Raw genomic sequence first — 57,671 nt, forward strand, 5'->3', positions numbered from 1 at the left:
TAATGAATCCCAAACATCTCAAAAACTGGTTTGCTAATTGCTGCTACTGTACCTCATAACATCCGGAAGTGCTGTAACAAATTACCAAGTCGGGTCAACATACAGATTAATTGTCACTTGCTTTTTCCCCGAAGGAATGCCGGAAATACAAGCACAAATCGTATCTCCGCCATCAATCTCTACTTCGCAAGCGTGACAAGAACCCATGAGGCAGCCAGTAGGAATAGAAACCCCTGCACGTTTGGCTACATCTAATAAAAGCTCTCCCGGTTCAGCTTCAACTGTCACGTTATCAGGTAAAAAACAAACTTTTGTCATTAAATTTGAACCTCAACTCTAATAAACAATAATCAACTGTTAACTGTTAACTGTTAACTGTCAACAGTCAACAGTCAACTCTTAACTAATTAACCTAAAATATGCTTGATATCTAAATGCTTTTCCACGGTATCTGCTAGAGAGTCTAACAGAGTTTCTCGGTGTTCTCGGTAATTAGGAATACCTGTAGGCAAGGCGCGGAGTCCCCGCTGCTGCCGCAAGTGATTTAACCAAGCTCGCCGCCAAGCTCCGTTGTCAAAGATGCCGTGCAGGTATGTACCCCAAATTGATTGAGAAGTATTGACAATGCCCAAACTAGCATCGTCAAATAGCGCTTGAGTCAAATCTGACTCTAGGATTTGCGTTTTTCCTTGATGAATTTCGTAACCGGAAACGGGCAAACCCGGTTGAGGATAGTTAGATGTTACGATGCGTTGGCGGGCAATTTTGTTCGGTGCCATCGCAGTTTTCAAAGGCAGCAACCCCAATCCTGGAAATTCTCCCTTTTCTCCCTCAACGCCTTCTTTATCCGTGATACTTTGTCCCAGCATCTGAAAGCCGCCACAAACTCCCATGACTGTACCGCCAGCTACTAAATAATTTTGAATAGCTTTTGCCATACCTGTTTGGCGCAGCACCTGCAAATCGGAAATTGTAGTTTTAGAGCCTGGTAAAATCACGGCGTCTGGATGGCCTAACTGGTCTTTTGGGCTGACATATTTGACGCTGACGCTAGTTTCCGACTCTAACGGGTCAAAGTCGGTAAAATTGGAAATTCGGGGCAGGCGGATGACCGAAATATTGATGTCGGTTTGAGAATTGGGAGAACGCCGATCGAGCAAATCGAGAGAATCTTCTGAGGGAAACACTTCGTCTATCCAAGGAATCACCCCAACTACCGGGATTCCCGTCCTTTCTTCTAGCCAAGTCAGCCCCGGATCTAAGATCGATTTTTGTCCTCGGAACTTATTAATAATGAATCCTTTAATTAAAGCTCGTTCGTCGGGATCGAGCAATTCCAAAGTACCGATAATGTGAGCAAAAGCACCGCCGCGATCGATATCAACTACTAGCAAAGTTCGAGCCTTTAAATATTTAGCTACCCGCATATTTGTTAAATCGCGGTGTTTGAGATTAATCTCAGCAGGGCTACCGGCTCCCTCACACACAATCATGTCAAATTCTTGGCCGAGAAATTCTAAAGATTCCCGAATAGCTTGCCAGCCGAGATCGAAATACTGCTCGTAATATTGAGATGCTCGCACATTGGCGATCGCGCGGCCCTTGACAATTAATTGAGAAGTCATGTCTCCTTGTGGCTTGAGCAAAATCGGATTCATTTCTACCCAAGGTGCGACGCCCGCAGCCCAAGCTTGCACTGCTTGAGCGTAACCAATCTCTCCGCCGGCCGCTGTGACATAGGAATTCAGTGCCATATTCTGACCTTTAAACGGAGTTACCCGCCAGCCTCGCCGAGAAAAGATTCGACACAAAGCTGCCACGAGTAAAGATTTCCCTGCGTGAGATGTTGTTCCCACGACCATAATTGCTTTCATAATATTAAGGGAGAAGGAAGTTCGGCAACGCGCAGTGTAAGGGATTTAATATCTATTCCCGTTCCACCGTCCGTGATTGTTGATTGTTGAGTGTTAACTGTTGACTCGGAGCCTAAAAACTAAATGGTTGAGTGTTAACTGTTGACTCGATTTTATTATTCCGATGCAACCGGAAACGATATAACGGATATAACGGATTTAACCGATCGATGTTGAGGACTGAAGTCAAGCGTGAAGGAAGAGGGCAGAAGAAAAAAGTAAGAAGTAAAAAGTAAGAAGGCAGAAGGCAGAATCAAAAAAAATTCTGGTTTCTACCTTTTGCTTTTTGCCTCAAGATAACGGCTTATCTTCGCCGGATACATTCTCAGACTTGGATTCATCGGCCGCTTGAGCAGCTTCTACTAGATCAGGAGGGGGGGGATTCGGGGGAATCAATTCCGGTTGTTCTCCCTCAGAAGATGGTTTTTTATCTGTGGATTCGATCGAAATCACTGATACTGAAACCGTTTCCACCTGCACGCTCAACCCAGGTTCTCCCGGTACTTCTATCTCTACAGGCTCTGTCATTTCCACCACAGTCATTTCTATAGATGCTGCTGGGGCTTCTGCTTCGGGTACGCCTGCTGCTGCTTCCGGTTCACCAACCGCAGCCAGCGGTGTCTGGGTTTCCAGAGATACAGCAGGGGCTTCTGCTTCTAGTACGCCTGCTGCTGCTTCCGGTTCACCAACCGCAGCCAGCGGAGTCTGGATTTCAGCGGACGATCGATCTTCGATCGGAGTTTCCCCTATTTTGTCAGAACTCGCGGTTTCTGTGGCCATCAAAAAGGCCATTGCTTCAACATCGTTGGGAAACGGCACTCCTTGGCTTGTTTCCACAACAGTGTTGCTGCTTTCGGCTGCCACTTCCGCAGCCGCCTGGGCTAATTCGGATTCGAGAATTTGGTCGATACCCGGTGCAGGAGTTGCCGTTACTTTAGATTCAGGTGCGATCGATTCTGGAGTCGCTGAAGGTTTTGGCGTCTGGGGAGTTGCATCAGACTTGTTTTTACCCGCACCGAGTCCTAACATACCGCCGAGACTATTTTTGAAATTGCCGAACAGACTTCCGAAACCGCCGGATTTTTTAGCTGGTTTAGAAGGAGTAGGAGGAGTTGGGGCCGCCGCCGCTGCAGCTGCCGCCTGCGACTCTTTAACGGCTGTCCTCCATTCTGTTTCCTCGTCAAAATCATCTGCTTCTGGCTGCTGTGGAGGTTCTGGCTGAGCCTCTGCTGGCTCCACACTTGGTGCAACGGCTATTTCTGAAATTTCTAGAGGTAGAGGTGGAGGAGTGAAGCTGCTGGCTGCTGATTCTGTTAGGGGTTGTGAAGTCTCAGCAGCAGGAGTTTCGACTGAAAACACTGGTATTTCTGCAATTGCAGGTGGTTTCGAGTCGGGAATTTTCAAGTCAGGGGCGATCGCACTTTCTGCCGTTGCCTCGTCGATCGCACTTTCAGCAATACTTTCAGCTATGGGGGGAATCGCCGGCTGTCCCTCTAGCTTTACCTCGCCCTTATCTAGAGTGGGTGCTGGAACTGCATCAGTTTTCGGTTTGGGCGATCGAACAAACTTAGGTTTTTTCGCTGCAGGTTCTTGTTTCTTGGGAAACAAGCCCGCCAACAGTCCACCTGCAGCCCCCGGCAAAATGACCGACTGAGGAATCGGCGTTTGCTCAGCAACGGGTGTCACCTGCCGGCGCAAAGTCAGAGTTTCCCAGGCAAACCAGCCCAACATCGCCACGCCCGCCATTTGACCAAGCAGGAGAGCACCAGTAATTCGTCCCGCACAAGCCCATAAAATTAACGCATAAAAAAGTCCTACCCCGCTCCAGGTAAAATCACTTTTGCGGTGCACTTCTGGAAAAAAGAAGGCCGCCATGTAAATACTGAAGCTGCCTAGACCGACCGCCAACGCCAGAATGTATGCAAGCATCTTGTCGGTACCTCCGCTGTGTCAAATAACTTCTACGCGCTAATTCTACCTTTGAGAGAGACTCAACGGCTTCTTTCTCTAGGACAATTCTTGATTTGTAGCGAAGTTCGGCAACGAACCGATGTAAGGAATTTAACACGTTCAACGGATGCTGGCGGTAGAAGTGCGATGAAAGATTTCCCACTCTCCCCCACTTCCCTACTGCCCATCACCCCCCATCCCCACACCCCCTATCCCCATCACCCCCTTCTCAGTGGTGATAGATGTCACTTAACTATGCCCGTGCGATCGCACCAAGCGACTGAGGATGTTTATATGTTGTAGGTGTAAGAGGAATTATGCCCTAGGGCGTATGTATGGGAGACAATGCCATGTTAGAAAAATTATTATTAGCGGCCGGCTTAACTTTATCGCTTCACATATTTCCCGGACTAAGCACTTCCGCGAAATTACCGAAAAATTTGGTATTGCAATCGAGCGAGCGTCCGGCTCAAACCGTGAAACTTCCCATCGTTGCAGTACCTGCGGGCATCAAGCCGAATGTCCAATCCTAATGATACGTGCCAGCTCATACGTGCAAGTGCGATCGGACTTAGGCAGAGCCTTTATAATATTTTTTTCAAGCTGTTCTCTTTTTTATGTGACTGTTCACAACTCATCAGTTTGTAGTCAGGGCTTTAGTCCTCATTAATATCACCTAATAAGGACTAAAGCCCTTACTACAAACCCTAGGCAAATAATTAGTAGCAGATAGAACATTAATTCCCATAACATACTAAACAAATCTCAACATTAGGTTGTGTCACAGACACATTCAAACCTTAAAAAACTTGGGAAACCTTGAGTAAAGGGTCAAAATAGATATATGATGTCAGATTGAGCTTAAAGCTAATAAGCACATTGACTATTAAATCAAGGAAAGTGAAAATGGGACTTAGTGATATTCTCTTGAATGAAAACCACAGAGAAACTTTTGTTGATGACTGTGTAAAGTTGATAGACCAACAAGTTGCTGCAGCGTCAGGATTGGGTGGTATGGCTCTGAAAGCTGCCTACTCTACTGTCAAGGGGATACGGGCTGACTATTGCGCCCAAGTCGTCGATCAACTTCTACCAGAAATCTCGATCGCACTCGATCCGATGTGGACTGAAGCCGTAAACAATGGCAACCCAGTCGAATATTTTGCTCAAAGAAAAGGTGAAGTAGCAGACGAATTGCTCCAGATAAGTGACAAAAGGGTCGAGAAAAGCACAAGAGGGATGGTTAAAGGCGCCTATGCCAAACTCCGCCCCTCCGCTAAGACTTACGTAGAAAAGGGAGTACCGGATTTAGCCCAAATTATTAATAAACATAGTGCGGCCTGATAAGTGAGCAACGGCTAAAAAACAGGATAGCCAGATACCCGGCTTCTTCCAGAAATCGGGTATCTACAATCAGACTTATTCGTAAGTTTGCAGTTAGGAGGGAGAGTCCTAATTTTATGCTTATCCATTGCCAATTACCCACTGATTTGCAGCAAATATTTTCAACATCGCCTGTCCGGTAATTCCCAACCCCAAAAACGTTACAAACATCGCACTAATCGCCGGCAGAAATTTAACTGCTGTTATCTGTTTTGGCAGTTTATCAAAATTTCGTTTGGCATAAACTAAGATTAATCCGATCGCACTCAGCACTAAAGCCAATCCCAAACTAAACGCTACCACTAGCGTCATTCCCAAACCAACATTGTCCAAAGCCGACGCGCTCAACAGCATCACCAAAGCGGAAGGACAAGGCAACAAACCGCCAGAAATTCCCAACGCTAATAAGCTTTTCCAAGTAATAGCAGAACCGTCAGCACCGGGAGGCAAATGCGAGTGAAGGCGGCCGTCTCCGTGATGGTGGTAGTGGTGAGATATATCGGGTTTTACAGGCTTGAATTCTCGCTCCCAACTTCCCCTACTCAAAAGATTTACTGGTTCTTCACATTCCGCAGTAAGGGCTTTACTCCTTAAAAACCAGTTTTTATTAAAAATTTTAGTTTTGATTTTTTTGATAACTTCAGTCCTCACTACCAACCTAGTCTTAATTTTTGATAATAGTAAGTTGAACCCGATTAAAGCTACTAATAAACCAGAGATTAAACTCAGCCAAGGATCTAATTTTTCCGCGTCGATCAAGTTAGAAGCAAACAAAGTAATTCCGCCCACAGCAAACACGCCGGCAGTGTGAGTAATTGTAGTGGTCGCTGCTAGAAATAAAGCGTGTACCGGTGTAGCGCGCGAACCAACTAAATAAGCGCCGACTATGGTTTTTCCGTGTCCGGGCGACATCGCGTGCACGCATCCCCAAGCAAATGCTCCCGCTACTGCTAGCAGTAAACTCCAACCGGAATCCCAGATAGATTCCTTTCCTGCTAACAAAAAGTCGCGGTTTTGCGGCGTAAACACAAAGCTTTTTACAGCACCCGCTTGTACAATCGTAGCTTGGCAGCTAGCTGTCGGAACTTCGGGCAAAAACAGATTGTAATTAATCCGCAATTTCTCTGGTTTGGAGATGGAAATTGAGTCAGGTAAACCGGGGGTTGTATCTTGAGAAGGTGCGGGCCAGGTGTAGTCTAAAATTAAGGTGCTGTGGGTATTGGGCTGCTGGATAACACTGGCGCTTTTAGCTGCTATTTCTAGCGGTTTTACTGCTACGGAGGCTTGAATGTTGCTACTTTTGGTGAGGCGGATTTGTTGGCTAAAAAACTTTTCTAGCTGTGTTTGGTGGCTGCGAACTTCAGCAGGTTGTAACTGGCTGTCTCGATTGTCGTCGGCGAAGTTTGTTAAGCCGGTTGGGAAAGTTAATGTTATTTCGGTTTGCAAATCGTTGACTACTATTTCTGCTACGGATAAGTCTGACCAGTGCGAGTAAACGGGTCTGGTTGAGGTTGTTAATAACAATGAAAGTGTGAGGAAAAATAGGATAAATAATTGGGAAACTCGGTTCATTTTGTACTGCATAAATCCCGGTTTTTTTAGTGATATTCGGATGAATTATTTGTTTTTGTTGTGATTTTTCCAGCGCGCTTACCCGCAAGCCCGCCGGGGATTGAAATCCCCGTCTCATAGCGAAAGTCAATTAAAACCGACTGAATAGCTAATCAAATTTAACAATTGTGCATTTCAGTCCTATGCAAGAGGACTTAAGCTTTGAGCCAGGGGTTGAAACCCCTGGCGGATTGACGGAATGGCGAACTTGGCCGAATGGCTGCTATTAGCTAATCTCAAAATTCATAACTTCCCAAACCCAATGCTTGGCGGGATCGATCGTCAAAACTCGGGTCAATTTCCTTGGACTTTTGAAACAAAGCGCGAGATTCAGCATCCTTACCTAAAGTCCGGGCGATCGCACCAGCCCGGTAAAACATCCCCGCATCCCGAATCCCCGATCGCACTATTTCGGCCATCACTCGATCAGCTTTTTGCCATTCCCCAGCGGCGGAAAGCGCCCAAGCCAAAGTATCCAAAGTTACAGCATCCCGCCGAATTTTCACCTCCTCCTGCATTAACGCCAGCGCTTCGGTGACATCCTGCGATCGACCTTTTTCCAGCAGCAAACTTGCCAAATCGCGTCGGTGGCCAAAACCAGTAGATCCAGAAACCTGTTCCTGTCGCAGCCCCGCTTCTGCTTTGTCGCGAAGTCGCCGGGATTCGATCGCATCTCCCTGCAAATCCTTCACCCTCGCCATACCGCGATCGACAATGCGATCGAACACAGTCGCAACCCCGCCAGAATAGGCAGAAACCTTGCTGTAATAGCCTTCCGCCTCGCGATAATTGCCCTGCCGCGTCTCCAAATCCGCCAAATAAATCAGCGCCAGCGGGTATCGCGGCACCAACCGCAGCGCCTCCAAAAACAGCGCTTTCGCCTGCACAAACTGCCCGCGACGCGCGTAAAATCGACCCAAGAGCGATCGGGCCCGTGCCGAACCAGCAACTTCTCCCGGTTCCTCCGCCGCCATTGCTTGGCGGTAATCCCGCACAACCTCAGCATCTCTGCCCTGAGACTCTCTCACTAAAGCTCTCAAAGTGAAAGAACCCAAGTTAGGAATGCGGTTAACTAAGGCTTCTGCGGCTGCATTTGCCTCGCTCACTTTACCCATCGCTAAGTGAGATGTAACTAAAAGGGCGATCGCCTCTTCATTGTCAAAACCCACCTGTTTAGCAAAGCGCAAAGCAGTAGCAAAATCGTGTCTCGCCTCGGCAATTCGAGCTAAAACTAACAGCGCACCTTGGTTGTCAAAAGGCAAATCGGCGATCGACCTTTGGGCCGCTTGTTCTGCCAATAAAAACCAACCTCCCTCCCCAGTAGCGCGAGCCATTTTTAAATAAGATCCCGCCAGTGCCGCCCGGTTCAAACCGCTGCGGGAATCAACTGCCAACCGCTGCTGGTAAAAAGCAATCTCTTGCTGAATTGCTTCCTTTTGATTGGGATTATTTCTCAAACTTTCTGAAAAATGATAGCGGTAATTAGTATCGAGATTTTTGGGGCTTTTGTTAGAAAAATTTTCTGAAAGCAAACGCCAATTAGGAGATAAATTTACTACTACCATCCCAAATAAAGGAACCGCTACCAGCAGCCACCACGAGAAAATATCCGATTTTATTTCCTGTTTAGTTTTACTTTTCATACATCCGCGTTAATCAGCGTTCATCTGCGGTTAAAAAAAGGATTTTACCTCTGTCATTAGTCAATAAACAATAACTAATGACAGATTACTAATGACTAATCACTAATTAGGCAAAGCCAAATAAGGAAAACTCGGTTCTAAAGGTTTGTGTCCCTGAGCCGGATTTCCCGGAGTTCCGTTATATGAAACGTTATCGCCAACCGGAGAACCCACCAAAGCTCCCAGAGTGATATCAATAACGTCGTCCATCAGCATACGACCTCCGATCAAGCTTCCTTGAGCATTTGTAGCGCTAGCGTAGCCGCTGGTTTTTGTGGTATCGATCCGCATGACATCGGGCAAGAAAGCTCCGGCGATCGCATTTGGATCGACATTATCCCGACCGTCCAAAAGATCCACAGCATTCAAAGTAGCAACAGCTTCCTGTCGCACCGGAGCAGCAGCAGCGCTCAAATCCAATCTCGGAGAAATATTATTAAATGCCTCCAGATAAGCGGGAGAAACTATCAAACCCTCATTAATTGCAGGTCTCGCCAAACGCTCGAATTGTTTGAAACCGCCAGCTCCATCCCGGATCGAAACTGTTGACCAAACATCAAAAGTATTCGCCCCAGTTCCTGCTTGCAAGAAAGCTTTTGGAACGCGCACAGCAATTGTATTGACGTTGTAACCTTTAGTAAAGTCCACCGCTTGATTCGGTTGTTTAAAAGCAGTGCGCGGCCCTGTTCCCAAAGCTGCAGCGCGAACTCGGAAAAATTGTTCCACATCAAAGAAAAACGGGTCTTCGCGTAAACCCGCAAATACAGTCAAGTTAGAACCGCCCACAGGTACTGTATTCAAAACAGCATTAGAATTCAGCGGAGTTGTGGCAATTAGCCCGCCGTTAACTGTAGTCTTAGCAACAGTCTCCGAGCCACCGCGAACAACAGTTACAGCTACCGCTTGCATACCTTGATTGTTAGGCGGACTGAAGGCAAACCGCAAGATAATATCCGAACGTCCAGTAGGTGTAGAATTCACGTCACCTACCTGGGTGATGTGAAATTGGTAGAGGGCTGTAGTGCTGAAATAATATTGATAACGGGCTACAGACCTGGGATTTGAATTCATGGTAAATACTAAATCCCCGTCCGCAGCACCGGAGTTTTGGTCTTTTTCGCGATATACGTACAGGTCAGTTAAATTTACAGCGCGACCTTTGATATCTACTTCGCCGTCGTCGTGGTCAGAAGCGACAATTATCCCTGGAGTTAATAGAGCAATTAGAGCTACTTCAATAGCTAGTATGGTTCGGCGAATTTTTTTTGTGAGCTTCACAGTTAGCACCTTTATTTCAATGAGATTTTTCCACAAATCAGTGGTAAATAACCCGCATTCGCAGGTTTTACTTTTGTAGCAACAGGTTGAAATCTGTCAACCTGTCGGGCTTTTGCGCTGTTGCTTAGCCTTCTCCTACTGGTGGTATACGAAGGTTTGGCAATTTTGGATCTGTGCTGCCCGACTAATTTATGTAAAAAAGTGTGTTATTGAGGATTTACTCGTTCCCGGACTATGCTTGGGAATGCCCGATCCGAGACAGAGCCTCCCTCGCTCTACTGGAGACAGAGCCTCGCTTCTATGGGTTTCCATGCTCTGCTTGGGAGCGAGCAGACAGAGCTTAGGAACGAGTTAATGGCGCGGTTTTGACTGTTCAGGCTCAGGGCATTTCTTCGTTGTGCATAAAGCGGATTGTTAAGTGGCAAAAAAATTACTAATCAGGTGGTAAAATTCAAGATAACTTGGGATTTTAAAAATTCAAAGCACGAAAAAATTAGCCCGGAAAAGCATACTCCAGGTTGTACCTCAGGCTTCAAACTTACAATTATGTTCTGTAGTGATATACGCCGAAATTTTAATTTTGGATCTGTGCCGTCAAAACAAAAATTTTGGGTACACTGAAATGACAGGCCAGAAGTTAGGCGATGAATCGCTGCTTTTAGTGCAGATTGCCCAGAAAGACCAAACGGCATTAGCTAAACTTTACGATCGCTACGGTCGCCCAAGTTACGCTCTCGCTTACAAAATTCTGGGTTCGGTAGAAGAAGCTGAAGAAGTTGTACTCGATGTTTTTTCCCAAATTTGGCAAAAAGCAGCAACTTACGATCCTTCTCGCAGTCGAGCAGATACCTGGTTGTTCATGCTTACGCGCAGTCGTTCGCTCGATCGCCTGCGAGCGATCCAGCGAACAGTCCGGGCGGCTGAAGCTTGTCTGGAAGATGCTAAAGTACCCATCTCTAGCGTTGCAGAACCGATGGAAGATGCAATGTTTAAAGAACGCAGGGAACAAGTCAAAGCAGCCTTAGAAAAATTGCCAAAGGAACAGCAAGAGGCGATCGAACTCGCCTACTACCAAGGGCTGACTTGCACGGCGATCGCAGCTAAAACTGGTATCCCGACAGGTACAATCAAAACCAGAATTCGATTGGGTATTTCCAAATTGCGTCAAGCTTTAAGCGAACAATTCTTTTAGACTGTTAAAAAACTTAAATTTTGTTTTTTAACAATCTAAAATTATACCATTTCCCATCATCTATCTTGAGTGCGAGGGCAGCGAACCAATCTCAAATTTAAAATCAACTTAGGCTGAATTACAATTAATGGCGGAAAACAGATGGAAATGATGCCAGACGAGGAGTATAAAATCCTTGCAGCCCTTCAAGCTCTCGATACCCTCGACGAGTCAGAACGCGGCGCATTTGCAGAGAAATTGAAAGAGTCCGCAGAACTGACAAGTGAATTAGCAGCTTTTGAAGCGGCAATTGCCGCGATCGCCTACACAGCCCCCCCAGTGCCCGTCGCCCCCGACCTCAAAAACCGCCTGTTCCAGCGCATAGCAGAACTGCCGCCAACCCCGGTAGAATCAGTGAATTTAAAGCCAATTGTTACTTCCCCAACAGAGAACAATACTCCATCTTTAATAGTGCGATCGCACGATGTCAAATGGAAATCTTATGGAGTTTCGGGAGTCTCGTTTGGCAAGCTTTATATTGACAAAAAAAAGCGCGAAATTACCTGCTTGATGCGACTAGAACCGGGAGCAACATTTCCCCTGCACCGACACGCTGCCTCGGAGGAAGTGTTTGTATTAGAAGGAGACTTAATTGTAGAAGGGGAAATTTGCCATCACGGCGACTACATTCGATCGGTTCCCGGTTCCACACATTCCCCCCTCACACGAGGGGGATGTTTGCTGTTAATGAAAACTTCGCTAGACAACGAAATGTTCGTCTGATATTATGTCGGTTGATTTTCCTGCAATGATTTCTTGTCGGTTAGTCGGGGCTGGTTTATGTATGCCGATTTTTAGTAGAAATTAGAGAGTGTTGGTGAAACTAGCTTTTCCAAGTATTTCGTCGGTTAATTTAGCCGACACGTTCTAACTCAAGAACGCCATATTGCTCCGCATTAGGCGGTTAAAAATCCCAAGTATATCACGTAATTACCATGCTAAATTACTCGCGTTTAACTGCTGTTATGTCCGCCGTTATTATACAATTTGTACCCAACAACCAAAGCGCGATCGCCCAAGAACGCGAAGGATGTTTTATTGTTAATTCAGCGGGAGAAGTAATTAACTTAAATTTGTTGTGTTCGCCTCAAGAATCCGACATTAAGCTGACAGGAAACGATGGGAAATTTCTCGAAGACTACAAACGCTTAGCAAAAAGCTACTCTCCCGAAGCCACGGACAATTTATTGCAAGCAATCCAAAGGGCGCCCGGTCAAAAAATTGCGGCCGCTAAAAGAATGTGTGCCGAAGCAAAATCGGGACTTTCTCTGCCGGAAGTTAAATTAAGAGCGATCGGGCAAGCTGTCAGTATCGAAAATCCAAGTCTCAAAGAAAGTTTTCTTGCGGATGCCGATATTATTACCACTCTTGCCGCCAACCATTATTGCCCGGAGTTAGCCAGTAAGTAATATCATGAAATTTGGAGAGACACGCTAAGCGAGCATCTCAGTTTTGCTTTTACTATCCGTGTGCGATCGTCCCCCTGCCACTCGTAAAAAATACTTGTTACAAAACTGAGATGTTTCCCACGGTAATGCCGCGTCTCTAGTTGCAGTTACAATATTAATTGTCCTCTTGTCGCGCAACGATCCATGAAATTACCAGACATGAGATGAAACATTTAAAATCAAGTTCCGCCGACTTGCGGGATTTATTCAAAGACAGCATTACAGTTAAATACCTCGCGGAACCGTTGAAATCTGTCCCAGCTTGCGAAGATGCCGCCCAATTGCGATCGTGGATGGAAGCCCGCGATTTTGACGTGCTCGGTATTGAAGAAAAGGGCACGGTTTGCGGCTATGTAGAACGATCGCACTTAGGTAAAGGCAAGTGCAGTGACTACCAGCAAATTTTTCACCCCTCACAATTAATCGCCGCTTCGACTCCTTTGATGGAATTGCTGCCGCTGCTGCGAGAAAAACCGAGATTATTTGTATTAGAAAGCAACAGGATCAACGGTATCGTTACCTGCGGCGATTTGCAAAAAGCACCGGTGCGGATGCTGCTGTTTGGATTGGTGACGCTTCTGGAAATGAATTTATTGCGGATCGTGCGGATTTACTTTCCCCAGGATTCTTGGCAAAAATTCCTTAAGGGCGATCGCATCTTAGCCGCAAAACACCTTTGGGAATTGGGGCGATCGCGAAATGAAGCAATTGACTTAATCGATTACCTGCAATTCTGCGACAAGCGAGATTTAATCCTGACTTCTGCTGAAATAGTCGATCGGCTGGGGCTCAAATCCAAACGCTACGGGGAGCGTTTTTTAAAGTCAGCAGAAGCATTGAGAAACAAATTAGCTCACGCTCAAGATTTAATTAACGGTTCTTCTTGGCCGGAAGTAATTTTTTTAGCTCAGGAAATAGAAGCGCTTTTGCAGCGTTGCGAAGAAATTGAAATGGCCGCACCCGCTGAATGAGAAAGCATTTAAAAAATTAGAAAGGTTCGAGACTAAGGAAGGAAAAATCAATAACTTGCACAATTAAACCCCAGAAGCCTTGATCCAAGGTAAACTATTGCTCTATTAGTCACCTTATTTATTTTTCATTGCTTAGCCATTAGGAAGCTAAGTTAACGGTAAATTCCGAAAAATTCAGTAAAAACGAGCTGCAACTTTTCCAGAACTCCGACTTCCAGAGAGTGCCGACTTCTTTAAGCAGTCGGCACTATATATATTAATCTCTCTTACGAGCAACAATGTGAAAAATATGCCAGTGTTTTTCCTCGCCTAGCGCCGTTACTCCAGGATGTTCTTCTTCGTCAAACCACTCAATCTCAAAGGACTTTAGCAGCACTTGAATTTGTTCGCGAGTATGATGAGTGCGATCGGGATAAACAGCCCATGAGTCGCGATCGCCAAACAATTGACCGCAGAAATATCCTCCGGGATTTAGCGATGTCACGATCGTTTCCCAAAGATGGGGGAAATCGGCGGGCTGACAAAAAGGAAGGCAAAAACTGGCATTGATTAGATCGATCGATTGAGGCAAAGTTAAGGTTTCAAAACGCATCAATTGAGTTTGCAGCAGATCGCGTTGAATCGGACGATCCAGCAGGCGATCGAAGGCATTTTGTTCCCTGTCAATCGCTAAAACCCGCCAGCCTCGACGCAGGAGTTCCACCGTATCTCGTCCATCGCCACAGCCTAAATCTACAGCGAATAGAGGACGATCGAGCAACGGTTCCGTGTCAAAAATTGACAAGGCTTTCAGCAAAGTTTCATGCGGCGGGCGACCTTCCACCGCTTGATAGTAAGTCACCCAATTCTGTTTCATCTTCTTCTTCCTCCTCTACAAATTTCCCCTCTTCTTCTGGCTCTTAATTTTTAATTTTTAGTTTCCTGTTAGTATACTGAGGAACCCAGCCTTGAGCAGTGGTGTAATACTGCAAGGCTTTCAAGTACAGCGACGGAGTGAGATAAAACCAATGTTCGGTATTAGCGGGCACTTTAATGTATTCTTCAGCTTGCAGCATTAATTGTACCTGAGAGCCGTTAGAATACACAAACCCAAAAACGCATTCCCCAGCTAAAATGTGAAGAACTTCTGCATCTGTGTGGGTATGAGTGCGATCGCTTTGAGTCATCAGCGCGTAAATCTGCTGCGAACCTGGATGCAGCACTTTTAAGTCGCACCACCGATATCCGCTGGCGCGCTTGAACTGTTCAAACTCGCTATTAAAGGCTGCGAGAATCTGCTGTTTTTCTGTAACATTGAGAATGTCTTGAACGAGCAGTTCTTGAAACGCCGGATTTTTGTTTTGGGGCAGGGAATCGATCTCAATATTTAAAACGGCCAGTTGACTGGCGATCGCCCGGATATCCGTATATGTTCTACCGTCTTCTAGTTGCAGAACAGCCATATTACCACCTAATGTGTTGAGCTTTCAGGGAAATTTAGTTTCCATTTTTAAGCTGCTGTTTTAAGCTTTCGTCAAAAACTAAACTCCTGCTTATTTTCAATAATAGCCGATCGCTAAAATTCCATGTCTTGCCTCGCCAATCATCAAAGCAATACCACTCATCAAATAATTTTGTGGTTTTTTTAACTTTTATTTAATAACATTTACTGGAGTTAATATAGGGTGCACCATAAGCACCGCAAAGCTTAACTAAAAACTCAAAACTTTCAAATCAGCATCCCCGCGATACAAGCAGTCATAAAACAAGCCAAAGAGCCAGCAATCATCGCCCTCACGCCCAACCTCGCCAAATCGCCTTGCCGCTGCGGAGCCATCGCGCCAATTCCCCCAATCTGAATCCCGATCGAACCAATGTTAGAAAACCCGCACAAAGCATAAGTCGAGATAATTTGCGAGCGTTCAGAAATCGCCTGTTGTTTCACCAATTCCATCAAATCTAAATAAGCAACAAACTCATTCAAAATCGTTTTTTTTCCCAAAACAATCCCCACCTCTGCACAATCAGCCCAAGGCACCCCCATCAGCCAAGCAACCGGAGCCATCAAATAAGCTAAAATTAATTCTAGCGACAACTGAGGCAAACTAATTAGCGCTCCAAACCACCCCAAAAGCGCATTAAAAAAAGCCAACAAACCCAAAAAAGCAATCAGCATAGCGGCCACATTCGCCGCCAATTTCAACCCATCGCTAGCACCCGAAGCCGCCGCATCCACCGCATTAACATAAACCTTTTCCACCTTCACCTCCACCTCCCCAGCAGTCAGCGACTTTTCAGTTTCTGGGTAAAGCAATTTAGAAATAGCCAAAGCTGCTGGTGCAGACATCACCGACGCCGCAATTAGATGTTGAGCCGATACTCCAAAAGAAATATAAGCTGCCATGACTCCGCCGGCAATTGTGGCAAATCCTCCCGTCATGACAGCATGGAGTTCCGAGAGCGTCATCGCCGGCAAATAAGGTTTAATTAACAATGGAGCTTCCGTTTGCCCAATAAAGATATTCGCAGCACAAGAAAGGGTTTCGGCGCCAGAAGTTTTCATGGTTTTAATCATCAACCATGCCACTGCTTGCACAACTCGCTGCAAAATGCCGTAGTGATAAAGTAGGGTGATAAACGAAGAGAAAAAAATGATAGTCGGCAGCACTTTAAAAGCGATAAAGTGTTCGGCAAAATTGTCTCCAAATATAAACTTTGCCCCCGCATCAGAAAAATTGAGAAACTGCGTCACCACATCTCCCAAAAATTTAAAGACAGCCAAACCCGGAGCAGTTTTGAGAATCAAAATAGCAAAAATTAGCTGTAAAGCAATTCCCCACAATACGGGCGGCCACTTGACAGCGCGCCGATCGACTGAAAAGGCGTAGGACAAACCGACAAAAACAGCTAACCCGAATACAGAAATAAGTCGTTCCATTTAGCAATTTTTAGAGAATGTGGAGGAAGCATTTATCGTTACCAAGCTCTGGTAATCCAGGTTAACAGTCCGATCGTACTTTATCTCGTTTCCAGAGGTCGCCATGAGTTCGCGGCGCGGGCAGCACAGCCACGGAGGGCGCATAATACACGATGCAGCCCGATCGCATACAATCTGGGCCAGTTTCGCTTACAATAAAAGGCTAAACCTCAAAATTACGGCGCAGCCTCATTGCTGCTACTTTTATGTCTCTACCTATAGTTGCTATTATTGGACGCCCCAATGTAGGCAAATCGACGATCGTCAACCGTTTAGCCAACACCCAAGACGCGATCGTCCACGATGAACCAGGAATCACGCGCGATCGCACTTACAGACCAGCATACTGGGGCGATCGAGAATATCAAGTCGTAGACACCGGCGGGCTAGTATTCGACGACGAGACAGAATTTCTGCCTTTAATTCGCGAACAAGCAATGGCAGCCCTGGCAGAAGCCAGCGCAGCCATTTTCGTAGTAGACGGACAAACGGGGCTCACCGGCGGCGACGAATCGATCGCATCTTGGCTGCGACTGCAAAAAGTCCCAGTCATTCTCGCCGTCAACAAATGCGAATCGGAAAATACAGGCCTTACCCAAGCCGCCGACTTTTGGCAATTGGGACTGGGAGAACCTTACCCAATTTCCGGCATTCACGGCAACGGCACCGGCGAATTGCTTGACAAATTAATTACTTACCTTCCCACAGAAGTATTACCAGAAGTTGAGGAAATTAAAGTAGCAATTATCGGTCGTCCCAACGTCGGCAAATCGAGTTTGTTAAACGCATTTCTCGGAGAAAACCGCGCCATAGTCAGCCCGATTTCCGGCACAACCCGCGACGCGATCGACACCTTAGTAGAACGCAACGGTAAAACCTACCGCCTGATCGACACAGCCGGAATTCGTAAAAAGAAAAACGTCGAATACGGCGCAGAATTTTTCGGGATCAACCGCGCTTTCAAAGCCATCCGCCGCGCCAACGTAATACTGTTAGTAATTGACGCAATAGACGGCGTTACCGATCAAGACCAAAAATTAGCCGATCGTATCAGCGAAGAAGGTCGCGCCTGCATCATAGTCGTCAACAAATGGGACGCAGTAGAAAAAGACTCCGACACCATCTACGAGTACGAAAGAGAAGTAAGAACCCGACTTTATTTCCTCGACTGGGCCGAAATGATTTTTGTTAGCGCCATGAGTGGACAGCGAGTTGAAAAAATCATTGAATTAGTAGACAAAGCCTCAGACGAACACAAACGCCGCGTCCCTACCGCCGTGATTAACGAAGTCATAGAAGAAGCCACAACCTGGCACTCAGCCCCAGTTACCCGCCAAGGAAAACAAGGCAAAATCTATTACGGTACTCAAGTGCGATCGCAGCCACCGACAATCGCCCTATTTGTCAATGATCCCAAACGCTTCACCGAAAATTACCGCCGCTACATGGAAAGCCAATTCCGCAAACATCTAGGCTTTACCGGTACACCAATGCGGCTACTTTGGAGAGGCAAAAAAGTTCGTGCCACAGAAATGAGCACAACAAACAGAGCACTGCGCGTCAAGTAATTTTCGATTTTAGATTCAATAAAAAACGCAATTTAACGACCAAAGCAAATTGCGTTTTTTTCTATTCTCTTCCTTCTCTTCCTTCTTGGCGTCCTTCGCGTCTTCGCGGTTCAATAAATTAGTATTATTAATAATCGACAATCTAAAATCTAAAATCTAAAATCCCCAGATGGACTTACTTCGATCGCTCCCCATAGGACTTTACCTAGAACAACCAGTAACCTGGCTTCACAGGCTAGACTCCCGCGTAAAATTAGCTTGGTTGATGACATTTCTGATTGCACCAATACTCGCCAATCCCATCTGGCGGTTGATGCTAGTAGGAATGTTAATCTTACTGACACTAACAGCAGCAATTCCCTTGCGCGTGTGGAAACAGCAAATGGGAATGCTGCTGCTATTCTGCCTATTAGTATTTTGCCTCAGCGCGATCGCCCCCGACGGACTCCCCGCAGAACACCAGCCCCGCATCCCCGCCGACGAATTAACCTTTTCCCAACAGCCGGCAACCCTTCGGGCCCCTCAAAAGCCCAAACGCTGGTACCAATCTTTTAACTTAGGCTCAAACTCCCCAATCCCCAATAATCCCAAAGCCCAAAGCCCAAATCAACTCCCCCAACCCACAAACTACCGTTACGTTGTATTCAAACAAGGCCCGATTAAAATCACCCGCAAATCCCTAGATTTAGCTATCAACGTCAGCACCCTATTTTTCACAGTAATTTACAGCACCAACCTCTACCTTCTCACCACAGCCAGCGAAGAAATTACCGCAGCGATTGAAAACTTAATGCAGCCTCTGCGCCGCTTGAACTGGCCTGTTACCGAAATAGCCTTAACATTAACTTTATCTTTGCGGTTCATTCCCCTAGTATTGGAAGAAATACAAAATTTAGTGCGATCGGTCAGAACCCGAGCGATAAACTGGAAAAAACTCGGATTTCGCAGCGCCGCTCAAGTGTGGTTGATGATAGCGGAGCGGCTGTTAGAAAACTTACTCCTGCGAGCTGAACAAATAGCCAGCGCGATGAAAGTTCGCGGCTTCACCAGTCCCGATCGACACCGTGTAGAATGGCACCAATTGCAATTGAAAATCCGAGATTGGATCGCCCTCGGATGCTTGATCGTCCTCTGGAGCGCCCGCTTCGTTTGGGGTTGGGACAGTTGAGATTTGAGATTTGAGATTTGAGATTGATTGATTGATTGATTGATTGATTAGATTTGAGATTGAAGAATTGGGAAGGACTGATTCGAGTTTCAGATATCGGGGCTCTTCACGAGGGATTGGCCCTACAAGAGAATGAAACAGCCCTGGATTCGAGCGGGGTTTGGAGGACGAGCCGACATTTGAGTAAGTTTTGTCTGGTACGCGACAGTCCTGCTAAAGTAATGGAGACAAATATTTAGAGAACCAAGACCTTGAACATCTATCTTGGGACAGATATCGTATATGTTCCGCGCATACAAGCCGCATTAGACCGGTTTGGCGATCGCTTCCTCGAAAAAGTTTACACGCCCGCCGAACAAAGGGATTGCGGGCAACTAAATTCTCAACACAGCAGCATTAAAGGTAAAATGAATCGAGTTTCCTGCAACCAACTAGCGGGGCGCTGGGCAGCAAAAGAAGCCGTTGTCAAAGCTCTAGGCACGGGATGGCGGGGAATACGGTATGCAGATGTGGAAATTCGGCGCTCCGAAAACGGTGCTCCCAATGTGCAACTGCACGGAACCGCAGCAGCACAAGCCTCTGTTTGGGGAAATTGCCAGTGGCAATTGAGCCTCAGCCACGACGGAGACTATTGCACGGCTACGGCGATCGCCCTTTGTAGCCCCCCGTCAAACAACGCCGTCGGGCGATCGAGTGAAACTAAAATCTAAAATCTAAATCTTTAATCTAAAATTGATCGATTGTGAGCGTGAATGACTACCGAAACTTACCTGAATCATCCAAACTTTGGCCTCCTCTTCAGGGTATCCCAGGTTGAAGACAGCCAAGAATTATTTACCACCCTATACGCCCAGCGCCTGTTTTTTTTGGTGACAAACGGCCCTGGCGGGCTGAGATTTGAACCAATCAGCCGATCCGACGCTCGCCTCATGGTCGAAATTCGCCTGCGAACCCTGCGTCGCAGCGGTCAATATCAAGAGTACGACCAATTGCAGACCATTCACCAGCGCACGTTTCAATAACGAAAATCAGTAATTTGGTAATTGGTAACTGTCTTAATTTTCATTCCCTCCAGTTCCCAGCGTTGAGTACCCATGACCATAGCCTCTCGAATTAACAGCATTCGCCAACACTTGCCCGAATCAGTTCGGTTAATTGCCGTTACCAAACAGGTACCGACTGATGCTATCCGCGAAGCATACGACGCCGGTATCCGGGATTTTGGCGAGAGTAAGGTTCAAGAGACTGCCGAAAAACAAACTCAACTGCAAGATTTGCCGGATATCAACTGGCACTTGATCGGCCACTTGCAAGCCAACAAAGCCGCCAAGGCCTTAGAGCATTTCCAGTGGATTCACTCTCTCGACAATTTAAAACTCGCTCAGCGACTTTCGCGCTTGGCGGGGGAAATGTCCTGCTCTCCCCAAGTCTGCCTGCAAGTCAAAATGTTGCCCGACCCGGACAAATACGGCTGGAGCGTTCCAGAACTGCTGGCCGACCTTCCAGAACTCAGCAAATGTCAGCATATCAAAATTCAAGGTTTGATGACAATTCCTCCGCTGGGATTAGATGACTCGCAAATCCTAGAATTATTTAACAGCACTCACGAACTTGCACAGAAAATCCAGCAGCAAAATTTGCCCTGCATTCAAATGCAGCAGCTATCGATGGGGATGTCGGGGGATTATCATTTGGCAATTCAAGCAGGTGCTACTATGGTACGGCTAGGACAAACCTTATTTGGCTCTAGGAGGGGATAAATAATTGAAATCTTCTAATAAAGACAATTTAGGTTAAATATAGAGTAGTCAGCCGCCCGCGACTAACGCGCAACGCGAGTATAGTCGGGGCAGCCAAGTCGTGAAGGAGCGTGAATCATGAATATTTTTTCTAAACTGCGAGATTTTGTAGGCATCAACAATGAGCCTGAGTACGATGACGTTTACGACGAAACGGAAGGGGAGCGCTATCAGAACTTCTACCAAGCGCCTGAACCGAACCCCGCTGCCGTCGCAGCAGCAGAAGAAGAACGTCGTCAAAATCGTAGAATGCGGGAGCGGTCAGTAGTAGGATCGACAGGTATGGATGTCGTTGCACCAACCGGCGGAGTAGGGTCAGTAATGAATAACGTGATAGGAATGCCTGGAGCTATGAACGGGATTTCGGAAGTAGTAGTAATGGAGCCGCGCACTTTTGAAGAGATGCCGGCAGCAATTCGAGCCCTTAAGGAACGGAAGTCTGTGGTTTTGAACCTGACGGTGATGGACCCAGACCAAGCGCAAAGAGCTGTGGACTTTGTGGCGGGCGGTACTTATGCCCTAGACGGTCATCAAGAGCGAATTGGTGAAAGTATTTTCTTGTTTACGCCTAGCTGCGTGCAGGTGAGAACTCAGTCTGGTGTGGTTCACGAAGTTCCTCCTGCTCAAGGACGCCCTCGTCCTGCTGCTCCTGCACCAACAGTCTGGCCGGCAGAACAAGCTCCAATCGCTCAGTAGTCAGTAGTTAGTAGTCAGTTGACAGTGGTGAGTAGTCAGTAGTCAGTAGTCAGTAGTTAGTAGTCAGTAGTCAATAGTTAACAACTAATAACTGTGGAATAAACACTGCGGATTAATAACATTAGCTAACAACTAAGTAACCAATGACAACTGACAACTGACAACTGACAACTGACAACTCAAAAGTGACAAGTGACAACTGACTAATGACTAACATAAAATTTGGTACGATCGGAGGCGGGGTAATGGGAGAGGCTCTCTTATCCCGCTTAATTGCACAAAAAGTTTATTTGCCTTCAGAAATCTTGGTGAGCGACCCACAACTTCAACGTCGCCAATTTTTGACTGAAACCTACGGGATTGGAACAACAGCCAGCAATCTAGAAGTTGCTGCCGCTACAGAAGTGCTGTTTTTGGCGATTAAACCGCAAGTTTTTGATACGGTAGCTTTGGAGTTGGCCGTGGCGGCCGATCGCAAACAGGGAAATAATGGAGAAACGGCTAATTCCCAGCCAGAAGCGCTGGTAGTGTCGATTTTGGCAGGAGTGCCACTGAGCAAGCTAGAACCCGCGTTCCCAGGGCGGGGAGTGCTGCGGGTGATGCCGAATACTCCGGCCACGGTAGGAGCGGGAATGAGCGCTATCGCCCCGGGAAAACTTGTTCAACCGGCTGATTTAGAATTGGTAAAGCGCATCTTTCAGGCCGTAGGAGAAGTGGTAGAAGTACCTGAGAGTATGCTCGATGCGGTGACAGGGCTTTCCGGTTCCGGGCCTGGTTATGTAGCAGTTTTAATTGAAGCCTTGACAGATGGCGGAGTTTGTGCTGGGCTGCCACGGGCGATCGCCTCTCAATTAGCTTTGCAAACAGTATTCGGTACGGCAAAGTTATTGCAAGAAACGGGAATGCACCCAGCAGAATTGAAAGATCGAGTTACGAGTCCCGGCGGCACAACTATTGCGGGAATTGCTAAATTAGAGAGTAACGGCTTTCGTTCTGCACTAATCGAAGCAGTGAAAGCAGCTTGTTTGCGTTCTCAAGAATTGGGCAAATAAGTTAGGAATAACGCACAGAAACAATCATAAACGAGTTCAATCGCACTTTAAACCTGCCGCTTTTGCCGTCCGATATTTGACGGGAACAAAAGCTACACCAAACTGTTCTTTTCCACACTTGACAATATGCACTAACTCGGGTTGAAAATTTTGGCGATCGCCGTTCGCATCAAACTCAATATTTCCGGTTGCTCCTGTGGCGCTAAAATTCGGACTCGCAATAGTTTTCTGCATCCCTTCGCGACTGGGTTGCTGTTGCATTTCTATTGCTTTAATTAGCGTCCGAGTTGCATCGTAGGTTAAAGCAGTGCGGTGGTTGACGTTTCCTCCCCAAAGCTTTCGAGCATTATCGGCAAATGTGCGGTTGGGAGCAGTTAAAGGATGCCAAGAGGATGATGTCACCAGTTTCTCAAAAGACGGTAACTGGGAAGCGGTTTCTAAGGTTTTCTGGCTATAGATTCCCCCGGTTCCCACTACCCAATTGCGATCGCCATTGGCTTTAATAAGTGCCATTGCATTTTTGACTGCATCCGGGACATGACTCGTAGTTAAGACGATCGCTGTTTTATCACTGCGTTCGACTTCTTGTAATGCTAGTTCAACATTGAAATTTTTCTTACACAAATCGAATTCAGTGATGCTAAAAATATTTCCTCCTGCTTGTCTAAACTGTTTTCTGAATTCTTCCCACAATGAAGAAGTAGCTTGAATCTCAGGACAGTAGAAACCCACCGCTTTTTTCTGACCTGCCTTTTCACTCAGATACTTTTTGAAAGCTTCAGCAGTAATTTGATTTATAGGGACAGTGCGAAAGAAAAACTTCCGAGGTTTTTCTGTTAATTGTTCAGTTGTACTCCCAGGCGAAATTAAGACCAAGTGATCTTTGTCATAAATATCGACTGTATGCACAGTCATCTTGCTAGTATAGTGACCGACGACACCCAAAATCTCGGTTTGCTTGACGAGTGAAGAGGCCCTAGCTTGTGCCTCTGCTTTCAGATTGGCATCGTCAGCGATAATGACTCTAATACCCTTGCCATTAATGTCTTTACCTGGTAAAAAATCTTGACCTGGAAAGTCGTTATTGCGCTCGGAATTAAAAAGTCCTAGATTGACTTCTGTTTGGGCGTGGGCTATGCCGCGCAGCATTTCTTTAGCCAAATCAGAATTGACAGTACCTCCTTCGGTGTTGCTGATGGGAACGGCAACTGCAATGGTGTAATAATCAGCTTTTTTCACCTTCAAAAGGGCATTATTCAGGTAAATTAAAGTTTCTGGATCTTTGCGTTCTTCTTCGTTCCACGATTGTTTAAATAAATTAAATGCTGATTGATAGTTGGTAGTAAAAAAATCATTAATTCCCCGTTGTTTTAAGCGAGGACTAGATGTTTTTATCAGGATTTCCTCGCCACAACTCACAGCATCTCCCTGGATTAAAGGACAAGTTTGAGGTGTGAAAATTTTGTGTATTAAAAATGCTGCTAGCCCGAGGCATCCTGCGATCGCGATCGGCAAGCAGACTCTCAATGTATCTTGCCATTGGCGTTTAGGCTTCGGCAGCAGAGGTTGTTGTGAAGGGGGGGCAGGTGAGTGCAACGCTGTTAGCGAGATCAAATCCTGCAACACTTCAGCAACAGATTGGTAGCGATCGTTAAAGTGGTAGCGCACCATCTTATTTAAAACTTTTTTCAGCTTGTCGCTAATTTGTACCATCGGGCGATCGTCAGTTGAGTAGTGCCAGACGAGTTCCCCAGTTTTTTTATCATGAAAAAAGTCTTCAATATCTAACCCTGCGATCGCTTGAATGCCGATGATTCCCGCAGCATAGATATCGCTGTTAAATCTTGGTTGATTTTTCCACTGTTCGGCTGGCATATAACCGTCTGTACCGATGACGCGAGTTTGAGTTATTTGACCGTTCTCGATCGCCAAAGTGCCGATCGCTTTTACTGCCCCAAAGTCAATTAACACAATTTTGCCGTCAAGCTGGCGCCGGATTAAGTTTGACGGTTTCAGATCGCGGTGAATAATACCTTGAGAGTGGACGCAATTTAAAACTGACAAAATATCTTGCAATAAATCAATAACTTCTGACTCCTGAAACTGCCTGAGAGATGCAAGTTCTTTGTTGAGCGGATTTCCTTCGATGTATTCTTGAATTAAGTAAAATTTTCCCTGTTCTTGAAAGCGATCGATTAACTTGGGAATCTGCGGACACTTATCGAGATACTTCAGGGTTTTAGCTTCTTTTTCAAATTGGTGCTGTGCTTCCTCCAACAGCCGCTCATCGTTAGATTCAGGAGGCGGAATTTCCTTGACGACGCACAGGGGATTTTCGGGGCTGCCCAAAGCGTCGTTAGCCGTATAGGTTTTAGCAAACCCTCCCTCACCTAATTTAGCGATAATTCGGTAGCGATCGCGCAGAATATCCCCTGGATTCAGACACCTAAATTGTTCCATCCCCTTAACTCGCTGCACTCGTTGGTGTCGAGCGTACCACAAATATGACTTTTATGAACTCAAAGTTATGACTTTTATGAACTCAAAGTTATGAATATATGAATTGATTTTGAGAGTGGCTTATTTAATAATCTTGGCATCTGAAATTTTAGGGACAAAATATTTTATGGCTTTACAAAGAGACCCATCAGGAGTGCCTCGCTTAGTTGGCGACAATACATCTGAATCTGTTGAGTTATCCCTCGCTAATTCCCGATTCGGAGGTGTAACTAATTTCCCCTCGGGAGTATGGATGCTCGGAGGTGACGATTCAGTCATAGGCTCAACAGCTAGCGATTTGGTTTATGGCAATGAAGGGGAAGATATTATCAGAGGGAATTTTGGCAACGATTCTTTATTTGGGGGAAGAGGGAAAGACGCAATAATTGGAGTGGAGGGAAACGACTCTATAAACGGAGGTCAAGATGCAGATGCACTTACGGGTGACATTGGAAATGATATTTTATTGGGAGGTAAAGGCAATGATTTTTTAGTCAGCGGTAGCGGAAATGACACTCTGGTGGGAGGTTTGGATCGCGACATTTTAGCAGGTCTGGGTGATAATGGTTCAATCAAAATCGGGGGGAGCAACTTGTACGTCCTCCAAGCAGAACCCGGAGTTAGAGATGTCAATAATGCCGATATCATTGCAAATTTCAGACCCGCTTTCGATAAAATTGGATTAGCAGACGGTTTGACTGTGAATGATATAGTGTTGGAAAACTTGACAAATGTGTCCCTTACAATACAGTTAGAATTTCCGCAAGCTGCCGCTTCTTTTGCCCCGCCAGGGCTATCAAATGTATTTCAACCCCAATCGTTCGTGACTTCAGGAACTCTCGTCAAAGTAAGAAATTCAGGAGATTTAATCGGTTTTGTTGATGGTGTAACGCCTGCTCAACTGCAAAACAGCATTCTAAACAGCATTATCTCGGTTCAGGGATTCTAAGCTGTAGAAGGCGCTGCCAAGCCTCCTGCAAGAGCTTAAATCGAAGATTGGACAGAGAAATGGTAGTCTGCAACCAGGGGTACAACAATACTACCGAACTACCGATCAATCGCTAGCTGCTGTTTCCAATTTCTCTCCAATCCTCGGTTCCGTACCATTCAACAGGCGCTGAATATTGCTCCGATGCCGCACAATTACAAACACACCGCCCGCAATTCCAAACAATACATAAGCCAGCGGCTGATGTAAAGCAAACATCAATCCAGCAACGCTAATTGCTCCGACAATCGAGCTTAAAGAAACAATTCGCGACACCGCAAATACTATTCCAAAAATTCCGAAAGTTCCCAAACCAACAGGCCAGTACAAACCAAGCAAAACTCCCAAACTCGTAGCCACAGATTTACCGCCGGTAAACCCCAGCCAAATAGATTTGCTGTGGCCCAAAACAGCAGAGAAACCCGCCCAAGTTGCCATCCAAGGGATGACAGTTGCAGTATTTTCTAAACCTGCAGCGGTTGCTAGCTGGCTGGTAAAAGTGAGAGAGTAAATGTAGCGGATTAGGACGATCGCACTTACCCCCTTCAACACGTCAACCAGCAACACCCCCAACCCCGGCCACTTACCCAAAGTCCTCAGTACGTTAGTCGCACCAGTCGAACCCGAACCAACCTCTCGAATATCAATTCCTAGCATCCATTTCCCCAAGGCGTAACCAGTAGGAATCGATCCCAGCAGATAAGCTGCTATTAGCAATGCGCCATTTAAAATTATCCAGCTAGCCATTTTTAAATTTGAGATTTCGTGTACTTTTAAAATTTGCAACCTTTCCCCTAGCATAATTAGCAATTAGCAATTACTCATTAGCAATTACCAATTAGCAATTACCAATTACCAAATCAAAAATCCTTAGCAGCCATCAAAGTTTGCGGATCGGCAGCAAAGGCCAGCCATAGCGGAAATTGCAGGATTGACAAACTAATTAAATCCTCAGTTTCATCAATGACAATTAGCGGCAATTTGCCATCTTTCACCAGTCGATCGGCTTTTTGAGCCAAAGCTTCCGCCGACTCAAACATAATAATCCCCCTTTCCGGGCCAAAATCGCTGCGAGTAATGCCCAAACAGTCCTGCAAACCCCGGCGCCACTCTCCCAAACGTTCGGGACTGTTGGCGAGCACCAAAGTCCGCACCCGTCCACCGTAGACGCTTCTGAGTACAGAAATAATAGTCGAAGTAATCAAGATATTTTGCAAGCGCGAGCCCATAGTCCGCAAAGCACCCCTTCCTCCTTGGGTGAAAAACCAGTTAGAAACTCGTTCCGCGTGGATGGGTTCAAAAGTGCGGCGGAGTTGCCAAGGCGGGCCGTAGTAGTCGGGGACAGTGCGATATTGGTCGAGGGTGCGGCGAATTTGTTTGGCTTGTTCTTGAAATCCCTGTTCGGCAAATTTGGGATTTACCGGTGCTGAGGATTGAGACTCCTCAGCAGGAATTTGCTTGGGTGTCTCTTGCATCGGTGGGGTCAAATCTAAGAGTTCGGCGGTGGCGGCCAAATCCTGCAAACTGCCTACTAAATAGTCTTTGAAACCCTGGACTCGAATTGCTAAATCTTGGGAAACGCCGGCAAAAGTGGTTCGCATTTCCTTTTGAATTCGATCGCGCCGGCGTTCGAGTTTTTCTACTTCGATTTGTAGCGCTTGTTTGCGCTGATCTAATTGAATCAAGCCGTCTTGTACCAAACGCCCGATCGATGCTTGAGCCTGGCCCAACGCTTCTATAGCATTGGCTTTGTCGGCTTCCAAGGCTGCAATTTTTTCTGTCAAAGCTTGTTCTTGCTGCTGCAATTCTTTGACTCTATCTGCCAACTGTTCGGTAACATTTTCTGGGATGGGCGTTACCATTTCTGCGGTTGCTGTTGGCTGGGAGTCTGTGGGAAGCTCGATTTGAGCGATCGGACTTTCTGATTCGCGATAGTCGGTGTTGGGCAGAATTTGGGCGATTGCGCCTGCTTCGTTCACGAATTCGGCGATTTCGGCATCTTCCTCGCCCACCGGCGGGTCTGTTTCGCCCGGGAGTTGAGCGGCGGACTCCTGAAGCTCGATCGACAAATCCGGTGTTTGAGATGGAAGTTGGTACTCCGTCTCATTCACGGGTAAATTGACTTCGCCGTCAGCGGTGGGCGCGTCTGGTTGTGCTTGCGGTTCTTGGGTTGGAGATTCGTCTGAATTCATGGGAAATTTTGTTCGGCGTGGGCACGGAAAAGTTAAAAATTAAAAATTAACAACTTTTTTAGTCTTGACGGGGACAGCGCTGTTCTAAGCAGGTCTGTAGCATTTTACGATCGAACAGAACCGGCAGAAAGTGAATGCTGTTAATTTCTTTGAAATAGAACAAAATCGGCACAGCGGGCCAAAATATCCGCCAATTTTGCCATTCTCGGTAAGGAAAGCGGCGGATTAAGTTGGACGATCGATAAATGTCCAAATCGGTTGGGGTAAATTGCAGCCGGAGGGTGGCGGTTTGGTACATCAGAAACAAGCCGAACAGCGAAAGTGGCAAACTTGCCCACTTTTGCACGAACAGCAGCGGTAGGGCCGCCAGTACCAGGACTAAGGGAATCGCATAACTCGGAGCGAGTTCGATCGTACTTGTCGGCGCAGTCGAAGAGGCAGTGGTATTCACGGGTTTAAATCAAGGGTAGTAAACGAATGTTGCCGATTATTCATATTTTATCTGTTTCCTAGCTTACAAGCCTTTGAGTACGCTAGATCCCGTCCCCTGAAACATCAGCCAAGTCAGGAAAAAGTTCACAATAAAAATAGCCAGTAAAGCCGTCACCACCGCCGTAGTAGTCGATTGACCGACGCCTTTTGCCCCGCCGGTGGTGGTCAAACCCCAGCTAGTGCCGATTACAGCAATCAAGCCACCGAACACAAAAGCCTTAATTGCCGCGCTGCAAATATCCCACAGACTCAGGAAATTGCGGACTGATTCTAAAAACACGCTTTGAGAGATGCCGTACATTGTCGTAGCAATCAGCAGTCCGCCGACGATGCCGGTGACGAGACACATGATGGTTAAAATTGGCAGCATCAAGCAGCAAGCAAGGACGCGGGGAATTACTAAATAGTCGATCGGGTCTGTTCTGAGCATCAGCAGGGCATCTATCTGTTCTGTTACCTGCATCGTGCCGATTTCCGCTGCAAAAGCCGAACCTACCCGTCCCGTCACGATGACGGCTGTTAAGACGGGGCCGAGCTCGCGAGTCAAAGACAAAGCTAAAACGCCACCGACGACATTGCCGGCCCCGAGGTTAATAAACTCCCTCGCTACCTGGATAGTAAATACCATGCCGACAAAACCCGCAGTCAGCAAAGCAATCAGCAGAGATTCTGGGCCGACTGCTGCCATTTGGTCGATGGTGTTGCGACGGTGAATTTTGCCCTTCAGCAAGTGCAGCATGACTTGGCCGCCCAATAAAATTGCTGCCAGCAACCGCTGACTCCACAAACTGAGGCTCGAAGATGTAGTGGTGCTCAAGGGGATTTCGAGTGTAGAACAACTGCAAAAAATGAAATCTATCTACAAATCTTAAACAAGTTTTTTCTATAACATTTAAGATTTCTGACAGAACTGGCCACTGAGGGCGATCGCTGCCTATCGTAGAAAAGGACAAGTTTTGTTTGCTTGCACCTTTCGGCAGTTTAGCTGAATTTACTGACTCTTATGAGCATTTTTCCCAATTTTCTTCGCTCTGTACTGCTGACCAGCCTGTTGAGCTTTGTCGCTCCCGTATTGTTAATCGGCGCGGGATTGACTAGCTTTTTGCTGATCGGCTTCGTGCCTGCTCTCCAAGGAGTTGGTCGTTCTGGAGAAGACATGATTTTGCAGTTCTTAGCTACTTTCGGCAGCGGCTGTCCCCTCCAGGGCTTTTTCGTCATTGGTCTAACTTTTGGTTTAGTGGGTGCTTTGTTTGATACCTACGCTTCTTATCAGCATTCGCGGTGGAGTTAATTTTGTTTCGTTATATGTCGAATTTAAGATTTTAGGTTGGGAATTCTAAATTAAATCTAAAATCTCAAATTGTTGGGTTCCGATGCGATCGAATACCGCCACCTGCAATGACTTCGCCCACAAACGGATAGTTGCTAGCAGACAGGAGTGGTGGAGAGCCAAAAATTTTAGACCAAAGTTAAAATTTCCCGAGTCATGTGTGGAGTCAATCTCAAATCTCACCTCTCCAACCTCAAATCGGCTGACTTCGCCCAAAAACGGATACTTGAAATTTTAGACTCTTGGTCAAACTTCCAGATTCATCTGTGGAGTCAATCTCAAATCTCAACTCTCCAACCGACTCCCTCAACATTATTGCTCGCAAATGTTCGGTAATGCGATCGGCCTTTTTGCGGAAAACCGAATCCCCCAGTTTCTGGAGCTGGAATATATTAAATACAGGTTGAGTCAAGTGTTTCTCAACCCTAAAAACTTCAGATAGTCGAGGTATTAGTTATGGCACTTATTCGTTGGGAACCTTTGCGGGAAATGGACTCCTTGCAACGAGAAATGAATCGGTTGTTTGATAGCTTGACACCGGCCACCGATCGCGCATCTAACGGTGTTGCTTTTGTACCCCCCGCCGAACTCGATGAAACTCCCGAAGCCATCCACCTTAAATTAGAAGTTCCGGGCATGGAAGCTAAGGATTTGGACGTACAAGTAACCGCAGAAGCTGTTGCTATCAGTGGCGAACGCCGTCTGGAAACTAAGAGTGAAGATAAAGGCATGACTCGCTCTGAGTTCCGCTACGGTTCGTTCCGCCGGGTGATTCCCCTACCCGCACGGGTTCAAAATGACAGCGTAGAAGCTGAGTACAAAAATGGAGTTTTGCACCTGAATTTGCCCAAAGCGGAAGCAGAAAAGAACCGCGTGGTGAAAGTGCAAATCGGCGGCTAATAATTGTTTCCTACTTTAGTTAGTTTTAGTTAATGAGTAGGGGGGCGCAAAGCACCCCCTATTTGTTTTGGGAATTGATAATTGGTCATTGGGAATTGATAATTGGGCCGAAAAGCATTGGCCATTGCGAATTTTAGGAATGATTCTTCCTTTATCCTTTATCCTTCTTCCATCCATTTATCAGTTACATCCGTTACCTCTTCAGAAAGCGAATCCGTTGCCGAACTTCCTTTTTCCGATTCTGCAACTGTGCTAAACTCGAAGAGGCAATGGTTGGTGAGGAGACTTGCGTGCCGAGTCAGGGAGTAGGAGGAAATGGAATTGCATCTGAGTTTGGAGACTTAACCTGGATGACTCGCCAAGAAGTCGATGACTTTTTGCGCGGACTGGGTGCTAAGGTAAAAAGTTCTTCAGGAAATTATGTTGAATACAAATTTTCTGACAGGTCAAAAGTCATAATCCGCACTAATAGTGAAGTTGTTCGCCTGCCAGCACCGCGATATGGCTCAGATGGTAGAAGAATAAACTGGGGTTTGCGTCTTGACAAAGATGGTAGGGTACTCCAAACATGCGATGAATTTGGCAATCAGATTCCTGATACGCACATTCCTGGAGAAAAAGTGAGTAATTAATATGCCTGATGACTACAACTTGCTTAATTTAGGTGGACTTACATCCCTCGTGAAAAATGTCCAGGTGTCTTTGTGGGGGAATGAAGTATTACTGGAATGTATCTACGATCCTACAGGCGATCGATTGCCTTACTCTTTAGTTTTTCAAGACTGCCGAGAAATTATGTGGGAGGTGCATGATGAAGAGGAAGTAAAAGAACCATTAGCTGATTTGATTGGTTTTCATTTGGGTGAAGACGCGCACCGGAAACCAGCTTTAATTCATACGGATATTTTTGAAATTTCAATTTTGTACGGCCGTTTTAGCATACAAAAGGGAGAAAACCTAAATACTGAAGTAGCCGATTTAAAAACAGAGGTTTTGGTATCACAATCGCCAGCAGTCTTGTAACAACTGAAAAGCACCGCGCCGTTAAATTGCCAAGCGGTTAGTAATATTATATCTGGTAAAATAACTATTACAGGACTTACGCACTCCGACTCATCCAAACTTGTTTTTTTACCTAATCTTCGGGTTTTAACGAAGTATTTTCGTAAAAAACCCGGTTTCTGGATCCCCATGCGTAAGTCCTATATTATTAGGTTTGTAGTGAGGACTGAAGTCCTCATCAAAAATCTGAGGATTGAAGTCCTCACTACAAAAGAATTACCAATTTTTCAAAAAAGACAGTAGGTATTGTTGCCCGCCTCAGTTTACGATACTTAATAGAACTTTTTTCCCAGATGAGGTAAAACACAATGCCTGATATTGTTGATATTGCCGTAGGTGCGGGTTCGTTCCAAACCCTCGTAACAGCCGTGCAAGTAGCTAATTTAGTAGACGCGCTCAAAAGTCCGGGCCCTTTTACTGTCTTTGCACCCACTGACGATGCTTTTGCGAAATTGCCGCCAGGAACTATCACAACCCTAGTGCAGAACGTTCCCCAACTCACTAGGATTTTGATGTTTCACGTCGTCTCCGGCAAGTTTATGAAAGCTGATTTGGCAAAACTCGGTTTTGTTACTTCCTTGGAAGGTTCGCTGATTAAAATTGATTGTTCTGACGGTTTTGAGGTGAAAAATGCTACAGTTGTCGCTGCGGATATCGAAGCTGATAACGGTGTGATCCATGTGATCGATAACGTAATTTTAATGGGATAATTTCGCCGTCCAATCTCGCTGCGGGAGCGAACCTGGTGCTTTGCGGTGCCGCTTTGCTCCCGATCGCACGCTTTTTTTTTATCGGTTGAAGGTAATTTCAATATAAAAAAGTTGTTTTTTCGGCGGATGTATTTTAAGATGATTGTTTGAAAAAGTTTAAAAATCAATAATTATAATATAAGCAAACCAGTTTGGTGAGCACTATGCAAATCCTAGCCGCCAGCCTCAAAGCAAAAGTCCGCCAGCGTACCTTGGAACTGCAAGTTCTCAATGAACTTACTGCAAAAGTTCAAGCCGCTCTCAGTGTTGAGGAAATTTGGTCTGCGTGTCTGGCACATCTCGATCGCCTCATTCCCACACAGGCGATCGCAATTTTGACGCTACCGGACGATCAAATATATCTGGAACACTTACAGCCGTTAAGTGCTAGCACCAAAGCCGAAATGGAAGGGCGCTTGCAAGCTGCTCGCGCTGAATGGCTTGCTGGCAATCGGGACTGGGCGCACAACGTCACTCCGCCACCAATTGCTCAGTTTCAGTCTGTCTTGATGGCACCAGCCAACCTGGATGAAAGTGAAGAATTGTTGGGAGTATTTTTCATTGGTGCAGAGCAAGCAACTGCTTTTAATTTGGAACACCTTTGTTTGCTCCACACTGTCGCTCAAATTGGTGCCAAACAGTTAGTAACTTTAGCAGGTCAAACGACCAGTGCCAAGGATAGATTTCCAAATAATTTTGCTCTGGATTCGGAAAGTCAAGAACTATTGTTGCGGGCTGTAATGGACGAGGCTCCGGACAGAGTGTTTGCGAAAGATAGAAACTTTAGATACATTTTTGTCAATCAAAGTTTTGCTGAATGTGTGGGGAAAAATGTTGAGGAAATTATCGGCAAAGATGATATTGAATTAGGGTTTTCAGCCGAATTAGTATTTGGCGATCGCAACAACTCAATTAGGGGCATCCGCGAGGAAGATCGAGCTGTGCTGGCTGGGGAGAGGGTTCGCAATCCCTACCAGGCGATCGTCTTTGAAGGTGGCAAACAGCACGTCTTTGATACGCAAAAAGTGCCGCTGTGCGATGCAGAGGGTAATATATTTGGGGTTTTGGGTTTTTCTAGAGAGATTGGTCAATTGCAGGCCACAGATGAAGCCAGGAATCAAAGCCAAGCCAAACTGCAAAAAATTACTGCTAGCGTACCCGGTACGGTATATCAAATTGACTTGCATCCAGACGGCTCGATGGCCTTCTCGTTTGTGAGCGCGGGCTGCCGAGAATTGTATGAAATAGAACCAGAGGCTGCTCAGCAGGATTTTAATGTAATTGTTGACATGATTCATCCCGAAGATCGAGATGATTTTCTCAACTCGGTGACGCTTTCTGCTGAAAATTTGCAGCCTTGGCGGTGGGAAGGAAGAATTGTCACTCCGTCAGGAAAACTTAAATGGGTGCAAGGAGCTTCCCAGCCGGAATTTCAAGCATCGGGGGAGATAGTTTACTACGGCTTGTTCACGGATATTAGCGGCCGGAAACAAGCTGAACGGAAGCTGCAACTTTATCAACAAATCTTTTTGAAATCCAACGATGCGATCGCGATCCTAGACCCCGAAGGCTATTACTTAGAAACAAATCAAGCTCACACGGCTTTGCTGGGTCACAGCGCGTCAAAATTGTGGGGAAAAACGCCTGCCACTCACATGGGAGAACAGGCATTTATGTCTGTGCTGCAAAGCTTGGCAGAAACAGGGAGTTACCGAGGCGAAATGACCTGTATTAAGGCTATGCAAGCAGGAACAGTTGAGGTGGAGGTTTCGGCTTTTGCGGTTTTAAATGATGCTGGGGATGTAGTTTGCTACGTAAATGTCAAAAGAGACATAACCGAACGCAAGCGAGCTGAGGAAAAACTAAAGCTTTACCGAGAAATATTTTTAAACTCCAATGATGCGATCGTCATTATCGATGCTGACGGGTTTTTCCTCGAACAAAATCGTGCTCACCAAACGCTTTTAGAATACACAGACGCAGAATTAGAAGCAGAAGCTTCGCCGCTGCTTGCGGGGGAGCGCTTTTCGGCAATTGCCCAAAGTTTAGCGAAAACAGGAAGTTTTCGGGGCGAAATTACTAACTGCACTAAAAAAGGCCAGACGCTGGCGATCGACGTTGCAGCATACTCTGTGATTAACAACGCCGACGATGTAATTTGTCATGTCTGCGTCAAGCGCGACATTACCGAACGCAAAAAAGGAGAAGAAGAACGGCAAAAATTTGTGTCGCTGATTGAAAACAGCAGCGATTTTATCGGTATGGCTACCCTGAAAGGCCAAACACTGTTTGTCAACGAAGCCGGACGAAAACTGGTGGGTGTAGAGGATCTTTCGCCAGTGCTTTATACGGAGATATGGGATTATATTGGGCCTTATTTTCAACAGAAATTCAGTCAAGAGATTTTACCAACAATTATCAGTCATGGCCAGTGGCAAGGCGAAGGTCAAATGCAGCACTTGGGCAACGGACAACCCATTGATGTTGTGATGAATGCTTTTCTGGTCAAGCACCCTCAAACCACCGAACCGCTGTGCTTTGCTGCGGTAATTCGCGATGTCACCGAACGCAAGCAAGCTGAGAGAATGCTGCGCGAACAAGCAGAACAAGAACGGCTGGTTTCGGCGATCGCCCAGCGAGTCCGCCAGTCTCTCAACCTGACTCAAACTCTGAGCACTGCTGTACACGAAGTGCGACAGTTGCTGGCAACTGACCGCACGGTAATTTATCGTTTTGAGTCCGAGGAAACAGCGCTGGTTGTTGTGGAATCTGTAGGGGATGATTGGATGCCCCTGCTGGGCAGAAAAGTTCAAAGAACATCCTTTGGGGAAAGTTATGTATGGCTGTACAGTGCAGAAACAATTCAATCAATGGCAGATATTTATACTGCCAATTTGAGCGAGGAACACCGAGATTTACTTGCTAGTTTGCAGGTAAGGGCTAATTTAGTTGTACCAATTTTTATAGGCGATGAAAGTCAGGGGTTGGCAGCAGAATATTCGCCGGAAACTCGAATTGAACTGCCGGGAAGGAGTTTGGAAACGAGTCAAAATCGGTTGTGGGGATTGCTGATTGCCCATCAGTGTAGCGCTCCGCGTGTTTGGACTGATTCTGAGATGGATTTGCTGGGAAGGTTGAGCGTGCAGTTGGCGATCGCCATTCAGCAATCTACTCTTTTTGAACAAGCGCAGCAAGCCCGAGAAGCCGCCCTAGAAGCGTCTAGAATGAAGTCGCTATTTTTAGCAAATATGAGTCACGAAATCCGTACTCCCATGAATGGAGTGATGGGAATGACTGATTTGCTGCTGAAAACGAATCTTACTCCCGAACAGATTGACTTTGTGCAAACGCTGAAACTCAGCGGTCAAAATTTACTCTCCATCATTAACGATATTCTGGATCTCTCCAAACTGGAAGCCGGAGAAATGCGCTTAGAAATACTAGAATTTAACCTGAGTATCTGTATGAATGAAGTGCTGGATTTGTTGGCAACTCCCGCACAAGAAAAAGGTATAGAAGTGGTGGCGCTGATTGACAGCGACGTGCCGGTGCAAATTAAAGGTGATGCAGCGCGGTTGCGGCAAATACTCACTAATTTGATCAACAATGCTATTAAGTTTACAGAAGCAGGAGAAGTTGTAATTGAGGTAGCTAATGCTAGTAATTCTGGGTTATTGGCAGCCAGCGACAATCAGAAAATTTTAGAAAATATCGGAGCGTTAAAAACAGAAAATAATGACTCTATGCTCCTGCTATTTAAAGTCACAGATACAGGGATTGGGATTGCTCCCGAAGACAAAAAAAAGCTGTTTCAATCTTTTACTCAAGTTGATGCCTCTACGACAAGAAAATATGGTGGCACAGGTTTGGGGCTGGCTATTTCTAAGGAGTTGGTGGAGTTAATGGGTGGGCAAATCGGTGTGGAAAGTACCCCTGGCAAAGGCTCGACTTTTTGGTTTACTGTGCCGACTGTTAATGAAAATTTAACTGCTGTCGGCACAGCGTGCGAAGTGAATTTTGAAACGGTGCTGGCAGGGCGAAAAATGTTAGTTGCCAGCGACAAGCCGACAGTGCGAAAAGTGCTAGTGAGAATGGCTGTTTTGTGGGGAATGGAGGTTGAGGAGGTTGAGAACGGTTGGATGACGATCGCATCTATGTACAAAGCTGTCAGCCTTAATTCCCCTTACGATATCGTTTTGGTTGATATTCAGTTGCCGGAAATGGTGGCGGGGAGTCTCGAACGCTTGAGGATTTCTGAGCCTGCAATGCAGCAAACAAAGTGGGTGGTGCTGACTTCAATGACTCAGCTTGCAGAGGCGAAACGCTTGGTAGATAGCGGTTTTAGCGGGTATTTAACTAAACCTGTGAAAGCTCACCGACTATTTGATTGCTTGGCGAATGCGATCGCCCCGATGACGCTGATTGATGAGCCGCTGCCAAATTCAACGTCCAATCGAGCCTCAGCTATTGACAACCGGGACTTAGCAAGTTTAAAGATTTTGTTAGTTGAAGATACTCCAATCAATCAAAAAGTTGGTCTGAATCAACTCAGAGTTTTGGGATGCGCGGCGGATGTGGCCAATAACGGTGCAGAGGCGGTATCTATGGTTGCTCTGAAAAAGTATGACATTGTGTTGATGGACTGTCAGATGCCGGTTTTGGACGGTTACGAAGCAACGCTGCAATTGCGCCGCCTAGAAGCGGCAGATGTTGCTGCTGGGAAGATGCAGCCGCATCAAAAGACGGTGGTGATTGCGATGACGGCGAATGCTTTGAAGGGCGATCGGGAAAAGTGTCTGGCGGCGGGCATGGACGATTATATTAGCAAACCTATTGCGATTGAAAAGTTAAAATCGGTACTAGAAAATTGGTCCGCCAAGCTAAAAATTGAAACTCCCAAGTTTAAGGGCGAGGAACTTCAAAATTCTGAGCCCGATATCGAATCGCTAGTCGATATGGCACGTCTGCACGAAATTTCGGGCGCTGATTTAGAGTTTGAGCGGGAAATACTGCAAGCTTTTGTGGTGGATACTGGTAGTTATTTAGAAGCTGCTAAGGAGGCGATTGCTTCGGGAGATATGGAGACACTCGCCCGCCACGCTCATCAAATTAAAGGTGTCAGCGCTACGGCGGCCGTGCGGTTAATGCCCGACATGGCAGATCAGCTTCAAAGTCGGGCTGAATCTAATGATTTGGAGGGGGCTACAAGAATCATCGCTGAATTAGAAATAATTCTGGCGGGGGTTGAAAAGTTGGTGGCTAGTGAGTAATCAATCAATTTTGTTTTGAACCGGGCTCTCCAGCCCGATCGCGGACGGCTCTTGGCAGCCCCGCGATCGCTCGCTTGTAAAGATTTTTAATCTTTTATCAAGATATTTATCTCAATGTGAAGGAATTGGGAACTCTTATAACATCTTGTGTGTTGTAACTTATGACACTACTGTATTAAGTTAATGTGGTCAAATATAAAATAATCATTAAGCCGATCGACATAAGGGTGCTTTTCGTCTATCGGCTTGAGACACCAAGACCCGCTTTTCGCTATCCCCGCCCATTAAGTGCGTATTTACGCTCAACGAGGTTTTATGACTCCAGTCATGTTACGCCAACTCTGGTCATTAATTGAGACCACCCAAGCTACTCTGTTAGTCAATTTAGACGATGCGACCTTGGTACAGTGGCTGCTAAAGCAGTTAAAAACGAACTCTGCGCTTAATGGCAAAGAAGCAGATGTGTTGGACGAATACATCCAGTCTCGGCTTTCCCTAATCCGCGATTTAGCTGAGCAGCGGCTCGCACCAGAGCTACTGTGAGCGGATTCAATCAAAATCGGATAAATATTCCAGGGAAGGGCCATGAGCCCTTGCGCTGGGCAGAAATAGCAGAAAAGAAACCGGGTTTCAAGGATAAATCTTAGGTTTGACGACCAGACCTCCAGCCGGAAACCGGGTTTCCAACTCTGGGCTCCCAGTTTGCTCAAAAAAAAACAGGCGGGTAGTCGGTGCAGTTGCTGCTGTGCAGCACCGGATGCAGAACGGCTAATTTGAAGCCGGAGGCTTTTGTAGATCGCCGATCGCCACAGTTCTCGACAGCTACAAGGTAGGATTGTCAGGAAAGCGTTCTACTAAAATCTATGCGTAAATGGGGATTTCTGCTACTAGCAAGTGTGTTATTTGTGGCACCGTTGGCGTCTTGTAGGGATCGATCGGCACAAATCGGACAAACAACAGCAACAACTACTGCAGGCGGCAACTCGCAACAAGGTTCCAGCCGGATAGATACAATTGTCAGCCGCGGCAAACTGATTTGTGGCGTCAGCGGCGAACTGCCGGGTTTTAGCTTTGTAGACGAAAAAGGCAAATATTCGGGACTGGATGTGGATGTGTGCAGGGCTGTAGCGGCGGCAATATTTGACGACCCCGAAAAAGTCGAGTACCGAAAGCTCAACGCTAAAGATAGATTTACAGTTTTGCAGGCCGGAGAAATCGACATTCTCAGCCGAAATACCACCTACACGGCCAGCCGCGACAGCACTACCGGACTGGAATTTGCCCCGGTGATCTTTTATGACTCTCAAAGCATCATGGTCAAAAAAGACAGCGGCATCAAAAGTTTAAAAGATTTTGCGGGCAAATCTATCTGCGTGCAGACAGGTACGAGCACCGAACAAAATTTGTCCGACCAAATGCGAAAATTAGGAATTAAATACACTCCAGTTGTGTTTGAAGATGTGAATGCTGTCTTTGCTACTTATCAAGAAGGTCGCTGTCAAGGTGTTACTGCCGATCGATCGCAGCTAGTCTCGAAGCGGACAACTCTGCCGAATTCCGAGAATAATGTTGTTTTGCCGATCGTGATGTCAAAAGAACCGTTAGCCCCAGCCGTGAAAAGCGGCGATCCTAAATGGGCTGACGCGGTGAGATGGGTCGTTTTTGCTGCGATTGAAGCTGAAGATTTGGGAATTAATTCAGGAAATGTAGACCAACTTGTTGCAAGCACTACAGACCCTAACGTCAAACGTTTGCTAGGAACAGAAGGAGATTTAGGTAAAGGTTTGGGACTCCCGAACGACTACGCTGTCCGCGTTGTGAAGAAAGTCGGGAATTACGGGGAAATGTACGATCGCAACCTCGGCCCCAAAAGTACACTCAAGTTAGAACGTGGTCAAAACAGACTCTGGAAAGATGGCGGTTTGCTTTACTCGCCGCCGTTCCGTTAATTTTAGTTAACTGTTGACTTTTAACTGTTGACAGTTGAGTGTTAACTGTTGACTGTTGACTGTTAACAGTTAACCAACAAGATATTTTAGACAGCAAGGTACTCCGCGCTTACCCGACTTGTAGGGTGCTTTCTAGGTGTAGCCTACAAGATATTTTAGGCAGGCTAAAGTTAGGTATAGTGTGCTCTACATTAAACAGTTATGAACCCAGAACCTCAACCGGGCAAATCGCAGAAATTGCCCAAATTTAAAGATATATCAAAACTGCTGCGGGACGATCGCTTCTGGAAAATAGCCGGACAGGCGATCGCCCTAATTTTAGTAATAGTTGTTATCGCCATTCTCTGGGACAATCTCAGTGCCAATTACTCGCAACTGGGGATTGCGTTTGGATTTGATTTTCTCAATTCCCAAGCATCTTTTGACATCGGTGAAAGTGTAATCCCCTACAGTCCCGCCAACAGTTACAGACAAGCTTATTTAGTCGGTTTAATCAACTCGCTGCGGGTGATGGGTATAGGCATTATTTTCGCCACAGTTGCGGGTTTGACGGTAGGAATTGCGCGCCTTTCCGACAATTGGCTGCTGCGAAGTTTGGCTGGTTTGTATGTGGAAATTTTGCGAAATACGCCGTTATTGCTGCAATTATTTTTCTGGTATTTTGCAGTTTTCATTTCCCTGCCCAAGCTGGAAGACAATCAGCAGATGAGGGGGCCGATTTACTTGACAAATCGCGGCATTGCTGTACCTTGGCCTGTGGCTTTGCCGGGTTTTGAGATTTGGTTGATTTTGCTAACTGTCGGAGTTTTGGCTGCCGCTGGGCTTTGGATGTGGCGGGCGCGGGTGATGTTGGAAGAAGCTAAGCCGGGAAAACAGTTGTTTTGGGCTCTAGGTGCGATCGGGCTGAGTGCAATCTTAGCTTTTATTATCACCAAAAATCTGCCTTTTCGCCTAGATTTCCCCCGCCTGACACCAGAATTGCAACTCGAAGGAGGATTAAAATTAACTCCGGAATTTGCCGCCCTAGTGACAGGACTCAGCTTGTATACTGGCAGTTACATTGCAGAAATTGTGCGGGCCGGAATTCAGTCAGTATCGAGAGGTCAGTGGGAAGCGGGAAAGTCTTTAGGGCTGAAGTCTGGAACAATGATGCGGATGGTAATTTTGCCGCAAGCTTTGCGGGTGATTGTGCCGCCTTTAACCAGTCAGTATCTGAATTTAGCTAAGAATTCGAGTTTAGCGGTTGCGGTTGCTTATCCCGACGTTTATTTTGTGGTGGGTTCTCCGACCTTGAATCAGACCGGTCGGGCGATCGAAGCAATGTTAATTATCATGGTAACATACCTCACAATTAGTTTGATAGTTTCTTTGTTCATGAATTGGTACAATAAAACCGTACAAATCAAGGAGAGGTAAATAGTTTAACTTTAATATATTTTAAGGGTGATAAAAGGAGATCGCGTTAAATGGCATACAGTGACTTTAGCTTAGACAGAGTAACTAAAAATTTTGATTTAACGATTTCCGATAAAATTGATATGTTCGCTGCTGTCTCAGAATTAGAGCCGAGTAGGTTACTGGCAGAAATTCTCAAAGATAATATACCCTTAGCATTGAGCAGCAACACGGAAAAAGCTCGCTCGGAAATGATTATCGCACCGATTTTGATCGAACTTAGAAAACAGTTAAACTTGGAAATTAGTTTGTTTTCGGGAATAGACTTTACCGTAGATGTTGAAAAAGGATTAAATGGAAGTTGCGACTTTCTGATCAGTCATTCCCCCGAATTACTAATTGTTAGAGTCCCAACAATCATCATTGTAGAAGCCAAGAAGGAAAATATCAATGGCGGATTGGGAGAGTGCGTAGCAGAAATGTTGGCTGCTAGAATATTTAATGAACGTGAAGGTAACGAAATTCCTGCGATTTATGGGACTGTTACTACAGGTACTATCTGGAAATTCCTGAAGTTGCAAGAACAAATTATTGAAATTGATTTAGGTGAATATTACTTGAGAGATGTGAATAAAATTTTAGGAATCTTAGCGAACAGTATTAGAAATTAATAATAACTAAAAACTGATGGAAACAATACCTGTATTACCGCCCCCAGCCACCGAATCGCCTACCCCTTGGAATTGGGCGCGCAAAAATTTATTTAGTACCTGGTACAACAGCCTTCTGACGGTAGTTTGCCTAATTATCGCCTTCCAAACTATTAAAGGAATTATCGTTTGGGCAACAACAAAAGCTCAGTGGCGCGTGTTAGAAGCCAACTTGCCGCTATTTTTCGCGGGCAGATTTCCCCGCGAATCCTACTGGCGGCTGTGGATAGTATCGGCCATAATTGCTTTCTTGGGAGGATTAACTTGGGGAAACATTCAGCGGCAAGAACGTCTTTGGAATCCGCCTTTACTAATTATACTGGGTGCTGCGGTTGTGGGTGCGGTCATTTCGCCGATCGACTTAACATCTCGTTTTTACCTGCTAGCAAATATTATTGTAGCGGCTGCTAGCTATTGGGCGGGGAGACAAATTCACCCTAAAATAATGAGTTGGATACCTGCAATGTGGGTTCTTTCCTTCCCAATAGTTTTGTGGCTAATTAAAGGTGGGTTAGGTTTGACAGAAGTGTCAACAAATGATTGGGGCGGTTTAGTATTGACGCTGTTTTTAGCAGTTATTAGTATTGTGCTTTCCTTTCCTTTGGGAGTATTGCTAGCACTCGGTCGACAAAGTTCTTTGCCAGTTGTAAGACTGTTATCAACACTATACATTGAAATTATTCGCGGTTTACCATTAATTGGCATTTTGTTTTTAGGTCAAGTGATGCTGCAATTATTCCTGCCGCCCGAATATCCGAAATTGGATAGAGTGATTAGAGCGATTGCTGGATTAACGTTATTTAGTGCGGCATACTTGGCAGAAAACGTGCGCGGTGGCTTGCAGGCCGTGCCCAGGGGACAAATAGAAGCAGCGAGGTCGATCGGACTCAATACACCCCTGCTTACAATTCTCATTGTACTGCCTCAAGCACTGCGAATCGTCATTCCTGCGATCGGCGGTCAATTCATAGGATTATTTATGGATACATCCCTGCTGTCTCTATTCGGAATGTTAGAATTAATCGGAATATCCCGCGCAGTTTTAGCAAATCCATCCTATATTGGCAGGTACGCCGAAGTTTACATATTCGTAGGCATCATTTATTGGATATTTTGCTACTCCATATCCCTAGCGAGTCGCAAAATAGAGCGAACATTAGGAGTAGGTCAAAGGTAAAAAAATATCTGCGTTCATCCGCGTTCATCAGCGCTCATCTGCGGTTAAAAAGTCAAAAATTATGGAAACTCAGCAAACAAGCCCAGAAAGAGTAATCGTAGCAGAAAACGTTCATAAATGGTACGGACAATTTCACGTACTGCGCGGAGTCAGCATGACCGTAAACCGAGGTGAAGTCGTGGTTGTGATGGGGCCATCGGGTTCGGGAAAATCGACGTTTATTCGCACATTCAACGCATTAGAAGAATACCAACAAGGTAAAATTACGATCGACGGAATCGAACTTTCCCACGACTTACGCAACATCGAGACAATTCGCCGCGAAGTAGGAATGGTGTTTCAGCAATTTAACCTGTTTCCCCACTTATCAGTCTTGCAAAACGTCATGCTAGCGCCAGTATGGGTGCGCCGCTGGCCCAAGAAAAAAGCCGAAGAAGTTGCAATGCAACTATTAGAAAGAGTGGGAATTTTGGAACAAGCAAAAAAATATCCCGGACAGTTGTCTGGAGGACAGCAGCAGCGGGTCGCTATTGCACGTTCTCTAGCCATGCAGCCTAAAATCATGCTGTTTGATGAACCGACATCAGCATTAGACCCGGAGATGGTGCGGGAAGTGTTAGATGTAATGCGAAATTTGGCTCAAACAGGAATTACAATGGTAGTGGTGACTCACGAAGTCGGGTTTGCGCGCGAAGTTGCCGATCGCATTGTGTTGATGGATGGCGGTGTTTTAGTGGAAGAAGCCCAACCCGAAGAGTTTTTTCAGAACCCAAAGGAAGAACGCACCCGCAAGTTTTTATCTCAGATACTGTAACTGATTTTCCAGTTTAATCGGTGGGTTGGGCGACGGTCGCAGCAGTCAAAATCGACCCAATTAAGGTAAAATAAAAGAGTGTACAATCAGTCTCAATTTTGCTGAGATAGCTTGCAATGCCATCCACAAAAACTCTGCCGTTAGTTAAAGACTCGGAACGCCTAGAAAGTCGCCTCAAAGAAATTCCGGCGGTTCCTGGTGTATATTTAATGCGCGATGAGAGCGATCGCATCCTTTACATCGGCAAATCCAAAAAACTCCGAAACCGCGTCCGTTCCTACTTCCGCGAAAGCCAAAATCTCAGTCCCCGCATCGCGATGATGGTGCAGCAAGTGCGCGAAATTGAATTCATCGCCACCGACACAGAAGCAGAAGCTTTAGCATTAGAAGCAAACCTCGTAAAACAGCACCAACCTTACTTTAATGTACTCCTGAAAGATGATAAAAAATATCCTTATTTGTGCATAACTTGGTCGGAGGAATACCCGCGCATTTTTATCACCCGCAAACGCCGCGCAGGTAGTGCCAAAGACCGCTATTACGGCCCTTACGTCGATACAGGGGCGCTGCGGAGTACGCTACATTTAATTAAGCGAATTTTCCCGCTGCGGCAACGCCCTCAACCGCTGTTTAAAGACCGTCCCTGTTTGAACTACGACATCGGGCGCTGCGTTGGCGTTTGTCAAGGGTTAACTTCGCCGGAAGAATATCGAAAAATCATCCAAAAAGTAGCGATGATTTTCCAGGGAAGGACTGAGGAATTGCTCGATATTTTGCAGCCCCAAATGGAAGAGGCAGCCGAAGATTTAAACTTTGAAACGGCGGCGCGCATTCGCGATCAAATTAAAGGTTTGCAGTCTTTGAGTGCGGGTCAAAAAGTGTCTTTGCCCGACGATACGGTTTCCAGGGATGCGATCGCACTTGCGGCCGATAGTCAACACGCTTGCGTTCAATTGTTTCAAATTCGCGCCGGTCAATTGGTCGGAAGATTGGGATTTATGGCGGAAATACCTCCCCAACCCAGGGCGGGCACGGGGGCACCGCCCCTACAATCGGGGGGGGTAGAGGCCGGAGCGATTTTGCAGCGGGTGTTGGAAGAACACTATCAAAATGTCGAATCTGTAGAAATTCCCAGCGAAATTTCTGTGCAGTACGAATTGCCAGAAGCGGAAATATTAGCCGATTGGTTGAGCAACCGTAAGGGGCGCAAAGTTACGATTTTGACGCCGCAGCGGCAAACTAAGGCTGAGTTGATTGAGATGGTGGAACGAAATGCTGAGTATGAATTGGCGAGAATGCAAAGATTGAGCGATCGCAATTCTCAAGCAATGGAAGATTTAGCAGAAATTCTCGATTTGCCAGAAGTTCCTCGCCGCATTGAAGGTTACGATATTTCTCACATTCAAGGTTCTGACGCGGTAGCTTCCCGCGTTGTATTCATTGACGGTTTGCCCGCCAATCAACACTACCGCCATTACAAAATTAAAAATCCTGAAATTAAATCGGGTCATTCTGATGATTTTGCGAGTTTAGCAGAAGTTATCGGTCGCCGATTCCGAGGATTGAAGGAAGAAGAAACAGCCAAGATGGAACATGGATTTAGCGATTTAGAAGAACCGGCAGAAATCAGCAATTTATCCTCAGTTTCTCATACTATTTCCGACAAACCCGACTTAATTATGATAGATGGTGGCAAAGGTCAACTGTCAGCAGTTGTGGCTGTTTTGCGGGAAATGAATTTGCTAGAAGAGTTGCGCGTTGTCAGTTTGGCAAAGCAGCGAGAGGAGATATTTTTGCCGGGGGAATCTTTGCCGCTGCAAACTAATTCTGAGCAACCGGGCGTACAATTATTGCGCCGGGTGCGGGATGAGGCGCACAGGTTTGCTGTGAGTTTTCACCGGGATCGAAGAAGCGAGAGAATGAAGCGATCGCGCCTTGATGAAATTCCTGGATTGGGACACCACCGACAAAAACAATTGTTGGCACATTTTCGGTCGATCGACTACCTCCGTTTAGCGACTCCCGAACAGTTAGCAGAAGTTTCTGGGATTGGCCCGCGTCTGGCGCAGCAAATTTACGATTATTTCCATCCGTAAAGTCTTACGCAGCATGGGAGACGGGGATTTTTGGGGCGAGGGGGCGATCGGCCCGCAAGTCCCGATTCAGCCTGTGTGAGGGAGGTCTTCAAAATTTTTGCACAGACCTATTGCAATCCCCAGAGACTTGTGGTATGTTTAGTTTCTGTGCGCGGGCATAGTTTAGTGGTAAAACTTTAGCCTTCCAAGCTAACTATGCGGGTTCGATTCCCGCTGCCCGCTTGCGCCTACAAAAACCTCAAACCAAGGAGAAATCAACGGTTTGAGGTTTTTTATTGCCCAGAATACGGCTGATTCGGCGGTCAAAGTGACTATCAAATGACTATCAAATGACTATCAAATGACTATCAAATGACCTTTTTGGATACAATGTGGAGACAATGTGACTAGAATTTGACTAGAAATATCCAGCCGATAGTTAATAGCGGTAAGGTGCGTGGCAGAAGAACACCCTACAGAATTAGGTTTTCTGTAAGTCCTGTATCTGCAAGAATAATTAGTTAACATAGAGTGCCCTGATTTGGCAAGATTGCCGATCGAACTCAGCTTGAGTTATGACTGATTCGGAGTCGCATCAGTCACAAGGAGAGCCCGTGAAATATTTTTCAGTAGTAATGTATTTGCTGCGGGAACGGCAACAATTTCTTGAAGAAATTCGCCAAGGTGTAAAGCTCAAATCTAAAATTTTCGGTTTGTTGATTTCTAGTACCGTATTTTTTGGCATTTACGGAGCGATATTAGGTGCATCTAGTACGTGGATGCAATGTCTGGTTTCAGCAATTAAGTTGCCAGCACTTTACTTGCTGACGCTGATTATCTGCTTTCCCACACTTTACTTTTTTAATGTCATGTTTGGTTCAAAACGAACTTTTGAGCAGTATTTGACATTGTTGATGACAGCGATGGCGATGATTAGCGTTTTGCTGTTTGGATTTGCACCTGTTAGTTTGTTTTTCCTCATAAGCAGTACTAATTACAATTTTTATCTGGTGCTGAATGTTGCTATCATGGCAATCACAGGATTTTTGGGAGTAAATTTCATTTATCAAGGAATGCACTTTCTTTCAGAACAAGATGCGGAAGGCAAAGACATCAGGCTAAATATTTTGCGCTTTTGGTTGGGACTTTATGCGTTTGTTGGGACTCAGTTGGGATGGACGCTGAGACCGTTTTTGGGGTCGCCGGGAATGGCTTTTCAACTGTTCAGAGACCGAGAAAGCAATTTTTATATGAGTCTGTGGCAATCAATTATGTCTCTGGGAGGATCGTAATTAATCCCAATTAAAGGAGATTTTGAAGAGTGATACAAGCGGATTTGGAACAGTTAAAAATTTCTGATAAGGAGTTGGAAGATTTGAGCGGAATAGCTTTGAGCGAGGGTTTTGCAGCGGATTTTTACCGACCTGCTGCACTCCGGGACGGGAAAAAGCTGTTCTCTCTTTTGTTGAATGAGTTGCTAATATTTTGCCTGACATTAGTTGTTTCGCTGCCTGTTGCTTTACTGGCTAATAAACATAATGTTGGTTTATTTAGCGATGCTGAAATATTTGTCCGGGTTTTACAAATAACTTTGAGTTTGTCGCTGGCGATTACTGTTGCTTGGAATGCCTATAAATGGGTTAAGGCCAAGCCTCTGGCAACGCTGGCGGGTCTGCTAGATGAAGTTGAGAAGTATCATGAAGTGATTCATGCTTTAGATATTATCGATCGCCTAACGGATGCTGGCAATTTACAAGCCAATTTAATTAACCGAGGAGATGCGATTGAGGCATTAAAAATTACTAGAGAAAGTTTAGTATGTGCTTTGAAAACAGAGAGGATTCTCAGGGAAAATAAGAAATTTATCGACCGCCGTTACGAGTTATTTACTAATATTGAAAGTAATTTGGCTGCTTTGATGGCGCTGGATGTGAGCGATCGGGCGACTGAATACGGGCGGTTGCTAAATGAGGCGCTAGAAATTGGGATGAGCGTACACAAAGAGGTAAGAAAGTTGCAAAATGGAAAGTGAAGTTGAATTACAGGTTTGTAGTAAGGACTTTAGTCTTTAAATCAAAGCTTTTAAGGCAGAGGCAAGTGTCGCAGTTGTAGGGTGCGTCAGACATCGATACTTTCGATTTTAATAGGTTTGGACGATCTGACGCACCCTACGCATCTACCCACTTTTTTATCAACTTAAAGTTTTAATCATCAAAAATATCCAACTGTTCGCCCTCCGACTCTTTTCTACCATTTTTTTTAACACCTTTCCGCAGCCCGATCGCAATTTTGCTATGTTTCTCAATCTGCTTCATCACCTGTCTCGCCCTGTCAATCACCGACGGCGGCAAACCTGCCAATCTCCCCGCTTCAATTCCGTAAGATTTGTCCGCACCTCCCGCCTGAACTTGGTGCAAAAATACGATTTGATCGGGCAATTCTTTAACTGTCACCTGATAATTTGCGACATTATCTAAAATAGAAGCTAACTCATTCAATTCGTGATAGTGAGTCGCAAAAATTGTCCGCGCCCGAATCTCAGTTGCTAAATATTCTGCCACAGACCAAGCAATCGAAAGTCCGTCAAAGGTCGCCGTTCCCCTGCCAATTTCATCTAACAAAACTAATGATTGCGGCGTGGCGTGATTGAGAATATTTGCAGTTTCGTTCATTTCAACCATAAACGTAGACTGACCAGTTGCCAAATCGTCTACTGCGCCGACGCGGGTAAAAATGCGATCGCAAATTCCCAAACTCGCCGCTTTCGCCGGCACAAAACTGCCCATCTGCGCCATTAACTGGATCAAACCCACCTGCCGCAAGTAGCAGCTTTTGCCACTAGCATTCGGCCCGGTTAAAATAATTAAATCTGGGCGGTTTAGCGAGTCTTCCCGACCCAAAAAAGCAGAATTAGGTACAAAAAATCCCGGCGGCAAAGACTTTTCCACCACAGGATGACAACCTTCAATAATTTTAATTTCCCGACTTTCTGTCATAGTCGGGCGGCAGTAATTCTGGTAAACTGCTACTTCTGACAAACCGCACAAAACATCGACCGCCGCCACGGCGCGGGAAACGTTGCGAATAATTTCGGCGTGTTCTCCTACCTCCGATCGCACTTGAGCAAAAATATCGTATTCCAATTGATTTAAATCTTCCCGCGCTGTCAGAATTCGCACTTCCCTTTCTTTTAATTCTTCAGTGCTATAACGTTCTTCATTGGTGAGAGTTTGCTTGCGGGTGTAGTCCTTCGGCACTTGGTCTACTTTCGATTTGGTAATGCTGATGTAATAGCCGAAAGCTTTATTGTAGCCTACTTTTAAATTAGAAATCCCGGTACGTTTTCTCTCTGTTGCTTCTAAATTTGCAATCCATTCTTGGTCGGCGGATGCAGTGTGGCGCATTTCATCTAGCATGGGATTGATTCCCGGTCGAATCAAACCACCTTCTTTTAAATGAATCGGCGGTTCATCAACTAAATGAGCGTGAATTTTAGTTGCTAATTCTTCTAAAATTGGCGGTACATTTTGCAGTGCTTTTAAATAGGGCGAGATCCCTTGGGCTGCGATCGAGGCTAATGCCGGCAGTTTTCCGAGAGAATCAGCTAAAGCGACCAAATCCCGCGCGCTAGCTGTTCCAGAACCAGCGCGGCCTGTCAGTCTTTCGATGTCGTAAATTTGGCGCAGCAACTGCTGCAAATCTTGGCGCAGGGCGTTATTTTCTACTAATTCTTGAATCGTGTCGTGTCGGGCGCAAATGCCTTTAATGCTGAGCAAAGGTTGCAGCACCCAGCGGCGCAAAGCGCGGCCTCCCATTGCGGTGCTGGTTTTGTCTATAGCCCACAGCAGCGAACCGTGAAAAACTCCATCTCTCACTGTTTGAGTAATTTCGAGATTGCGGCGGGTTTGGTAGTCGAGTATGAGAAAATCGGTGAGAGTGTAAGTGTGCAATCTTTGCAAAGAAACTGCTTTTTCCTTTTGAGTTTCTTCGAGATATTGCAACAAACCGCCGGCGGCGCGCACTGCGAGGGAAAGGTGTCCGCATCCCATACCTTCGAGCGATCGCACTTTGAACTTTTGCAGGATTCTCTGTTTTGCTTCGGACAAACTAAACGGAATTTGCGATCGCAAAGAATAGCAAAACGAATTCGGCAAACAATCGGGCAAATGCTCGGATTTCTCTCCAGGCCTCAACATAGTCACCAAATCCGGCGCATTAGTCGGCACCAAGACTTCCGAAGGCTGCAAGCGCAGCAATTCTAGGGTTAATTGTTCTAAACTGTCTGCTTGGGTAGTGACGAATTCTCCCGTAGAAATATCTGTATAAGCCAATCCCCAATGTTCCCCAGCAATGACGACTGCTGCTAAAAAATTATTTTGTCTGGGTTTGAGCATTCCGTCATCAGTCAAAGTTCCGGGAGTGAGAATGCGGGTAATTTCTCGCTTGACTTGGCGGCCTTCTTTAGCAGCAATTGAGGCATCTTCAACTTGGTCGCAAACTACCACAGCATAGCCTTTTTCTACTAACATTGACGTGTAGCGGTCTAGGGCGTGGTGCGGCACTCCTGTCATCGGCACTCTGCCGATTTCCTTGCCGCTTTCTTTGCTAGTACAAACAAGTTCTAATTCCCGTGAAATCGTAACTGCATCTTGGAAAAAACACTCAAAGAAATCTCCGACTCTAAACAATAAAAGTGCGTGGGGATACTGTTCTTTCACTTCCACATACCGCTGCATCATCGGAGTTAGCTTGGTGAATTCTAGTAGGCGGTGGTCGGCATTGCGGATGTTGGCTTGATTGGGGTCTGTTGGGGTAGATGCAGTGTAAGGCATAAAAGGCGATCGATAAATTTTAATCTTTAACAACTTTACCGCAAGCTCGGCTTTTAGTTATAACTAATGATACAATATTTGACTATTAATCATCCTTAAGCAGGGTGCGTGATTCTCCAGATTCAGGTGGAGTATGGAGCGATACAAAAGTCATGCACCCTACTTAATAATCGATCAACCCGCTTTTACTTGATAAGTTTTCGGTCGCTCTTTATCTAAAGTGAGCCAGGACATCGGCTTTAGTGAGATTAAGTGAGAAGCTTTATTTGTTGTGAGATAAAAGCGATCGCCGATCGACAAAAACAACCTCATCCATCTCGTTATTAGCTGTTCTTGCAGATGTTGAGCGAAGACCGAAGTTGCAATCTTTTCTAAGGATTTTAGCAATTAAGAATGTCCTAACCGTCGGGCGCGGTTGCTATAACTGTTGGCGGTTAACGGAAGAATGTAAAATTTCCCGCACTTTAGGGGCATAAACTTTACATTTTCGTTATTGAAAACAGCCGGAAGATAGATTTATATATTATACCTACGATAGAGAGATTAAATATTTTATATGCTTAAGATTAACAACATTCAAGCGAGTAATTTCTCAGCTTAGTAAAGGTATGATTTAGCATAAAAAATATGCTCGCTAGTAGTTAACTAGAGGAGAACGAAATAATGAAAGCTCTTTGCTGGCACGGAGCAAAGGATGTGCGCGTTGATAATGTACCAGACCCAACAATTATCAATCAGCGCGATGCGATAGTTAAAATCACGTCTACAGCAATCTGCGGCTCAGATTTGCACCTCTACAATGGCTTCATCCCGACAATGCAATCCGGCGACATTCTGGGTCACGAATTCATGGGGGAAGTAGTCGAACTCGGTAGCGAAGTCAAGAACTTAAAAAAGGGCGATCGCGTCGTCATTCCTTTTACTATTTCTTGCGGCAGTTGCTTTTTTTGCAACCGCGATTTATGGTCGCTGTGCGACAACTCCAACCCCAATGCTGGGCTGGCTGAAAAAATGTTCGGTCATTCGCCTGCAGGACTGTTTGGCTACTCGCATTTAACGGGCGGCTATGCAGGAGGTCAAGCAGAATACGCGCGGGTTCCGTTTGCAGATGTCGGCCCTTTAAAAATTCCCGACGGACTTTCTGACGAGCAAGTATTGTTCCTCACCGATATCTTTCCTACCGGTTACATGGCGGCCGAAAACTGCGACATTCAGCCGGGGGATACTGTAGCTGTTTGGGGATGTGGGCCGGTCGGACAATTTGCAATCAGAAGCGCGTTTATGCTGGGGGCCGAGCGAGTAATTGCGATCGACCGCATACCGGAACGCTTGCAAATGGCGGCCGCGGCGAAAGCTGAAATCATCAATTACGAAGAAATAGACGCCGGGGAAGCCGTCACCGAAATGACGGGGGGACGCGGACCCGACTCTTGCATCGACGCGGTAGGGATGGAAGCCCACGGCACCGGTCTCGACGCTTTGTACGACAAAGCCAAGCAAGCCGTGCGGTTGGAGAGCGATCGACCTACGGCCCTGCGACAAGTGATCCTCGCGTGTCGCAAGGGTGGTACAGTGTCAATTCCCGGCGTTTACGGCGGCTTCGTTGACAAAGTGCCATTAGGTGCAGCTTTCAACAAAGCCTTGACCATGAAAATGGGACAGACGCACGTTCAGCGCTATTTGCGGCTTTTGCTCGATCGCGTTCAAAAAGGCGAAATTGACCCATCATTCGTAATTACGCACCGAATGAAATTGGATGAAGCGCCCCACGGCTACGATATTTTCCTCAACAAAAAAGACAACTGCATCAAAATTGTCCTCAAACCCTAACTCGGATTTACCCTTCACGGAAAAACTATGCTTTTACAAGAAAAAGAATCAGGCGACTTGATAGAAATCCTGGATGTAGAGGCTTTAATCAGCCCTACAAAAAATGAAGTGCCGGGAAAAAATCAAGCTGGTCAAGAAGAGCAAGAGAAAGCAACTTTTCCAAAAAGTAATTTAGTCTTTCCTTCCGGTGAAGCTCTGCCGCGCTGTTGGACTGAGGAAAATTATCAAACTCATTGATTCCACTAATTCTCCCCATCCCGCTTAACAAGAGGGGGACTCGAAGCTAGGGGGATGGACACAGCACATAAGTGTCCGCTAAACCCGAAAAACCGCTCTCCAATAGGGGTTAATACCCCTGCCGGAGGGCGGTTTTGACGTGTTTTTTGAGACATGGAGGACACAGCGCTGTGTTTGTTTAAATAGAATGTACGATCGACCAAATTTAAGAGAGTCTTAGTTCGCGACCGCGAGAAACCGCATTAAACTAAAGTGATAAAGATAACCGGGCTTGATTTAATTTCTTTATGACTAAAAGATGATTCCCCTCGCTCGTTGGCAGCGTTACAAATAATGAAACTTGTTCAAAACACCCTGGGAGGACTTCCCCATGTTTTACCATAAGAAGCCACTACAGTATTACAAAAGACCAGAAAAGCCAGATGCCGTTTACGCCAAGAAAATACAAGAACTAATTGGCGGTACATTTGGCGAAATGACCGTGATGATGCAGTACCTATTTCAAGGTTGGAACTGCCGAGGCCCAGCAAAATATCGCGATATGTTGCTTGATGTCGGTACAGAAGAAATCGGGCATATCGAGATGCTAGCAACTATGATTGCTCACTTGTTAGATAAAGCTCCTGTATCTATGCAAGAAGAAGGTTTCAAAGATGCTGTGGTGGGTGCTGTGATGGGAGGAAACAGCCCGCGAGATGCGATCGCCGCCAGCATGAATCCGCAGCACGCAATTGTATCGGGTTTGGGCGCACTTCCTAGCGACAGCGTAGGGTATCCCTGGAACGGCCGTTATATCGTTGCTAGCGGCAATCTTTTAGCAGATTTTCGCTCGAATTTGCACGCTGAATCGCAAGGAAGATTGCAGGCTGTGCGGATGTATGAAATGTCAGACGATCCGGGCGTGAAAGACACCCTGAGTTTTATGATCGCCCGCGACACGATGCACCAAAATTTGTGGCTGGCGGCGATCGAAGATTTAGAAAGTTCGGGAATGGAAACAACACCCGTTCCGAGTTCCTTCCCGCAGGAGTTGGAAAAATCAGAATTTGCTTATCAGTTTTGGAATCATTCTGAAGGTTCCGAAAGTAGCGAGGGACGCTGGGCGAAAGGCAAATCAATGGACGGCAAAGGCGAGTTTGAATATGTAGCCGATCCCCAACCGTTAGGGCCAGAACCAGTACCGCCGCCGCCCGAACCCAAATTGCACGGCACCGGGATGAAATAGCCAATCAAAAAGTTAATAGTAAGCTTGCCAGTCCACCATTGACTAATTAAATAATTAAGGACTAAAGTGCTTACTCCCAACCTAACAAAAACTAAAGTTCTTACTACTAACCAAAGGTTAGTGGTAAGAACTTTACTCGCTAATTGGCTAATTAATTAGTTAAGGAATTCAGTCCTTACTACAAACCAGGTTTTGACAATAAGTCTAATCACTAACCACAAATAAGTTATGCAATTGCAAGCAGTAATTCTCGATATTGATGGTACTCTGACGCTCAGCAATGACGCCCACGCTCAAGCTTGGGTAGAGGCATTTGCGGCTTACGGCTACGAGGTGCCGTTCGATAAAATTCGCCCGCTAATTGGTATGGGAGGCGACAAAGTTATACCCAAAATGGTATCAGGACTTTCCGACGAAGAAGGCGACGGGAAAAAGATTGCACAGCGGCGCAAAGAACTGATTATTAACCGCTTTGCTCCCGAACTTTCTCCAACCCCCGGTTCGCGGGATTTGCTGTTAAAAATGCAGAAAGAAGGATTGCGGCTAATTATTGCTACTTCAGCTACCACCGAAGAACTTTCCGGTTTGCTGAAAGCTGCACAAGTTGACGATTTATTGGATCAAGCGCAAGCGGCGACATCGAGTGATGCGGAAGCTTCTAAGCCGGAACCGGATATTGTGGAAGCTGCTTTGAGCAAATTGCAGATGGAAGCGAGTCAGACTGTGATGTTAGCTGATACTCCTTACGATATCGAAGCTGCGGGCAAGTGCGGGGTGCCAGTAATTGCTTTTCGGTGCGGAGGTTTCGATGATGCTTCGCTGGCAAATGCTGCGGCAATTTACGATCACCCGGCTGATTTGTTGGCGCATTATGACGACTCTATTTTAGGGAAAAAGGAGTTGGTAGCGCGTTGAAGTAATATGGCTAACTGCGGGGCATCGCCCCTAAAGTAGCCTGATCGGCTACAATCCACTCGACTTGATGTGCTTCTGTGATGTCTGGAAGATCTAGGCGATCGGCTAATTTTTGAATCACTGCTTCTGGGACTGGGGCTGTGCGGGAACGGTTGCGATCCTGTATTTCTGCGATCGGTACTTCGATGTAAACAATGCGAATTCGCGCTTTGTAAGCAGCAAATAAATCAATTAATTGCTGCCGCATTTGTTTGGTTGTATTCGTGGCGTTCCACACAAAAGAAGTTCCCGATCGCAAGTATTCCTTGGCTCTTTGTTTGGCTCTTTCTACAACCTCACTTTGGTTTTTTTCCGGCGATATATTCATCTCCAACCTCAGCGCATCTAAGGAAATCACAGGCAAATTTGGCAGGTTTTCTCTAATCCAATAATCTTTGCCGCTTCCGGGCAATCCCGACATCAAAAAAACTTCGCATTTTGTATCGTCAAACATTTCAGCATCGGGGTTGCCGTTGTCTTTGCGGAAGTAGATAAATCGGCTGTGTGCTGATGGAAATTGTCGGGGAGAATCCAAACAATTATTTTCTTGACAAAACTCCCGAAATAGTTCTATTTTATCGAGCAATTCTTGTCTGTCGCTACACTGTCGGCCGCGCACGTCTGCTTCGGCTAAAAGTGCGAGGAAATCGCAGCGGACAACTTGACTGACTTTAATTACAGACTGCTGGGGGTTGGGTTTGTCGATCAGCCAGATGGGTAAACTGCCGAATTGGACGATCGCCACAACTGTTTCGCGAATGTCAAACTGCACAGGCGGCTCGAATTGGGATAAAATTTGTCTGACCATTCTCGCACCTTGGCGGGCGTGACCTTTTGAGCTAATTCTGCCGTCGGCTTCTATTTTTGTAAAGGCTGGTTTGGCGACATCGTGCAGCAAAGCGGCGGCAAAAAGTATCGATCGTTTTTTTTCGGGAAGTTGCCGCCAATTTTGGGATGAGATTAATGCTTCGCAGACCATTCTGGTATGAATTAAAACATCTCCTTCGGCGTGATAAATCGGGTCTTGCTGACAGCCTTTTAAGTTTTGAATCCAATCAAAATGATTTTGAATGGTGTCCCAATCTAAGAACCAATCGGGCGGTTCGGGACAAAAGGGAAAAGTCCAAGTTGCCAATGGCGATAACAGTGCATTCATAAATTTACCTGCTGGTTAACTAAAATTAAATAAATTCACATCGGGTCGCAGAATATTGGGTATAATGGGGCGATTTAGCCAATGTCCTTCTGCATTTTTAATAGCAGTCAAAAAACTGGCACGCACGTATTTGTAACGTGCCTTTACTATGCCATCTTCTTCGACTTTAATGTACAGACCCTCCATGCGATCGCTCTTGTCAGTCTCTTTCAAGCATCGTTCTTCATCTAATCCCAATTCCCCGCAGTACAAACGCAACCGATCCAAATGTCCCGGTTGAATAAAATTAGATTTTTCCACAAACTGCATCATTTGCTTGGGCGATTTCAGCATTCCCGAAAATAGCACGGGAACGGACACTAACGGCAGTCCGCTTAACAACTTGTGGCGGGATTCTGTACTCAGAAATTGACTGGTTTCTAAGTCCAGCACATCGTATTCCATAAAATAGTGCGGCAAAAAATCATAAAAAACAGTGTGTTTCGCATAAAGCCATTCGCCGTAAAGAATGTAGCGATTTCCCAGCACTTCTCCCAGGGTTCCGCTGAGACTGAAAGCCCACTGTTTGAATAAGTTAAAATGTTTTTCCCTCGGCCCGCCGGTGAGATAGTGGCCGCGACTTTGCAGCAGCATTTGTCCATCGGGTGCGAAGCTGATGCCTGTATTAGCGCCGTCTACCTTTTCTTCAATCACTGTCGGGCGATCGATCAAAACGCTAAATGGCACGCTGTCGAGGTCTTCATCTCCCGGCTGGAAACGCGAACCTTCGATGTGATAAGTTCGAGGATATTTAAGAATTTTAACCATCAGCCAATCCCTTTGAGATTTGAGACTTTAGAGGCGACCCAATCTATTTAACCATTATAATGGAATTATCACAAAGGAGCGTGTAAGTTGAAAAGTCAAAGTTTCCAAAGCATATCATCAGCAATCGCTGGAATTATATTAGTAAGTGTGCTACTCCTCGGATTAAACTCTTTCGTCGTTATCAATCCAGGTGAAGCAGGGGTGGTTAGCGTTTTAGGAAAAGCCACAGATGGAGCATTGTTAGAGGGGTTTCACCTCAGACCCCCGCTAATATCCAAGGTTGATGTGTACGATGTAACAGTGCAAAAATTTGAAGTTCCCG

53 protein-coding genes and 1 tRNA gene (1 of these 54 running past the window's edge) are annotated in these 57,671 nt (G+C 45.9%); 36 read left to right on the plus strand and 18 right to left on the minus strand.

All coding sequences use genetic code 11. From position 1 onward, the window contains the following. Positions 1-81 precede the first annotated feature (81 nt). From QUA57_RS01740 to QUA57_RS01750, 3 genes are all read right to left on the minus strand, one after another. Positions 82-318 (minus strand): 2Fe-2S iron-sulfur cluster-binding protein, encoded by a 237-nt coding sequence (locus tag QUA57_RS01740; RefSeq protein WP_006634188.1) that lies wholly within the window; start codon positions 316-318, stop codon positions 82-84. 89 nt (positions 319-407) lie between these two features. After that, entirely contained in the window at positions 408-1,874 is a 1,467-nt protein-coding gene (gene cobQ, locus QUA57_RS01745; protein ID WP_333059086.1) for a cobyric acid synthase CobQ, read from the minus strand. A 330-nt stretch (positions 1,875-2,204) separates the two neighbouring features. Beyond that, positions 2,205-3,842, minus strand: coding sequence for a Ycf66 family protein (locus tag QUA57_RS01750; RefSeq protein WP_333059087.1), 1,638 nt, complete (start codon positions 3,840-3,842; stop codon positions 2,205-2,207). Between the two features lie 18 nt (positions 3,843-3,860). On the opposite strand from QUA57_RS01750, the gene QUA57_RS01755 reads away from it, so the two are divergent. From QUA57_RS01755 to QUA57_RS01765, 3 genes are all read left to right on the plus strand, one after another. Further along, positions 3,861-4,166 (plus strand): hypothetical protein, encoded by a 306-nt coding sequence (locus QUA57_RS01755; RefSeq protein WP_333059088.1) that lies wholly within the window; start codon positions 3,861-3,863, stop codon positions 4,164-4,166. Positions 4,167-4,213: 47 nt separating this feature from the next. Beyond that, entirely contained in the window at positions 4,214-4,396 is a 183-nt protein-coding gene (locus tag QUA57_RS01760) for a hypothetical protein (RefSeq protein WP_333059089.1), read from the plus strand. Between the two features lie 373 nt (positions 4,397-4,769). Then, positions 4,770-5,207 carry a DUF6918 family protein gene (locus QUA57_RS01765; protein WP_333040283.1) on the plus strand — a complete coding sequence of 146 codons (438 nt, stop codon included), beginning with the start codon at positions 4,770-4,772 and terminating at the stop codon, positions 5,205-5,207. Between the two features lie 120 nt (positions 5,208-5,327). On the opposite strand, the gene QUA57_RS01770 is transcribed toward QUA57_RS01765, so the two are convergent. From QUA57_RS01770 to QUA57_RS01780, 3 genes are all read right to left on the minus strand, one after another. After that, positions 5,328-6,830 carry a HoxN/HupN/NixA family nickel/cobalt transporter gene (locus QUA57_RS01770; protein WP_333059090.1) on the minus strand — a complete coding sequence of 501 codons (1,503 nt, stop codon included), beginning with the start codon at positions 6,828-6,830 and terminating at the stop codon, positions 5,328-5,330. A gap of 263 nt (positions 6,831-7,093) precedes the next feature. Continuing rightward, entirely contained in the window at positions 7,094-8,500 is a 1,407-nt protein-coding gene (locus QUA57_RS01775) for a hypothetical protein (protein WP_333059092.1), read from the minus strand. A gap of 102 nt (positions 8,501-8,602) precedes the next feature. After that, positions 8,603-9,817: a DUF4331 domain-containing protein gene (locus tag QUA57_RS01780; protein ID WP_333059094.1), complete on the minus strand. Its 1,215-nt coding sequence runs from the start codon at positions 9,815-9,817 to the stop codon at positions 8,603-8,605. Between the two features lie 622 nt (positions 9,818-10,439). Between QUA57_RS01780 and QUA57_RS01785 the strand changes: the two genes are divergently transcribed. The 4 genes from QUA57_RS01785 (at position 10,440) to QUA57_RS01800 (ending at position 13,467) form a co-directional block, all read left to right on the plus strand. Continuing rightward, a complete protein-coding gene (locus QUA57_RS01785) occupies positions 10,440-11,009 on the plus strand; it encodes a sigma-70 family RNA polymerase sigma factor (RefSeq protein ID WP_333059095.1) in 570 nt (189 codons plus the stop codon). Between the two features lie 141 nt (positions 11,010-11,150). Continuing rightward, complete coding sequence (locus tag QUA57_RS01790; protein ID WP_333059096.1) at positions 11,151-11,771, plus strand: cupin domain-containing protein; 621 nt, start codon at positions 11,151-11,153, stop codon at positions 11,769-11,771. A gap of 212 nt (positions 11,772-11,983) precedes the next feature. Beyond that, entirely contained in the window at positions 11,984-12,457 is a 474-nt protein-coding gene (locus QUA57_RS01795) for a DUF732 domain-containing protein (protein ID WP_333059097.1), read from the plus strand. A 203-nt stretch (positions 12,458-12,660) separates the two neighbouring features. Beyond that, complete coding sequence (locus QUA57_RS01800) at positions 12,661-13,467, plus strand: hypothetical protein (protein WP_333059099.1); 807 nt, start codon at positions 12,661-12,663, stop codon at positions 13,465-13,467. Positions 13,468-13,723: 256 nt separating this feature from the next. On the opposite strand, the gene QUA57_RS01805 is transcribed toward QUA57_RS01800, so the two are convergent. From QUA57_RS01805 to QUA57_RS01815, 3 genes are all read right to left on the minus strand, one after another. Continuing rightward, the gene (locus QUA57_RS01805) at positions 13,724-14,323 is read right to left on the minus strand and encodes a class I SAM-dependent methyltransferase (RefSeq protein ID WP_333059100.1); all 600 of its coding nucleotides are present in this window, start codon (positions 14,321-14,323) and stop codon (positions 13,724-13,726) included. Between the two features lie 43 nt (positions 14,324-14,366). Further along, on the minus strand, positions 14,367-14,909 hold the full coding sequence (locus QUA57_RS01810) for an acireductone dioxygenase (protein WP_333059101.1): 543 nt from the start codon (positions 14,907-14,909) through the stop codon (positions 14,367-14,369). Positions 14,910-15,175: 266 nt separating this feature from the next. Then, positions 15,176-16,384, minus strand: coding sequence for a NupC/NupG family nucleoside CNT transporter (locus QUA57_RS01815; protein WP_333059103.1), 1,209 nt, complete (start codon positions 16,382-16,384; stop codon positions 15,176-15,178). Positions 16,385-16,629: 245 nt separating this feature from the next. On the opposite strand from QUA57_RS01815, the gene der reads away from it, so the two are divergent. From der to proC, 7 genes are all read left to right on the plus strand, one after another. Further along, complete coding sequence (gene der / locus QUA57_RS01820; RefSeq protein WP_333059104.1) at positions 16,630-17,991, plus strand: ribosome biogenesis GTPase Der; 1,362 nt, start codon at positions 16,630-16,632, stop codon at positions 17,989-17,991. A 169-nt stretch (positions 17,992-18,160) separates the two neighbouring features. After that, complete coding sequence (locus QUA57_RS01825) at positions 18,161-19,159, plus strand: energy-coupling factor transporter transmembrane protein EcfT (RefSeq protein ID WP_333059105.1); 999 nt, start codon at positions 18,161-18,163, stop codon at positions 19,157-19,159. A 251-nt stretch (positions 19,160-19,410) separates the two neighbouring features. Continuing rightward, entirely contained in the window at positions 19,411-19,869 is a 459-nt protein-coding gene (gene acpS, locus QUA57_RS01830) for a holo-ACP synthase (RefSeq protein ID WP_333059107.1), read from the plus strand. A gap of 42 nt (positions 19,870-19,911) precedes the next feature. Continuing rightward, complete coding sequence (pipX, locus tag QUA57_RS01835) at positions 19,912-20,181, plus strand: transcriptional coactivator PipX (RefSeq protein ID WP_006634205.1); 270 nt, start codon at positions 19,912-19,914, stop codon at positions 20,179-20,181. 72 nt (positions 20,182-20,253) lie between these two features. Further along, the gene (locus QUA57_RS01840; RefSeq protein ID WP_333059108.1) at positions 20,254-20,919 is read left to right on the plus strand and encodes a YggS family pyridoxal phosphate-dependent enzyme; all 666 of its coding nucleotides are present in this window, start codon (positions 20,254-20,256) and stop codon (positions 20,917-20,919) included. Between the two features lie 117 nt (positions 20,920-21,036). Next, positions 21,037-21,654, plus strand: a complete 618-nt coding sequence (locus QUA57_RS01845) for a cell division protein SepF (RefSeq protein ID WP_006634207.1) — start codon at positions 21,037-21,039, stop codon at positions 21,652-21,654. A gap of 206 nt (positions 21,655-21,860) precedes the next feature. Further along, complete coding sequence (proC, locus tag QUA57_RS01850; protein WP_333059109.1) at positions 21,861-22,706, plus strand: pyrroline-5-carboxylate reductase; 846 nt, start codon at positions 21,861-21,863, stop codon at positions 22,704-22,706. Positions 22,707-22,742: 36 nt separating this feature from the next. Here proC and QUA57_RS01855 read toward each other — a convergent pair whose 3' ends face one another. Then, positions 22,743-25,166 carry a protein kinase domain-containing protein gene (locus QUA57_RS01855; protein WP_333250918.1) on the minus strand — a complete coding sequence of 808 codons (2,424 nt, stop codon included), beginning with the start codon at positions 25,164-25,166 and terminating at the stop codon, positions 22,743-22,745. 166 nt (positions 25,167-25,332) lie between these two features. Between QUA57_RS01855 and QUA57_RS01860 the strand changes: the two genes are divergently transcribed. Continuing rightward, on the plus strand, positions 25,333-26,154 hold the full coding sequence (locus QUA57_RS01860; RefSeq protein ID WP_333059111.1) for a calcium-binding protein: 822 nt from the start codon (positions 25,333-25,335) through the stop codon (positions 26,152-26,154). 105 nt (positions 26,155-26,259) lie between these two features. Here QUA57_RS01860 and plsY read toward each other — a convergent pair whose 3' ends face one another. From plsY to QUA57_RS01880, 4 genes are all read right to left on the minus strand, one after another. Then, positions 26,260-26,940: a glycerol-3-phosphate 1-O-acyltransferase PlsY gene (gene plsY, locus QUA57_RS01865; protein ID WP_333059114.1), complete on the minus strand. Its 681-nt coding sequence runs from the start codon at positions 26,938-26,940 to the stop codon at positions 26,260-26,262. Between the two features lie 113 nt (positions 26,941-27,053). Next, entirely contained in the window at positions 27,054-28,385 is a 1,332-nt protein-coding gene (locus QUA57_RS01870; RefSeq protein ID WP_333059115.1) for a DUF3086 domain-containing protein, read from the minus strand. A 58-nt stretch (positions 28,386-28,443) separates the two neighbouring features. Beyond that, the gene (locus QUA57_RS01875; protein ID WP_333036744.1) at positions 28,444-28,836 is read right to left on the minus strand and encodes a DUF3119 family protein; all 393 of its coding nucleotides are present in this window, start codon (positions 28,834-28,836) and stop codon (positions 28,444-28,446) included. Between the two features lie 63 nt (positions 28,837-28,899). Beyond that, positions 28,900-29,694 (minus strand): MlaE family lipid ABC transporter permease subunit, encoded by a 795-nt coding sequence (locus QUA57_RS01880; protein WP_333059116.1) that lies wholly within the window; start codon positions 29,692-29,694, stop codon positions 28,900-28,902. Positions 29,695-29,880: 186 nt separating this feature from the next. Between QUA57_RS01880 and QUA57_RS01885 the strand changes: the two genes are divergently transcribed. After that, the gene (locus QUA57_RS01885; RefSeq protein ID WP_333036740.1) at positions 29,881-30,168 is read left to right on the plus strand and encodes a hypothetical protein; all 288 of its coding nucleotides are present in this window, start codon (positions 29,881-29,883) and stop codon (positions 30,166-30,168) included. A 45-nt stretch (positions 30,169-30,213) separates the two neighbouring features. Here QUA57_RS01885 and QUA57_RS01890 read toward each other — a convergent pair whose 3' ends face one another. Beyond that, positions 30,214-30,423 carry a hypothetical protein gene (locus tag QUA57_RS01890; RefSeq protein ID WP_333059117.1) on the minus strand — a complete coding sequence of 70 codons (210 nt, stop codon included), beginning with the start codon at positions 30,421-30,423 and terminating at the stop codon, positions 30,214-30,216. Between the two features lie 240 nt (positions 30,424-30,663). On the opposite strand from QUA57_RS01890, the gene QUA57_RS01895 reads away from it, so the two are divergent. From QUA57_RS01895 to QUA57_RS01965, 15 genes are all read left to right on the plus strand, one after another. Beyond that, positions 30,664-31,107 (plus strand): Hsp20/alpha crystallin family protein, encoded by a 444-nt coding sequence (locus tag QUA57_RS01895; protein ID WP_333036736.1) that lies wholly within the window; start codon positions 30,664-30,666, stop codon positions 31,105-31,107. 269 nt (positions 31,108-31,376) lie between these two features. Further along, the gene (locus tag QUA57_RS01900; protein ID WP_333059119.1) at positions 31,377-31,739 is read left to right on the plus strand and encodes a hypothetical protein; all 363 of its coding nucleotides are present in this window, start codon (positions 31,377-31,379) and stop codon (positions 31,737-31,739) included. A gap of 1 nt (position 31,740) precedes the next feature. Further along, the gene (locus tag QUA57_RS01905; protein ID WP_333059120.1) at positions 31,741-32,130 is read left to right on the plus strand and encodes a hypothetical protein; all 390 of its coding nucleotides are present in this window, start codon (positions 31,741-31,743) and stop codon (positions 32,128-32,130) included. A 347-nt stretch (positions 32,131-32,477) separates the two neighbouring features. Then, positions 32,478-32,879, plus strand: coding sequence for a fasciclin domain-containing protein (locus QUA57_RS01910; RefSeq protein WP_333059121.1), 402 nt, complete (start codon positions 32,478-32,480; stop codon positions 32,877-32,879). 203 nt (positions 32,880-33,082) lie between these two features. After that, positions 33,083-38,188: a PAS domain S-box protein gene (locus QUA57_RS01915; RefSeq protein ID WP_333059122.1), complete on the plus strand. Its 5,106-nt coding sequence runs from the start codon at positions 33,083-33,085 to the stop codon at positions 38,186-38,188. A gap of 315 nt (positions 38,189-38,503) precedes the next feature. Then, positions 38,504-38,731, plus strand: coding sequence for a hypothetical protein (locus QUA57_RS01920; protein WP_190656515.1), 228 nt, complete (start codon positions 38,504-38,506; stop codon positions 38,729-38,731). A 320-nt stretch (positions 38,732-39,051) separates the two neighbouring features. Beyond that, positions 39,052-40,137 carry an amino acid ABC transporter substrate-binding protein gene (locus QUA57_RS01925; protein WP_333059123.1) on the plus strand — a complete coding sequence of 362 codons (1,086 nt, stop codon included), beginning with the start codon at positions 39,052-39,054 and terminating at the stop codon, positions 40,135-40,137. A gap of 201 nt (positions 40,138-40,338) precedes the next feature. After that, positions 40,339-41,553: an ABC transporter permease subunit gene (locus QUA57_RS01930; RefSeq protein WP_333059124.1), complete on the plus strand. Its 1,215-nt coding sequence runs from the start codon at positions 40,339-40,341 to the stop codon at positions 41,551-41,553. A gap of 50 nt (positions 41,554-41,603) precedes the next feature. Further along, positions 41,604-42,203, plus strand: a complete 600-nt coding sequence (locus QUA57_RS01935; RefSeq protein ID WP_333059125.1) for a hypothetical protein — start codon at positions 41,604-41,606, stop codon at positions 42,201-42,203. A 16-nt stretch (positions 42,204-42,219) separates the two neighbouring features. Further along, positions 42,220-43,419, plus strand: a complete 1,200-nt coding sequence (locus QUA57_RS01940; RefSeq protein ID WP_333059126.1) for an amino acid ABC transporter permease — start codon at positions 42,220-42,222, stop codon at positions 43,417-43,419. A 61-nt stretch (positions 43,420-43,480) separates the two neighbouring features. Further along, positions 43,481-44,233, plus strand: coding sequence for an amino acid ABC transporter ATP-binding protein (locus QUA57_RS01945; protein ID WP_333059127.1), 753 nt, complete (start codon positions 43,481-43,483; stop codon positions 44,231-44,233). A 116-nt stretch (positions 44,234-44,349) separates the two neighbouring features. Beyond that, the gene (gene uvrC / locus QUA57_RS01950; protein ID WP_333059128.1) at positions 44,350-46,329 is read left to right on the plus strand and encodes an excinuclease ABC subunit UvrC; all 1,980 of its coding nucleotides are present in this window, start codon (positions 44,350-44,352) and stop codon (positions 46,327-46,329) included. A 151-nt stretch (positions 46,330-46,480) separates the two neighbouring features. Further along, positions 46,481-46,551, plus strand: a tRNA-Gly gene (locus QUA57_RS01955). Between the two features lie 371 nt (positions 46,552-46,922). Next, a complete protein-coding gene (locus QUA57_RS01960) occupies positions 46,923-47,600 on the plus strand; it encodes an actin-binding WH2 domain-containing protein (protein ID WP_333059130.1) in 678 nt (225 codons plus the stop codon). A gap of 29 nt (positions 47,601-47,629) precedes the next feature. After that, positions 47,630-48,340: a hypothetical protein gene (locus tag QUA57_RS01965; protein WP_333059131.1), complete on the plus strand. Its 711-nt coding sequence runs from the start codon at positions 47,630-47,632 to the stop codon at positions 48,338-48,340. 172 nt (positions 48,341-48,512) lie between these two features. Here QUA57_RS01965 and mutS read toward each other — a convergent pair whose 3' ends face one another. Then, positions 48,513-51,140 carry a DNA mismatch repair protein MutS gene (gene mutS, locus QUA57_RS01970; RefSeq protein WP_333059256.1) on the minus strand — a complete coding sequence of 876 codons (2,628 nt, stop codon included), beginning with the start codon at positions 51,138-51,140 and terminating at the stop codon, positions 48,513-48,515. Between the two features lie 663 nt (positions 51,141-51,803). Between mutS and QUA57_RS01975 the strand changes: the two genes are divergently transcribed. The 4 genes from QUA57_RS01975 (at position 51,804) to QUA57_RS01990 (ending at position 55,347) form a co-directional block, all read left to right on the plus strand. Further along, positions 51,804-52,970: a zinc-dependent alcohol dehydrogenase gene (locus tag QUA57_RS01975; protein ID WP_333059132.1), complete on the plus strand. Its 1,167-nt coding sequence runs from the start codon at positions 51,804-51,806 to the stop codon at positions 52,968-52,970. Between the two features lie 27 nt (positions 52,971-52,997). Next, positions 52,998-53,207, plus strand: a complete 210-nt coding sequence (locus tag QUA57_RS01980) for an acetyltransferase (RefSeq protein ID WP_333059133.1) — start codon at positions 52,998-53,000, stop codon at positions 53,205-53,207. Between the two features lie 370 nt (positions 53,208-53,577). Beyond that, positions 53,578-54,432, plus strand: coding sequence for a manganese catalase family protein (locus QUA57_RS01985; RefSeq protein WP_333059134.1), 855 nt, complete (start codon positions 53,578-53,580; stop codon positions 54,430-54,432). Positions 54,433-54,660: 228 nt separating this feature from the next. Beyond that, a complete protein-coding gene (locus QUA57_RS01990) occupies positions 54,661-55,347 on the plus strand; it encodes an HAD family hydrolase (RefSeq protein ID WP_333059136.1) in 687 nt (228 codons plus the stop codon). 10 nt (positions 55,348-55,357) lie between these two features. Here the strand turns inward: QUA57_RS01990 and QUA57_RS01995 are convergent, their stop codons facing one another. Together QUA57_RS01995 and QUA57_RS02000 are read right to left on the minus strand one after the other, a co-directional pair. Then, positions 55,358-56,542 carry an AAA family ATPase gene (locus QUA57_RS01995; protein ID WP_333059137.1) on the minus strand — a complete coding sequence of 395 codons (1,185 nt, stop codon included), beginning with the start codon at positions 56,540-56,542 and terminating at the stop codon, positions 55,358-55,360. Between the two features lie 15 nt (positions 56,543-56,557). Further along, complete coding sequence (locus tag QUA57_RS02000) at positions 56,558-57,349, minus strand: RNA ligase family protein (RefSeq protein ID WP_333059138.1); 792 nt, start codon at positions 57,347-57,349, stop codon at positions 56,558-56,560. A gap of 87 nt (positions 57,350-57,436) precedes the next feature. Here QUA57_RS02000 and QUA57_RS02005 point away from each other — a divergent pair, with 87 nt between their 5' ends. Beyond that, positions 57,437-57,671: the 5' portion of a prohibitin family protein gene (locus tag QUA57_RS02005; protein ID WP_333059140.1), read on the plus strand. It continues 635 nt past the right edge of the window; the window shows 235 of its 870 coding nt (coding positions 1-235); the start codon lies at positions 57,437-57,439; the stop codon falls past the right edge of the window.

The sequence above is a fragment of the Microcoleus sp. Pol7_B2 genome, from assembly GCF_036701035.1.
Taxonomy (GTDB): Bacteria; Cyanobacteriota; Cyanobacteriia; order Cyanobacteriales; family Microcoleaceae; genus Microcoleus.

Coding starts and splice junctions, on each gene's coding strand:
- QUA57_RS01740 (WP_006634188.1), bottom strand. CDS start 318: ATGACAAAAGTTTGTTTTTTACCTGATAACGTGACAGTTGAAGCTGAA.
- cobQ (WP_333059086.1), bottom strand. CDS start 1,874: ATGAAAGCAATTATGGTCGTGGGAACAACATCTCACGCAGGGAAATCT.
- QUA57_RS01750 (WP_333059087.1), bottom strand. CDS start 3,842: ATGCTTGCATACATTCTGGCGTTGGCGGTCGGTCTAGGCAGCTTCAGT.
- QUA57_RS01760 (WP_333059089.1), top strand. CDS start 4,214: ATGTTAGAAAAATTATTATTAGCGGCCGGCTTAACTTTATCGCTTCAC.
- QUA57_RS01765 (WP_333040283.1), top strand. CDS start 4,770: ATGGGACTTAGTGATATTCTCTTGAATGAAAACCACAGAGAAACTTTT.
- QUA57_RS01770 (WP_333059090.1), bottom strand. CDS start 6,830: ATGCAGTACAAAATGAACCGAGTTTCCCAATTATTTATCCTATTTTTC.
- QUA57_RS01775 (WP_333059092.1), bottom strand. CDS start 8,500: ATGAAAAGTAAAACTAAACAGGAAATAAAATCGGATATTTTCTCGTGG.
- QUA57_RS01785 (WP_333059095.1), top strand. CDS start 10,440: ATGACAGGCCAGAAGTTAGGCGATGAATCGCTGCTTTTAGTGCAGATT.
- QUA57_RS01790 (WP_333059096.1), top strand. CDS start 11,151: ATGGAAATGATGCCAGACGAGGAGTATAAAATCCTTGCAGCCCTTCAA.
- QUA57_RS01795 (WP_333059097.1), top strand. CDS start 11,984: ATGCTAAATTACTCGCGTTTAACTGCTGTTATGTCCGCCGTTATTATA.
- QUA57_RS01800 (WP_333059099.1), top strand. CDS start 12,661: ATGAAACATTTAAAATCAAGTTCCGCCGACTTGCGGGATTTATTCAAA.
- QUA57_RS01805 (WP_333059100.1), bottom strand. CDS start 14,323: ATGAAACAGAATTGGGTGACTTACTATCAAGCGGTGGAAGGTCGCCCG.
- QUA57_RS01810 (WP_333059101.1), bottom strand. CDS start 14,909: ATGGCTGTTCTGCAACTAGAAGACGGTAGAACATATACGGATATCCGG.
- QUA57_RS01815 (WP_333059103.1), bottom strand. CDS start 16,384: ATGGAACGACTTATTTCTGTATTCGGGTTAGCTGTTTTTGTCGGTTTG.
- der (WP_333059104.1), top strand. CDS start 16,630: ATGTCTCTACCTATAGTTGCTATTATTGGACGCCCCAATGTAGGCAAA.
- QUA57_RS01825 (WP_333059105.1), top strand. CDS start 18,161: ATGGACTTACTTCGATCGCTCCCCATAGGACTTTACCTAGAACAACCA.
- pipX (WP_006634205.1), top strand. CDS start 19,912: ATGACTACCGAAACTTACCTGAATCATCCAAACTTTGGCCTCCTCTTC.
- QUA57_RS01840 (WP_333059108.1), top strand. CDS start 20,254: ATGACCATAGCCTCTCGAATTAACAGCATTCGCCAACACTTGCCCGAA.
- QUA57_RS01845 (WP_006634207.1), top strand. CDS start 21,037: ATGAATATTTTTTCTAAACTGCGAGATTTTGTAGGCATCAACAATGAG.
- proC (WP_333059109.1), top strand. CDS start 21,861: ATGACTAACATAAAATTTGGTACGATCGGAGGCGGGGTAATGGGAGAG.
- QUA57_RS01855 (WP_333250918.1), bottom strand. CDS start 25,166: ATGGAACAATTTAGGTGTCTGAATCCAGGGGATATTCTGCGCGATCGC.
- QUA57_RS01860 (WP_333059111.1), top strand. CDS start 25,333: ATGGCTTTACAAAGAGACCCATCAGGAGTGCCTCGCTTAGTTGGCGAC.
- plsY (WP_333059114.1), bottom strand. CDS start 26,940: ATGGCTAGCTGGATAATTTTAAATGGCGCATTGCTAATAGCAGCTTAT.
- QUA57_RS01870 (WP_333059115.1), bottom strand. CDS start 28,385: ATGAATTCAGACGAATCTCCAACCCAAGAACCGCAAGCACAACCAGAC.
- QUA57_RS01885 (WP_333036740.1), top strand. CDS start 29,881: ATGAGCATTTTTCCCAATTTTCTTCGCTCTGTACTGCTGACCAGCCTG.
- QUA57_RS01895 (WP_333036736.1), top strand. CDS start 30,664: ATGGCACTTATTCGTTGGGAACCTTTGCGGGAAATGGACTCCTTGCAA.
- QUA57_RS01900 (WP_333059119.1), top strand. CDS start 31,377: ATGGTTGGTGAGGAGACTTGCGTGCCGAGTCAGGGAGTAGGAGGAAAT.
- QUA57_RS01905 (WP_333059120.1), top strand. CDS start 31,741: ATGCCTGATGACTACAACTTGCTTAATTTAGGTGGACTTACATCCCTC.
- QUA57_RS01910 (WP_333059121.1), top strand. CDS start 32,478: ATGCCTGATATTGTTGATATTGCCGTAGGTGCGGGTTCGTTCCAAACC.
- QUA57_RS01915 (WP_333059122.1), top strand. CDS start 33,083: ATGCAAATCCTAGCCGCCAGCCTCAAAGCAAAAGTCCGCCAGCGTACC.
- QUA57_RS01920 (WP_190656515.1), top strand. CDS start 38,504: ATGACTCCAGTCATGTTACGCCAACTCTGGTCATTAATTGAGACCACC.
- QUA57_RS01925 (WP_333059123.1), top strand. CDS start 39,052: ATGCGTAAATGGGGATTTCTGCTACTAGCAAGTGTGTTATTTGTGGCA.
- QUA57_RS01930 (WP_333059124.1), top strand. CDS start 40,339: ATGAACCCAGAACCTCAACCGGGCAAATCGCAGAAATTGCCCAAATTT.
- QUA57_RS01935 (WP_333059125.1), top strand. CDS start 41,604: ATGGCATACAGTGACTTTAGCTTAGACAGAGTAACTAAAAATTTTGAT.
- QUA57_RS01940 (WP_333059126.1), top strand. CDS start 42,220: ATGGAAACAATACCTGTATTACCGCCCCCAGCCACCGAATCGCCTACC.
- QUA57_RS01945 (WP_333059127.1), top strand. CDS start 43,481: ATGGAAACTCAGCAAACAAGCCCAGAAAGAGTAATCGTAGCAGAAAAC.
- uvrC (WP_333059128.1), top strand. CDS start 44,350: ATGCCATCCACAAAAACTCTGCCGTTAGTTAAAGACTCGGAACGCCTA.
- mutS (WP_333059256.1), bottom strand. CDS start 51,140: ATGCCTTACACTGCATCTACCCCAACAGACCCCAATCAAGCCAACATC.
- QUA57_RS01975 (WP_333059132.1), top strand. CDS start 51,804: ATGAAAGCTCTTTGCTGGCACGGAGCAAAGGATGTGCGCGTTGATAAT.
- QUA57_RS01980 (WP_333059133.1), top strand. CDS start 52,998: ATGCTTTTACAAGAAAAAGAATCAGGCGACTTGATAGAAATCCTGGAT.
- QUA57_RS01985 (WP_333059134.1), top strand. CDS start 53,578: ATGTTTTACCATAAGAAGCCACTACAGTATTACAAAAGACCAGAAAAG.
- QUA57_RS01990 (WP_333059136.1), top strand. CDS start 54,661: ATGCAATTGCAAGCAGTAATTCTCGATATTGATGGTACTCTGACGCTC.
- QUA57_RS01995 (WP_333059137.1), bottom strand. CDS start 56,542: ATGAATGCACTGTTATCGCCATTGGCAACTTGGACTTTTCCCTTTTGT.
- QUA57_RS02000 (WP_333059138.1), bottom strand. CDS start 57,349: ATGGTTAAAATTCTTAAATATCCTCGAACTTATCACATCGAAGGTTCG.